The organism is Chitinophaga jiangningensis (assembly GCF_900142605.1).
GTDB lineage: Bacteria > Bacteroidota > Bacteroidia > Chitinophagales > Chitinophagaceae > Chitinophaga > Chitinophaga jiangningensis.
Genome location: NZ_FRBL01000013.1, coordinates 1 through 57671 on the forward strand (window position 1 = coordinate 1; position 57671 = coordinate 57671).

At 46.8% G+C, this 57671-nt stretch carries 52 protein-coding genes (1 of these 52 running past the window's edge); 28 read left to right on the plus strand and 24 right to left on the minus strand.

The annotated features are described in order from the left end of the window. Nucleotides 1-119 precede the first annotated feature (119 nt). Together BUB18_RS27095 and BUB18_RS27100 are read right to left on the minus strand one after the other, a co-directional pair. Nucleotides 120-515: a response regulator gene (locus tag BUB18_RS27095; protein ID WP_073087234.1), complete on the minus strand. Its 396-nt coding sequence runs from the start codon at nucleotides 513-515 to the stop codon at nucleotides 120-122. Nucleotides 516-966: 451 nt separating this feature from the next. Beyond that, nucleotides 967-1929, minus strand: a complete 963-nt coding sequence (locus BUB18_RS27100; RefSeq protein ID WP_073087236.1) for a hypothetical protein — start codon at nucleotides 1927-1929, stop codon at nucleotides 967-969. 101 nt (nucleotides 1930-2030) lie between these two features. On the opposite strand from BUB18_RS27100, the gene BUB18_RS27105 reads away from it, so the two are divergent. Continuing rightward, entirely contained in the window at nucleotides 2031-2756 is a 726-nt protein-coding gene (locus tag BUB18_RS27105; RefSeq protein ID WP_073087238.1) for a ribonuclease H-like domain-containing protein, read from the plus strand. A 6-nt stretch (nucleotides 2757-2762) separates the two neighbouring features. Beyond that, the gene (gene holA, locus BUB18_RS27110; protein ID WP_073087240.1) at nucleotides 2763-3758 is read left to right on the plus strand and encodes a DNA polymerase III subunit delta; all 996 of its coding nucleotides are present in this window, start codon (nucleotides 2763-2765) and stop codon (nucleotides 3756-3758) included. A gap of 104 nt (nucleotides 3759-3862) precedes the next feature. Here the strand turns inward: holA and BUB18_RS27115 are convergent, their stop codons facing one another. Continuing rightward, on the minus strand, nucleotides 3863-4798 hold the full coding sequence (locus tag BUB18_RS27115; protein WP_073087242.1) for a bifunctional riboflavin kinase/FAD synthetase: 936 nt from the start codon (nucleotides 4796-4798) through the stop codon (nucleotides 3863-3865). A 141-nt stretch (nucleotides 4799-4939) separates the two neighbouring features. Between BUB18_RS27115 and BUB18_RS27120 the strand changes: the two genes are divergently transcribed. Further along, a complete protein-coding gene (locus tag BUB18_RS27120) occupies nucleotides 4940-6118 on the plus strand; it encodes an AIR synthase related protein (protein ID WP_073087244.1) in 1179 nt (392 codons plus the stop codon). An 88-nt stretch (nucleotides 6119-6206) separates the two neighbouring features. Here the strand turns inward: BUB18_RS27120 and BUB18_RS27125 are convergent, their stop codons facing one another. Further along, nucleotides 6207-7925 carry a M56 family metallopeptidase gene (locus BUB18_RS27125; protein WP_073087245.1) on the minus strand — a complete coding sequence of 573 codons (1719 nt, stop codon included), beginning with the start codon at nucleotides 7923-7925 and terminating at the stop codon, nucleotides 6207-6209. Then, entirely contained in the window at nucleotides 7922-8293 is a 372-nt protein-coding gene (locus tag BUB18_RS27130; RefSeq protein WP_073087246.1) for a BlaI/MecI/CopY family transcriptional regulator, read from the minus strand. The genes BUB18_RS27125 and BUB18_RS27130 overlap by 4 nt, the downstream gene beginning before the upstream one ends. 256 nt (nucleotides 8294-8549) lie before the next feature. On the opposite strand from BUB18_RS27130, the gene BUB18_RS27135 reads away from it, so the two are divergent. From BUB18_RS27135 to BUB18_RS27145, 3 genes are all read left to right on the plus strand, one after another. Beyond that, complete coding sequence (locus BUB18_RS27135; protein ID WP_073087247.1) at nucleotides 8550-9245, plus strand: cell division ATP-binding protein FtsE; 696 nt, start codon at nucleotides 8550-8552, stop codon at nucleotides 9243-9245. 206 nt (nucleotides 9246-9451) lie between these two features. Further along, a complete protein-coding gene (rpsO, locus tag BUB18_RS27140; protein ID WP_073087248.1) occupies nucleotides 9452-9724 on the plus strand; it encodes a 30S ribosomal protein S15 in 273 nt (90 codons plus the stop codon). 129 nt (nucleotides 9725-9853) lie between these two features. Further along, nucleotides 9854-12214 carry a polyribonucleotide nucleotidyltransferase gene (locus tag BUB18_RS27145; RefSeq protein WP_073087250.1) on the plus strand — a complete coding sequence of 787 codons (2361 nt, stop codon included), beginning with the start codon at nucleotides 9854-9856 and terminating at the stop codon, nucleotides 12212-12214. A 159-nt stretch (nucleotides 12215-12373) separates the two neighbouring features. Here BUB18_RS27145 and BUB18_RS27150 read toward each other — a convergent pair whose 3' ends face one another. Continuing rightward, nucleotides 12374-12976 (minus strand): hypothetical protein, encoded by a 603-nt coding sequence (locus BUB18_RS27150; RefSeq protein ID WP_143160118.1) that lies wholly within the window; start codon nucleotides 12974-12976, stop codon nucleotides 12374-12376. Nucleotides 12977-13087: 111 nt separating this feature from the next. Between BUB18_RS27150 and prmA the strand changes: the two genes are divergently transcribed. The 3 genes from prmA to BUB18_RS27165 all read left to right on the plus strand — a co-directional run bounded on the left by prmA (nucleotide 13088) and on the right by BUB18_RS27165 (nucleotide 15628). Next, nucleotides 13088-13906 (plus strand): 50S ribosomal protein L11 methyltransferase, encoded by an 819-nt coding sequence (prmA, locus tag BUB18_RS27155; protein WP_073087253.1) that lies wholly within the window; start codon nucleotides 13088-13090, stop codon nucleotides 13904-13906. A 130-nt stretch (nucleotides 13907-14036) separates the two neighbouring features. Next, nucleotides 14037-14678, plus strand: coding sequence for a glycerol-3-phosphate 1-O-acyltransferase PlsY (gene plsY / locus BUB18_RS27160; RefSeq protein ID WP_083550901.1), 642 nt, complete (start codon nucleotides 14037-14039; stop codon nucleotides 14676-14678). A gap of 140 nt (nucleotides 14679-14818) precedes the next feature. Then, nucleotides 14819-15628 (plus strand): M48 family metallopeptidase, encoded by an 810-nt coding sequence (locus BUB18_RS27165; protein WP_073087255.1) that lies wholly within the window; start codon nucleotides 14819-14821, stop codon nucleotides 15626-15628. A 162-nt stretch (nucleotides 15629-15790) separates the two neighbouring features. Here BUB18_RS27165 and BUB18_RS27170 read toward each other — a convergent pair whose 3' ends face one another. Then, entirely contained in the window at nucleotides 15791-16738 is a 948-nt protein-coding gene (locus tag BUB18_RS27170) for a hydrogen peroxide-inducible genes activator (protein WP_073087256.1), read from the minus strand. 156 nt (nucleotides 16739-16894) lie between these two features. On the opposite strand from BUB18_RS27170, the gene BUB18_RS27175 reads away from it, so the two are divergent. Continuing rightward, nucleotides 16895-17248: a hypothetical protein gene (locus tag BUB18_RS27175; RefSeq protein ID WP_073087257.1), complete on the plus strand. Its 354-nt coding sequence runs from the start codon at nucleotides 16895-16897 to the stop codon at nucleotides 17246-17248. Here BUB18_RS27175 and BUB18_RS27180 read toward each other — a convergent pair. Then, nucleotides 17245-18573 (minus strand): hypothetical protein, encoded by a 1329-nt coding sequence (locus BUB18_RS27180; protein ID WP_073087258.1) that lies wholly within the window; start codon nucleotides 18571-18573, stop codon nucleotides 17245-17247. The two genes, BUB18_RS27175 and BUB18_RS27180, sit on opposite strands and share 4 nt — an antisense overlap. Before the next feature lie 182 nt (nucleotides 18574-18755). Here BUB18_RS27180 and BUB18_RS27185 point away from each other — a divergent pair, with 182 nt between their 5' ends. Genes BUB18_RS27185 through BUB18_RS27195 form a run of 3 tightly spaced genes read left to right on the plus strand, consistent with a single transcriptional unit; the run spans nucleotide 18756 to nucleotide 21174 of the window. Further along, nucleotides 18756-19493, plus strand: coding sequence for a glycosyltransferase family 2 protein (locus tag BUB18_RS27185; RefSeq protein WP_073087259.1), 738 nt, complete (start codon nucleotides 18756-18758; stop codon nucleotides 19491-19493). Nucleotides 19494-19511: 18 nt separating this feature from the next. Further along, a complete protein-coding gene (locus BUB18_RS27190; protein ID WP_073087260.1) occupies nucleotides 19512-20309 on the plus strand; it encodes an O-methyltransferase in 798 nt (265 codons plus the stop codon). Between the two features lie 49 nt (nucleotides 20310-20358). Next, nucleotides 20359-21174, plus strand: a complete 816-nt coding sequence (locus BUB18_RS27195; protein ID WP_083550903.1) for a carboxylesterase family protein — start codon at nucleotides 20359-20361, stop codon at nucleotides 21172-21174. Nucleotides 21175-21211: 37 nt separating this feature from the next. Here the strand turns inward: BUB18_RS27195 and BUB18_RS27200 are convergent, their stop codons facing one another. The 13 genes from BUB18_RS27200 to hemA form a co-directional block, all read right to left on the minus strand. Beyond that, on the minus strand, nucleotides 21212-22156 hold the full coding sequence (locus BUB18_RS27200; protein WP_073087261.1) for a nitrilase family protein: 945 nt from the start codon (nucleotides 22154-22156) through the stop codon (nucleotides 21212-21214). Nucleotides 22157-22207: 51 nt separating this feature from the next. Further along, on the minus strand, nucleotides 22208-22972 hold the full coding sequence (locus tag BUB18_RS27205; RefSeq protein WP_083550906.1) for a helix-turn-helix domain-containing protein: 765 nt from the start codon (nucleotides 22970-22972) through the stop codon (nucleotides 22208-22210). 119 nt (nucleotides 22973-23091) lie between these two features. Then, the gene (locus BUB18_RS27210) at nucleotides 23092-24522 is read right to left on the minus strand and encodes a TolC family protein (protein ID WP_073087265.1); all 1431 of its coding nucleotides are present in this window, start codon (nucleotides 24520-24522) and stop codon (nucleotides 23092-23094) included. Next, a complete protein-coding gene (locus BUB18_RS27215; RefSeq protein ID WP_073087267.1) occupies nucleotides 24515-27658 on the minus strand; it encodes an efflux RND transporter permease subunit in 3144 nt (1047 codons plus the stop codon). The genes BUB18_RS27210 and BUB18_RS27215 overlap by 8 nt, the downstream gene beginning before the upstream one ends. Before the next feature lie 29 nt (nucleotides 27659-27687). Next, entirely contained in the window at nucleotides 27688-28800 is a 1113-nt protein-coding gene (locus tag BUB18_RS27220) for an efflux RND transporter periplasmic adaptor subunit (RefSeq protein ID WP_073087269.1), read from the minus strand. Between the two features lie 126 nt (nucleotides 28801-28926). Further along, entirely contained in the window at nucleotides 28927-29340 is a 414-nt protein-coding gene (locus tag BUB18_RS27225) for a hypothetical protein (protein WP_073087271.1), read from the minus strand. Between the two features lie 222 nt (nucleotides 29341-29562). Next, the gene (gene hemL, locus BUB18_RS27230) at nucleotides 29563-30849 is read right to left on the minus strand and encodes a glutamate-1-semialdehyde 2,1-aminomutase (RefSeq protein WP_073087273.1); all 1287 of its coding nucleotides are present in this window, start codon (nucleotides 30847-30849) and stop codon (nucleotides 29563-29565) included. A 74-nt stretch (nucleotides 30850-30923) separates the two neighbouring features. After that, on the minus strand, nucleotides 30924-31895 hold the full coding sequence (hemB, locus tag BUB18_RS27235; protein ID WP_073087275.1) for a porphobilinogen synthase: 972 nt from the start codon (nucleotides 31893-31895) through the stop codon (nucleotides 30924-30926). A gap of 27 nt (nucleotides 31896-31922) precedes the next feature. Further along, nucleotides 31923-32834 (minus strand): oxygen-dependent coproporphyrinogen oxidase, encoded by a 912-nt coding sequence (hemF, locus tag BUB18_RS27240; RefSeq protein ID WP_073087277.1) that lies wholly within the window; start codon nucleotides 32832-32834, stop codon nucleotides 31923-31925. Between the two features lie 6 nt (nucleotides 32835-32840). Continuing rightward, entirely contained in the window at nucleotides 32841-33869 is a 1029-nt protein-coding gene (hemE, locus tag BUB18_RS27245) for a uroporphyrinogen decarboxylase (protein WP_073087279.1), read from the minus strand. 1 nt (nucleotide 33870) lies between these two features. Further along, on the minus strand, nucleotides 33871-34575 hold the full coding sequence (locus tag BUB18_RS27250) for a uroporphyrinogen-III synthase (RefSeq protein ID WP_073087281.1): 705 nt from the start codon (nucleotides 34573-34575) through the stop codon (nucleotides 33871-33873). Beyond that, on the minus strand, nucleotides 34565-35485 hold the full coding sequence (gene hemC / locus BUB18_RS27255; RefSeq protein WP_073087283.1) for a hydroxymethylbilane synthase: 921 nt from the start codon (nucleotides 35483-35485) through the stop codon (nucleotides 34565-34567). Before hemC ends, BUB18_RS27250 begins: the two co-directional genes overlap by 11 nt. 4 nt (nucleotides 35486-35489) lie before the next feature. Continuing rightward, nucleotides 35490-36743 carry a glutamyl-tRNA reductase gene (hemA, locus tag BUB18_RS27260; RefSeq protein WP_073087419.1) on the minus strand — a complete coding sequence of 418 codons (1254 nt, stop codon included), beginning with the start codon at nucleotides 36741-36743 and terminating at the stop codon, nucleotides 35490-35492. A 328-nt stretch (nucleotides 36744-37071) separates the two neighbouring features. Here hemA and hemH point away from each other — a divergent pair, with 328 nt between their 5' ends. The 11 genes from hemH (at nucleotide 37072) to BUB18_RS27315 (ending at nucleotide 48794) form a co-directional block, all read left to right on the plus strand. Continuing rightward, on the plus strand, nucleotides 37072-38106 hold the full coding sequence (gene hemH, locus BUB18_RS27265; protein WP_073087285.1) for a ferrochelatase: 1035 nt from the start codon (nucleotides 37072-37074) through the stop codon (nucleotides 38104-38106). Nucleotides 38107-38121: 15 nt separating this feature from the next. Further along, nucleotides 38122-39468: a protoporphyrinogen oxidase gene (gene hemG / locus BUB18_RS27270; RefSeq protein WP_073087287.1), complete on the plus strand. Its 1347-nt coding sequence runs from the start codon at nucleotides 38122-38124 to the stop codon at nucleotides 39466-39468. 62 nt (nucleotides 39469-39530) lie between these two features. After that, on the plus strand, nucleotides 39531-40661 hold the full coding sequence (locus tag BUB18_RS27275) for a Re/Si-specific NAD(P)(+) transhydrogenase subunit alpha (protein ID WP_073087289.1): 1131 nt from the start codon (nucleotides 39531-39533) through the stop codon (nucleotides 40659-40661). 60 nt (nucleotides 40662-40721) lie between these two features. Next, nucleotides 40722-41039 (plus strand): NAD(P) transhydrogenase subunit alpha part 2, encoded by a 318-nt coding sequence (locus tag BUB18_RS27280; RefSeq protein ID WP_073087291.1) that lies wholly within the window; start codon nucleotides 40722-40724, stop codon nucleotides 41037-41039. 12 nt (nucleotides 41040-41051) lie between these two features. Further along, on the plus strand, nucleotides 41052-42605 hold the full coding sequence (locus BUB18_RS27285; RefSeq protein WP_073087293.1) for an NAD(P)(+) transhydrogenase (Re/Si-specific) subunit beta: 1554 nt from the start codon (nucleotides 41052-41054) through the stop codon (nucleotides 42603-42605). A gap of 47 nt (nucleotides 42606-42652) precedes the next feature. Then, the gene (locus BUB18_RS27290) at nucleotides 42653-44053 is read left to right on the plus strand and encodes a methyltransferase RsmF C-terminal domain-like protein (protein ID WP_073087295.1); all 1401 of its coding nucleotides are present in this window, start codon (nucleotides 42653-42655) and stop codon (nucleotides 44051-44053) included. Between the two features lie 91 nt (nucleotides 44054-44144). Beyond that, a complete protein-coding gene (locus tag BUB18_RS27295) occupies nucleotides 44145-45134 on the plus strand; it encodes a LysM peptidoglycan-binding domain-containing protein (RefSeq protein ID WP_073087297.1) in 990 nt (329 codons plus the stop codon). Nucleotides 45135-45373: 239 nt separating this feature from the next. Then, entirely contained in the window at nucleotides 45374-45802 is a 429-nt protein-coding gene (locus BUB18_RS27300) for a MauE/DoxX family redox-associated membrane protein (RefSeq protein WP_073087299.1), read from the plus strand. 17 nt (nucleotides 45803-45819) lie between these two features. Continuing rightward, nucleotides 45820-46095 (plus strand): hypothetical protein, encoded by a 276-nt coding sequence (locus BUB18_RS27305; RefSeq protein ID WP_073087301.1) that lies wholly within the window; start codon nucleotides 45820-45822, stop codon nucleotides 46093-46095. Between the two features lie 19 nt (nucleotides 46096-46114). Next, nucleotides 46115-47134, plus strand: coding sequence for a hypothetical protein (locus BUB18_RS27310; protein ID WP_073087303.1), 1020 nt, complete (start codon nucleotides 46115-46117; stop codon nucleotides 47132-47134). A gap of 142 nt (nucleotides 47135-47276) precedes the next feature. Further along, on the plus strand, nucleotides 47277-48794 hold the full coding sequence (locus BUB18_RS27315; RefSeq protein WP_143160119.1) for a hypothetical protein: 1518 nt from the start codon (nucleotides 47277-47279) through the stop codon (nucleotides 48792-48794). 2 nt (nucleotides 48795-48796) lie between these two features. Here BUB18_RS27315 and BUB18_RS27320 read toward each other — a convergent pair whose 3' ends face one another. From BUB18_RS27320 to BUB18_RS27330, 3 genes are all read right to left on the minus strand, one after another. After that, entirely contained in the window at nucleotides 48797-50200 is a 1404-nt protein-coding gene (locus BUB18_RS27320; protein ID WP_143160120.1) for a hypothetical protein, read from the minus strand. A 234-nt stretch (nucleotides 50201-50434) separates the two neighbouring features. Continuing rightward, nucleotides 50435-51361 (minus strand): methionyl-tRNA formyltransferase, encoded by a 927-nt coding sequence (gene fmt, locus BUB18_RS27325; protein WP_245805746.1) that lies wholly within the window; start codon nucleotides 51359-51361, stop codon nucleotides 50435-50437. Nucleotides 51362-51375: 14 nt separating this feature from the next. Further along, the gene (locus BUB18_RS27330) at nucleotides 51376-52545 is read right to left on the minus strand and encodes an exo-beta-N-acetylmuramidase NamZ family protein (RefSeq protein ID WP_073087423.1); all 1170 of its coding nucleotides are present in this window, start codon (nucleotides 52543-52545) and stop codon (nucleotides 51376-51378) included. Nucleotides 52546-52632: 87 nt separating this feature from the next. Here BUB18_RS27330 and BUB18_RS27335 point away from each other — a divergent pair, with 87 nt between their 5' ends. The 4 genes from BUB18_RS27335 to BUB18_RS27350 all read left to right on the plus strand — a co-directional run. Beyond that, nucleotides 52633-53061, plus strand: a complete 429-nt coding sequence (locus tag BUB18_RS27335; protein ID WP_073087307.1) for an FKBP-type peptidyl-prolyl cis-trans isomerase — start codon at nucleotides 52633-52635, stop codon at nucleotides 53059-53061. 231 nt (nucleotides 53062-53292) lie between these two features. Then, complete coding sequence (locus BUB18_RS27340; protein WP_073087308.1) at nucleotides 53293-53613, plus strand: hypothetical protein; 321 nt, start codon at nucleotides 53293-53295, stop codon at nucleotides 53611-53613. Nucleotides 53614-53732: 119 nt separating this feature from the next. Further along, on the plus strand, nucleotides 53733-54812 hold the full coding sequence (locus tag BUB18_RS27345; RefSeq protein ID WP_073087309.1) for an efflux RND transporter periplasmic adaptor subunit: 1080 nt from the start codon (nucleotides 53733-53735) through the stop codon (nucleotides 54810-54812). 24 nt (nucleotides 54813-54836) lie between these two features. Beyond that, a protein-coding gene (locus BUB18_RS27350) for an efflux RND transporter permease subunit (protein WP_073087310.1) crosses the window boundary here: on the plus strand, nucleotides 54837-57671 show its 5' portion. 360 nt of this gene lie beyond the right edge of the window; the window shows 2835 of its 3195 coding nt (coding positions 1-2835); its start codon is at nucleotides 54837-54839; its stop codon lies off the right edge, out of view.

The following is a 57671-nucleotide window of genomic DNA, read 5'->3' on the forward strand; positions in this document are numbered from 1 at the left end:
AGAAGACTATTTATCAACACAAAACCTTAATAAAAGCCTTTTTTTTTCTAAAAATAGAAAGAGGCTATCTCAAATTACTTTTGAGACAGCCTCTTTTTTAGTTAGTAACCATAGGGAGATTACAAATACTCTTCGATTACTTTCATCTTATTCTTATCCAGCGGCTTGGTGATATAAGCCATTAATTCCGGTGTCTTCTCCACTTTCTGCAAATCACGCACATCCACCGACGACGAGCACATAATGATCGGAATATTGTTATGAAGAGAAGGCTGTATACTGCGATAGGCTTCAATAAAATCCCAGCCATTCATGCGGTCCATATTCATGTCGAGTATGATCAAAGAAGGTAAGGATGGCTGAGGAACTGCTGATAACTGCTCCAGGGCTTCTTCTGCGCACAGAAATGAAGTTACAATCAGATTATCATCCTGCTGTCCCAACATTTTTCTGATAATGAAATGGAATATCTCATCATCATCTACAACGTACACTATTTTATTGATGTCTTCCATGCTTATGTATTGATCGGGCTTCTGAACTTGTCCGTTTTATAACAGGTAATGGCTGGCAAAAGCTGCAATCTGCATATAACTCACAGGATGAAATTATACTAACAACAACAATAGATTTCACGACTTCAGGGTTCAACATCTACCTTTGAAATCGGGCAATCGGTTATACTATTAATATGGGTTATCCTGACACGAAAACGTCCTGGTCACTTGCTGCTTTAATGCATTGGTTTCTTTGTTCCAGTGCTTACTGGCCTCCGGTTATGTCTTTCTGATTATGCCACAAAGAACGTTAATTTAATTTTATTTTTATATATAACTTTTCTCCAATAACTAATCATTAACAAACAATTCAACCACAAAAAGTTGCACTCCTTATTGCATATACCAACGAAAAAGGCGGAACAAGTGTTCCGCCTTTAACAAAAAACTTATATTAATTAACAAGCCGTTAAAATAATCCGCCTTTCTTCAGTGTTACTTTACCCTGTCCGATTTTGAAACCGTTATGATAAATTTCAACACCGTAGTCGCCTGGTTTGAAATCAGAATTCTGTTTCCAATCCATGGTTACCGCCTGGCGCTGACCCTGTACATACGCTACCGTTTTCTTAGCAGTGTATAATTTTTCAGTGCCATCTTCCAGGGTGAATCTGCCGGAACCCAGCGCTTCTACTGCCAGTGGCGAACCATCAGGAGCAGAAATCGCTACAAAGATTTCTTTGTCGCCGGTTGGAGCAATGCGGTTGTCATCCAGGTCAAATTCTACACGCATCATATCCGCTCTCTTAGCTTTGGTAGTAGCAATCTCTTTACCGTTACCTTTCACACGGATAGGTTCCAATTTAATATTGGAGGCATGCAAAACCGATCCCAGTTCCACTTGCTTACCCAAACTATCTTTAACAGTGCTTACAGAATCTCTTTCTTTACGGGCATAATCTCTTTCACCCGCCAGTACAATTTTTTCACCTTCCAGGCGCTCAATCGTCTGCTGATAACCTTCAATGTTTGATTTCAGTTGTTCAATCAGTCGACGGGCTTCAGCCAGTTCAGCTGCAGTAGCATTTTTCTTGGTAAGGATACTGGAGATTCGGGCTTTCATGTCCTGAATTTCCTTGTCTTTTGTTTTCACCAGGCTATCCATGCGGGTGTTCTGGCTAATCAGGTCATCCAGGCGCGCATTAGCTGCATTGAAGTCCTGCTCTAAAGCATCACGGGAAGAAGAAATGGAATCAATCTGGATTTTCTGTGACGTTACGATTTCACTAGATTTGCTTTTATCGTAAAACATATATATCCAGGTGCCTGCAAGGGCCGCAATCAAAATACCATAAATCAATAAATTGCGACTGCGGGGTTTTTCTGGCCCGGGAGATCCCGGAGCAGGCGTGTTAAAAGTGTTCTCCGTCATAGTTGTTTGTTTTATGTTTATGTGTTATATGGTTAAAAATCGTTATTCAAAAGTAGGCATTAAATTCTAAATTCTTTCAGTTTTAAAACAGTTTTCGGCACGTGTTACCAAACATTGGATTAGATCAGTTATTGCTCCTTGATATTGAAACAACGCCTGCTACAGCGGCGTTAGACCAGTTACCCCCACACTTGCAGGAGCTCTGGCGGGAGAAAAATACAAAAATTGCGCCAGTTTCTGAAAGTGAGGATGATGGTTACGCCAACAGGGCGGGGATCTACGCCGAATTTGGCAGAATCGTTTGTATATCAGTAGGTTTTTTTCACCTGGAAAATAACAGGTACCAACTTCGACTTAAATCTTTTGCCAATGAAGATGAAGTGACCCTGCTGCATAACTTCTTTGAACTGCTCATGAAGTTCCAGGAAAAGATTGCTAAATTCCAGTTTGCAGGCCATAATATCCGGGAATTTGATCTCCCTTTTATTTGCCGGCGTTCTGTAATACATCAGTTATCTTTGCCGCAATCGCTGCAACTGCACGGACTCAAACCCTGGGAAGTGCCCGTCGTGGATACCCTCCACCTTTGGCGCTTCGGCGATTTTAAACATTATACTTCCCTGAAACTGCTTACCGCCGTCATGGGAATCGATACGCCTAAAGATGATATCGATGGCAGTATGGTCGGCAAAGTATTCTGGGAAACCAAAAACCTGGAACGCATCGCTACCTATTGCCAGAAAGATGTACTGGCAGTAGCCCAACTGCTGCTGCGCTTCAAAAGATTGCCACTGCTGCCACCGGAAGATGTGGTCATCATCAAATAACGACTCATGGAATATCAGGATATTATAAAAGACTGGAAGCAAAACAAATTCAAAGCATTCTACTGGCTCGAGGGAGATGAAGATTTCTTTATTGACCAGGTAGTAGATTACGCAGAACATAACCTGCTCAATGAAGCTGAGAAAGGATTTAATCTCACCATATTATATGGAAAAGATACCGACTGGAGCACCGTGGTAAACGCCTGCCGCCGTTATCCCATGTTTGCCGAACGCCAGGTAGTCGTACTCAAAGAGGCACAGGCCATGCGCGATCTCCTCAAGCTGGAAGCCTACCTCGATAATCCCCTCAACTCCACCGTTTTTGTGGTAGCTCATAAGCAGGGCAAAATCGATGGCCGTAGTAAAATGGCCAAGATGATTAAAGACAAAGGGGTACTACTATCTACCAAAAAATTATACGATAACCAACTGCCCGCCTGGGCCGAAGCCTATGTGAGCGGCCGTGGACTGGCCATCAGCCAGAAAGCTGCTATCCTGCTGGTAGACCACATCGGCAACGACCTTTCCCGTATCGCCAACGAAATCGATAAACTCCTGGTCAACCTCCCGGATAAAAAGAAAATCGATGAAGGAGATATTGAGAAATATGTCGGTATCAGCAAAGAATACAACGTATTTGAACTGCAAAACGCCCTTGGTACTAAAAACGCCGCCAAGGTCTATAAAATCATAGGCTACTTTGCAGCCAACCCTAAAGCTGCGCCACTGCCCATGATGCTGCCGGCATTATATAATTACTTCGCCAAAATGAGCCTGGTGTTTACTATAAAGGGTGGGGAGAAGGAAATCGCCTCGGCACTCGGTGTACATCCGTTTTTTGTGAAAGACTATATCGCAGCAGCCCGTAACTACGGCCCCGAGGCCACCGACAGAGCCATCCTGCTCCTCCAGCAGTATAACCTCAGAAGTATTGGTATAAATGATAGCGGGGTAGAAGATGGAGAGTTAATGAAGGAGCTGATGTATAAGATTATGGCTTAGCGCATAAACGAATCGCTTCGCGATTCGTTTATGCGGAGTGGTGTGGGCAGCTGCCCACACCACTCCGTTTTCCGGAACTGCGAAGCAGGTCCGGAAAACGGAGGCTACCTGGTGAGAATTTCCTTCGCCTTCTCCGCGTCCAGCGTAATCTGTTTCACCAGATCATCAATATTATTAAACTTCAGATTAGGACGAATATACGCTTCGAAATAAACAGTCAGTGTCTGACCATATATTTCCCTGTTAAAATCAAAAATATGTACCTCCAGCCGAAGGTCCGTACCATTAAAGGTAGGCCGGGTACCTATGCTCATCACCGCCGGAATCGTTACCCAGTGGCGGTTTAATGATATCTGAACGGCATAAATCCCTTCGCATGGTATCAGCTTACGTTCGTCTGCCAGCTTCAGGTTAGCCGTAGGATAGCCCAGCTGACGGCCCATTTTATCCCCATGCACCACAGTGCCGGTCATAAAATATCGGTATCCCAGCAGTTCATTCGCAAGGTGGATGTCGCCATCCTGCAGGCTTTTGCGGATTTTAGTGGAACTCACCGTCAGGTCGTGTACCACCTGCTGCGGAATTTCTATCAGCTCAAAACCATATTTGGTCTTTTCCACTTCCAGCAATTCAAGACCTCCCTCCCGGTTATGCCCGAAACGATGATCATATCCAATAATTATTGTATGTGGATGGAACCTGGCAATCAAAAAATCTTCCAGGTAGGCCTGTGCAGAGAGTTCGGAAAATGCTTTTGTAAATGGCACCACCACCAGGTGGTCAATACCTTGTTTTTCAAGCAAGGCAATTTTTTCCGGTAGGGTCGTAAGCAGCTTCACGGCGCCGGGGTTGGCCCCTAAAACCTCCCGCGGATGGGGATCGAAGGTAACGATGACCGTTTCTCCATTACAGCTGGCAGCAGCCTGTTCCAGTTGCTGCAGTATATAACGGTGGCCTGAATGCACACCATCAAAAGTACCAATGGTAATAACCGCATTCCTGAATTCCGGTAAGTGTTCTAAGTCCCTGTGAACCTGCATAAATTTCTATAACAATCAAAAAACGCCACGCAAATCTAACACATTCGCCGTGCATTCTGCGCGGAATCTGTTACTTTTGCAGCCAGAAGGAAATACTTAGCGATTTCCCGGATCTCTAAATTACTAAATCTCTAATTCCAGGTGGATCAGAATATTTACGCCAAACGTGGTGTTTCCGCAGGCAAGGAAGATGTGCACAACGCCATTAAAAACATTGATAAGGGTCTTTTCCCGAAAGCTTTCTGTAAAATAGTGCCCGATATCCTCGGCGGCGACGAAGCGTACTGCAATATCATGCACGCGGATGGCGCGGGTACAAAATCCAGCCTGGCTTACGTTTACTGGAAAGAAACCGGCGATATCAGTGTATGGAGAGGCATTGCCCAGGACGCCATCATTATGAACATGGACGACCTCCTTTGCGTTGGCGCTACAGATAATATCCTCCTGTCATCCACCATCGGCCGTAATAAACAACTGCTGCCAGGGGAAGTAATCGCAGCCATTATCAACGGTACAGAAGAAATCCTGGCCGAACTGCGCAGCCACGGCATCTCTATCTATTCTACCGGCGGCGAAACCGCAGATGTGGGCGACCTCGTTCGCACCATCATCGTGGATTCTACCGTAACCTGCCGCATGAAACGCGAAGATGTGATCTCCAACGATCGTATCCAGGCCGGTGATGTAGTGGTAGGGCTGGCCTCCTACGGGCAGGCTACTTACGAAAATAGCTACAATGGCGGTATGGGCAGCAACGGTCTTACCAGCGCCCGACACGACGTATTCCATAAAGCAATCGCAGAGAAATACGCGGAGAGCTATGATCCTGGTATTCCATATGAACTGATCTTTAGCGGTAATAAAGCGCTGACAGATAAAATCGATATCCCTGGCTTCGGACAGGTAGATGCGGGCAAACTGGTGTTATCACCTACACGCACCTACGCACCGGTTATTAAAAAAGTGCTGGAGCAGTTCCGTCCGCAGGTACACGGAATGGTTCATTGCAGCGGCGGTGCACAAACCAAAGTCCTGCACTTTATAGAAAACCTGCATGTTATTAAGGATAACCTGTTTCCGGTACCACCGCTGTTCAGCCTTATTCAGGAACAATCCGGTACCTCCTGGAAAGAGATGTACCAGGTATTTAACATGGGCCATCGAATGGAGCTCTACGTACCGGAAGCGATTGCAGCGGATATCATTGCGATCAGCAAAAGCTTCAACATTGATGCCCAAATCATCGGCCGTGTAGAAGCTGCCGAACAAAAACAAGTCACCGTCAAAGCGCCTTCCGGCACTTATATTTATAATTAGTTGTGTTGTTTAGAAGTAATGCAAAGGCCGGCCTCTGAAGAGACCGGCCTTTTGCTTTGTTGTGAATTTAGTGTTGAATGAGCTGTATCTAACAATCCTTTTCGTTTGGGGTAGTCAGGCTGCCAGGGTGCCCAAAAGGTTTCAGCCAAAGGTTAGCATTGTTTCCTGCCGCTTTATCTGCCGGTTTAGCATCGAGTGTGAAGCGTATCGGAAGGTTAAACTGCACGGGCACTTTTTTGTTTTCATGTTCCCCCGGTATCCAGGTTGGCATGGCTTTTACGACTCTGATAGCTTCTTCTTCCAGGCCATGGCCTTTTTCAGGGCCTACCGTTCTTATGGTTGATATTTTGCCATCCGCTTCCACTGTAAATTGCACAAACACGGTACCGCTAACCTTGTTTTTTACGGCATCTGCAGGGTACTTAATGTTGCTGCGCAAATATTCGTTCAGGGCTTCTTCGCCTCCTGTAAAGCTTGGAGGTGTATCTACGAAGGTATAAACCTGCTTCCCTTTGGGAGTTTCCTGTTGGGGGGCCTCACTCTTAGGTGAGTCAGAAGGGAGGGCAAACCTGATAGGTAGCTGAAACTCCACATTTACCGGATGCCCGTTTTGTACCCCAGGTTTCCAGTCAGGCATGCCCTTCACTACGCGGATAGCTTCTTCTTCCAGTCCTGCACCGTGTTTTGGCTGTTTGGAAGAAGTGGTGATCTCGGTTATTTTCCCCGTGGGATCAATAATGAACTTAACAATCACCAGTCCGCTCACTTTGGCTTTCACCGCCTCCTTAGGGTATTTGATATTGTTAGCCAGGTACTTGTTGAGGGCGGTTTCTCCTCCCGGATATTCCGGCTGTACTTCTACCTGGGTGAATATTTCCCGCACTGTATCAACAGGCAGGGCTGCAGGCTCCATTACTGCTTCGGCAACCGGAATGGCGTGCGGGTTGCCTGAAGCAGCAAATGCAAAGGAGCAGAAAATCAGGCCGGAAACTGGTAATACCATGATGCGGCGCAGATAAGAAAATCGGTCGTTGTGGAAGTTTGTGAGCATAAGAATACGTCTTTTGATTGGCGGATAAAAAAAGTCGTTTGTTATGGAAAACTGTCGGCTGTGAAAGGCGGATTGTAATATGGTGGTAGCATACCCCGCTATTTCTTTACCGGCAGCCTGTTTATCAGCAATGAATTCATGGATGAGCGACAACTCCCGGGCGCACAGATGGAAAAATGGATTAATCCATCCAATGCTGCACACAGTGCGCAGGTAGAGTTTATCGAGCGTGTGTTTCTGCTTAACGTGTACAATTTCGTGGCGTAGCATCTGGTTGCCCTGTTCATCGTGGAGGGGCATGGTTTTGCTCCAGAAGATATAGGACAGGAAGGAGAAAGGGCTTCCCGGTTTTTCCAGTGCAACGAGTGTGTAATCATTTACTGTTTCGCTGGGATTGGTTCGGGTGAGTCGCAGGATGCGAATGCAGATCAGGATGAGCTTAACCAGGAGGAGAAACGCGACCAGGCTGTAGGCTACCGTCAGGAAGTCTGGCAGCGTGAATGGTACACTGTTGCTTTCGATGTGTTCCCTGATTTCAACTGCCCTGTACGTGTAGGCGTACACGATAGACTCATTATCTTCCGAAATGGATAAAGGAATTTTTAGCAATGGGATCAGGAGAGAAATTACCGGCAGGAGGAGCAGATAATAGCGGTTCCACTGGTGGAAGCGCTTGTTGCGCAAGGCCGCCAGGTAATAGCCATACAGGATTCCTGAGCAGATGATTACTTTGACCAGGTAGGAGAGTAGTATCATTTGGGCTGATTTTGGGCGTCCTTAATTTTTTGAACCAGGCTTTCCAGTTCATTTACACTGATATCATTTTCTTTTATGAAGAAGGAAACCAGGTTGCTGAACGAGCCTTCGAAATAGCCTTTAACCAGGTTGCTGACGGTTTTGTGGCTATATTCTTCCCGGGAGATGGTAGCGTAATACTGGTGTGATTTCCCGAAAACGTTGAAGTCAACAAAGCCTTTTTCTACCAGGATTTTAATTAAGGTAGATACGGTATTATAATGGGGCTTTGGTTCCGGCATGGCTTCTATGAGATCCTTTACGAATGCCGGTCCGGTTTGCCAGAGGGCCATCATAATTTGTTCTTCTGCTTTGGTAAGTGCTTTCATGATCTTTGGTTTTCTATGCTGAATTAAATTTAAAACTAAATTCTTAGTTAAACAACTATATTTTTAGTTATTTGACTAATTTTTTAGTTAAATAGGTGAAATAGATGAAAATGGAGAGTTTTGGGAGATAAAATGGAAAAAAGTAGAGAGGCAGTGTTTAGGACGGTTGTTGTATTTATTCTTATATATGACAAGAAGTTATCTCCTAAATAGTTATTTTTGTTCGTAACTAGCTAGAACTAAACGAAAATCTTACATGACGCCCGAACAGCCGATTATACAACTGACGAATGCCAGTATATATCAGGGGAATTCTCTGATATTATCTGATGTGAATATTACCGTAAACAAGGGAGAGTTTGTGTATCTGATTGGAAAAACGGGTACGGGAAAGTCCAGTTTACTGAAAACACTATATGGCGACCTGCCGTTGAAAGACGGTACTGGTCAGGTAGTTGGGTTTGATTTGAAGAAAATGGACTGGAAGAAGGTACCGTACCTGCGCCGTAACCTGGGCGTGGTTTTCCAGGATTTTCAGTTGCTGACCGACCGGAATGTGCATGATAACCTGAAGTTTGCGCTGCGTGCAACCGGCTGGCAGGACAACAAGCAGATTGAGGATAAAATTGCGGATGTGCTGGATAAAGTAGGCCTGGGCACCAAAGGGTTTAAGATGCCATATGAGCTGAGTGGTGGAGAGCAGCAGCGTGTAGATATTGCGCGTGCCATGCTGAACTCGCCGCGGTTGATACTGGCTGATGAGCCTACCGGTAACCTGGACCCTGAAACCTCCGATGGCATTATGCAACTGTTGTTCAGAATTTGCCGGGAGGGTACGGCGATTGTGATGGCCACGCACGACTACATCGTATTACAGAAATTTCCGTCGAGGGTGTTACGTACCGAAAATGGTCATGTAACGGACAATGCAGCGGTGAATTTCTCTTCTTAAACAGATCTTATAGTGGTGTATTCAGTTAATTTTACTATTTTTGCACCACATTTCACCGAAATAATTGAATCAGAACTCTTTATGCAATTAAATAGCTCTGAAACAATTATATATTCCCTGCAAATTGGTAATTCATATTTTTCTAATTACCTTTGCACCGGAAAAATAGCGACAAAAAACATTATTATTACTTATTATTATTCAAGATGTCTTACTTAACTGTTGAAAAGAAAGCCAATATTTTCAAGGAATTTGGTGGAAGCGAGAAAAATACAGGCTCTGTAGAAGCGCAAATTGCACTGCTGACTGAGCGTATCAACAGCATTTCCGGTCACCTGAAACAAAACAAAAAGGATTTCTCAACCCACCGTGGTCTGATGAAAATGGTAGGTCAGAGAAAGCGTTTACTTTCTTACCTGTCTAAAACTAACCTCAGCGGCTACCGTGCTCTGATCGAGAAGTTAGGTATCAGGAAATAACCATGACTTTATTATAGCGCTATTCCCAACTTTCTGGTTGGGAATAGTTTTTTTGTATGTATACGTTTTGTTGTTCCGCTAACTGATTGTCTATAAGGGAACAACGTTATTCTTAATCCTCACTAATTTATGAATCTGACACCTATTTCAGTGAAATTCGATATAGGAGACGGTCGTATAGTGACCATCGAAACCGGCAAGATGGCCCGCCAGGCTGACGGTGCGGTTACGGTGCGTCTGGGTGATTGTATCCTGCTGGCTACCGTGGTAGCTAACAAGGAGCCTAAACCGGGCCAATCGTTTTTCCCTCTGACTGTTGACTACCAGGAGAAATTTGCTTCCGCAGGCCGTATTCCAGGTTCTTTTTTCAAACGTGAAGGCCGTCTCTCCGATTACGAGGTGCTGATTTCCCGCTTGATCGACCGCGCTCTGCGCCCCTTGTTCCCCGACGATTATCTTTGCGAAGTACAGGTACTTGTAACGCTCATCTCTTCTGATCCTGAAGTAATGCCTGATGCGCTGGCTTGTTTGGCTGCATCTGCTGCTTTGGCCGTTTCTGACGTGCCTATCCAGGAAATCATTTCTGAAGTGCGCGTTGCCCGTATCGATGGTAAATATGTAATCAATCCAAACCGTAGCGCACTGGCTACTGCTGATATGGACTTCATCATCGGCGCCACCGACAAGAATATCATGATGGTGGAAGGTGAAAGTAAACAGTGCCAGGAAGAGGACCTGATCAGTGCTATTGAAGCTGCTCACGCTGCAATCAAAGTACAGGTTAAAGCTCAACAGGAGCTGGCTCAGCTGAAAGGCGTAACCGGCAAACGTGAGTATACCAAACCTCACCAGAACGAAGAGCTGAAAGCAAAAGTAGAAGCTTTTGCAAAAGAAAAAATCTATCAGGTTGCCAAATCTGCTTCTGCAAAACACGATCGTTCTGATGCCTTCAAACAGATCGGCGTTGAGCTGGTAGAGCACCTCGGTGAACTGCCGGAAGAAGATGCTCCACTGGTAGGTAAATACCTGCATGATCTGGAGAAAGAAGTGATCCGTAACATGATCCTGGATGAAAAAATCCGCCTGGATGGCCGTGCCCTTGATCAGGTACGTCCGCTGGCGATGGAAACTGACATCCTGCCTTCTCCGCACGGTTCTGCACTGTTTACCCGTGGTGAAACACAGTCCCTGACTACTGTTACCCTGGGTACACCGGAGGATGAGCTGCTGATTGAAAGCGCTTCTACTTCCAACTACGTAAAATTCATTCTGCATTATAACTTCCCTCCATTCTCTACCGGTGAAGTAAAACCTATGCGTGGCCCTGGCCGTCGCGAGGTGGGTCACGGTAACCTGGCTATGCGCTCCCTGAAGCAAATGATGCCAGGCAGCGAATATCCTTACACAGTGAGGGTGGTTTCCGATATCCTGGAGTCTAACGGTTCCTCTTCCATGGCTACTGTATGTGCTGGTTCCCTGGCACTGATGGACGCAGGTGTTCCTTTGCCTAAACACGTAAGTGGTGTGGCAATGGGTCTGATCTCCCGCGCATCTGACGGTGCATGGGCGGTACTGACCGATATCCTCGGTGATGAAGATCACCTGGGTGATATGGACTTCAAAGTAACCGGTACACGCGATGGTATCTGCGGTATCCAGATGGATATCAAAGTAGATGGCCTGAGCATGGATGTAATGCGCTCGGCTTTAGCTCAGGCACAGAAAGGACGCCTGCATATCATTGACGCAATGTATGCTGCTGTTCCTGCTGCCCGCCCTGAACCTAAGCCACACGCTCCACGTATGGAGAAAATCATCATCGATCGTGAATTCATCGGTGCTGTGATCGGACCAGGTGGTAAGATCATCCAGGAAATCCAGCGCGAAACCGGTACTACCATCAACATCGAAGAAGTTGGTGAAACCGGTGAAGTGAGCATCTTCTCTGCACAGAAAGAAGGTCTGGAAAAAGCCCTGAAATGGATCAAAGGTATTGTTGCTGTTCCTGAGGTAGGTGAAACCTACGAATCAGTGGTGAAATCCATTATGCCTTACGGTGCATTCGTGGAGTTCATGCCTGGTAAACAAGGACTGCTGCACATCTCTGAAGTTTCCTGGAAACGCCTCGAAACTATGGAAGGTGTACTGTCTGAAGGTGAAGTGGTGAAAGTAAAACTCACTGGTACAGATCCTAAAACAGGTAAATTCAAACTGAGCCGCAAAGCCCTGATGCCTAAACCGGAAGGTTATGTAGAAAGACCAGAGCGCGAAGAACGTGGTGACCGCGGCGATCGTGGTGACCGTGGCGGCTTCCGTGATCGTGGTCCTCGTGATGACCGTCGCGGTGGTGGTGACAGACGTGATGACCGTCGTGGTCCACGTGATGATCGCGGCCCTCGTGAAGATCGTGGTCCTCGCAATGGTGGCTTTGATCGTAACAACAATAATGAGCCTGAGAAACCTCAGGAGCCTTATTTCGATGAACAATAATTATTCGCGAAAGCTGAAAATAGAAAAGGTCCGCAGTGATGCGGACCTTTTTGTTTTAACGGGTGCTGCGCTTTCGGCACGGCAAGTCCAATCGGGTGCAGGGCCGCAGGCCCTGGTATACACCCACAAAACGGAACCGAAGGTTCCGTTTGTGTAATACTATCTCGGATAAAAAGTCGCCAGCTGCTGCTCCGCAGCAAATGTGCTTTCCCGGAAAATCTGCTTGCCGTTATTAAGTCGGAATACCCTGAAATCGTTCCCATTCACCGGTTCAAAAATCATTTTGTAGGAAGTAACCGGCAATTGCGGCTTCACAAATTTCTCTATTACTTTCAACCGTGCCTGCTGCAGCAGGTCCGCCATTATGGTCTCGATATAAGGCAACAGGATGCCTCCGTCTTCCGCCCACTGCATGTACATCTTGGTAGTGCTGTACGTAAGATCTTTATTGGTGGTATCTTTCAGGTAACAGTAAGCTTTCTGGAAGTGAGCCGCCATATCTGCCTTTGAAAAATTCTTGAAAGAGATATGATTGACGGCCAGGCCGCTATATTGCTGGCGAGGGAGAGCCGTGTCCAGCATGTCCATATAATCCAGTAAAAATTGCCTGTTCATGATCACGACGGAGGTTTCTCCTTCGTAAACGATCGAGTCGGTCATGATGGGTTCTTCCGGATCAGGAGGGCGCATTTTAATCACAGTTTGTGCCATGGCCGTGCAGGAAAAAACTACGGCTGACAACAGCAGGAGTAATGTTTTCATAGGTGTATCAATATTGATATTTATAAAATTCAAATATAATATCTTTTTAATTTTATACAAGCGATTAGTTGCCAGGCTTTAATCGCAGGGATTCAGTTATCTTTGCGGCCTATGTCACACATTGCTATTACCATACAGGCTGCAGGCGATCAGGCGGAACTGCTGATTGCGGAGCTGGCAGAAGCCGGCTATGAGGGATTTGAAGAACAGGAAACCACATTGGTAGCCTTTATTCCGGAAGCTGATTTTAATGAAGCTATTTTAAATGAGTTGCTGACAGCTAACGGCATTGCCTACACGCAGGAGCGTATTGCGCAGCAAAACTGGAATGCCTTATGGGAAAGCAATTTTCAGCCGGTGCAGGTAGATGATTTCTGTGGTATACGCGCGAATTTCCACCCGCCGTTTGATCCCAAACCTGCATTTGAAATTGAAATCACGCCTAAAATGGCCTTTGGTACCGGCCATCATGCCACTACCTCTTCTGTAATCAGGTTAATGCGCGAGATCGATTTCAAAGGCAAAAGGGTGTTTGACTTTGGAACCGGTACCGGTATCCTCGCTATCCTCGCCGAAATGATGGGCGCCTCTGTGGTAGATGCGATTGATTATGACGAGTGGGCGGTCAACAATACCATAGAAAATATCGGGGCCAACCATATGGAACGGGTAAAAGTATGGCAGGCGGATAATCTTACCGGTATTTCCGAAAAATATGATATATTGCTGGCGAATATTAATTGTAATGTACTGTTGCACTATATGGCAGATATGCGCCGGTTACTGTCCCCGGGTGGCATTCTCCTCTTAAGCGGCATTATGCCATCTGACGAGCAGCAAATATTGGCCGCAGCTATACCGCAAGGATTTGACCTACAGCAAAAAATAGAGAAAGATAACTGGTTGGCGCTACAATTCGGGGTGCAATAAATCGAGAGAGTTTACTAATAATACACATATGAAAGTTATTGAATTTCCAACTTTTGTGTTATAAACTTTCCTAATATTCGCTTAATTTTAACACATAATTTGTTATCTTAGCAATTCCTAACTTTTAGTGATGACAGAATTTTTATTGCTTTTTTGCGCTTATCTGATAGGATCTGTACCTACAGCTGTTTGGGTAAGTAAAGGCGTTTTTGGGATGGATATCCGGGAGTATGGCAGCGGCAACGCCGGCGCCACCAATACCTTCCGCGTGCTCGGCCCAAAAGCTGGAACTTTTGTAATGCTGGTAGATATGCTCAAAGGAGTACTGGCAGTGAGGCTGGCTTATCTGGCCCCTTATTACCAGGATCATGAACACCTGACTCAACTGGTAAACTTCCAGATAGGACTGGGCCTGGCCGCTGTACTGGGCCACATCTTCCCGATCTGGGCGGGCTTCCGCGGCGGTAAGGGTATTGCTACCCTCTTTGGCCTGGTGCTGGCGATTCAGCCGGTAGTAGCGCTGTGCTGCGTAGGCGTATTCCTGATGATATTGTTTTTAACGAGATATGTTTCTTTAAGCTCCATTATAGCAAGTATCGCCTTCCCTGTACTGATACTGTATATTTTCAACGAGCCGGAAATATTTTACCGAATTTTTGCCATAGCTGTGGCGTTGATGGTGGTTCTTACGCACCAGAAAAACATCAGCAGGCTCCTGAAAGGTAACGAAAGCAAAGTGCCCCTGTTCAGGAACCGGAGAGAAAAGCACTAAGTTTTATATCTGACGATATTTAAGAGCTTATTGGAACGGATGTTGTATCCCTTTCAATAAGCTCTTTTGTTTTTACAAATAATACAAAAGCTAAATATTTCTTACGTTTGCACTGCTTTTAGCAAAAATTTGATAAACCCATGAAAAAGATCGCACTTTCCTTTTCTGTCGCAGCAGCCTTCCTGTATGGATGCTCCAGCGTTCCGATTACAGGCAGAAAGCAACTGAATTTACTCCCCGAAAGTACTATGGAGTCAATGGCACTCCAGGAATACCAAACCTTCCTTTCTTCCAATAAGGTAGTGGCACAAACTACCAGCAAGGATGCAGAAATGGTGAAAAGGGTAGGCCAGCGTATAGCCGCTGCCGTTACCCAGTATATGAACCAGAAAGGTCAGGGTGCTGCCATTGCCACGTACAAATGGGAATTCAATCTGGTAGACAGTAAAGAAGTAAACGCCTGGTGTATGCCGGGTGGTAAGGTAGTGGTGTACACAGGCCTGTTGCCTGTTACACAGAATGAAACAGGTCTTGCTACCGTTATGGGCCACGAAATCGCACATGCCATTGCCCGCCACGGTAACGAGCGTATGAGCCAGCAAATGGTAGCGCAGGGTGTACAGATGGCTGGTGCCGTAGCATTAGGTAAAAATCCGACCGCAGTAAACCTGTTTAACCAGGCAGTAGGAGTGGGTGGTAACGTAGGCTTACTGGCATTCTCCCGCCAGAATGAGCTGGAAGCGGATCACCTGGGTGTGATCTTCATGGCTATGGCCGGTTATAACCCGCAGGAGTCTATTCCATTCTGGCAGCGTATGGCTTCGATGAGTGCTAATTCCAGCAAACCACCTGAATTCCTGAGCACGCACCCGAGCGATGACCGCCGTGTAGCACAGCTGAAAGGACTGATGCCGGAGGCCATGCAATACTATAAACCAGCAGGTAAATAGCCTTTTTATAAAAAGAAACAGCCCAACCGTACGATGTACGGAATCCACTCAGGCAGCATACAAAGCGTTGCTTTATAAATGAAAAGCCACCTTCGGTGTCTTTTGAGTGGATTCCGAGCTACGCTCGGTTGGGCTGTTGTTTTTTTATTTTTTAGGGAGATGTTAATCGTTCTGGATCTCCATTATCTTCTTATTTTTCTGCACCCTCATCTTCTCCGGTACATGTGCTAATATTTCGGCCTTAAACGCCTCAATAAGCGCCTGTTTTATGAAGTGCCTATGTGTGACAAGGCTGATCTCCCGAACAGGTTCCGGCGCCTTAAAATAGCGAACCATAGATAGTTGTTTGGACGACAGGTCCTGCAGGGATAACTCAGGGAGGATGGTATAGCCTTCGTTGAGGTCCACCATGCGTTTAAGCGTTTCCACACTGCCCGTATTATATTCCAGGTTTTTGTATTCGCCGCCCATGGTGAACTTATCCTTACAAATGTTGAGCACCTGATTGCGCATGCAGTGGCCTTCATTGAGCAGCCATACTTCCCTGACGTCCAGGTCTTCCGCGCGGATCACTTTCTTTTCGTACAAGGTATGGTTGCGGGAGGCATATACCACAAACGACTCGTAAAACAGCGGATGCTCTTCCAGGTGCGGATTATGCAGCGGCGTAGCCAGCAGGCCGCAGTCCAGCAACTCCTGTTTGAGCTGCTGCACGATTTGCTCTGTAGGATATTCCCAGATTTCGAGTTTTACTTTCGGGTATTTTTTCATGAACCCCGTTAGTATCCGGGGCAGCAGGTAAGGTGCGAGGGTAGGGATGATGCCTACTTTCAGGTTGCCCTGTACCTCTTTTTTCTGATCGGCAATGATTTCACGTATACGGGCATTCTCCTTCAGGATGATCCTGGCCTGAGATATAACTGCCGTACCGATTTCAGTTGGCACTACCGGTAATTTACTGCGGTCAAATAACTTGATCCCCAGCTCATCTTCCAGCTTCTGGATCTGCATACTCAGTGTTGGCTGTGTTACAAAACACTTCTCTGCTGCTACTACGAAACTTCTGTAAGTATCTACCGCAACTATATACTCCAATTGTACAGTCGTCATTTCCCTTGCTTTGAGGGTGTAAAGGTATTGATAAAATCTATATAATCTTAAAAAGAAATCGGGGATTTAAGAAGGTCTTAACTTCTTAAATCCCCGATGAGTTATTTGAAAGCCTTTTGTGGTGGCGGATTTAAATGACACCTTCGGTGTCATTGGGTGGTTTCCGCGCTTCGCGCGGTGGCTACCGCCGGTTACAGTTATGCCATTCGTGTTATTAACCTGCGTTGTCCGCTTCGCGCGGTGGCTACCGCCAGTTACAGTTATGCCATTCGTGTTATTAACCTGCGTTGTCCGCTTCGCGCGGTGGCTACCGCCGGTTACAGTTATGCCATTCGTGTTATTAACCTGCGTTGTCCGCTTCGCGCGGTGGCTACCGCCAGTTACGGTTATGCCATTCGTGTTATTAATGCGTTGAGTGTAACTACCGTTGGTTTGTGCTTATGGTTGTTGCTGCGCGTTGCGCAGCAACAACTTTTTTGCAGCCGGCTTGCCTGCTGCAAAAAAGCTTAGAAAATTCTATATCTATACTTGATTTTCTCCGTATTCTGATACAGTTCCCTGATATTAATAGAAGCCTGAATCTCTTGCACGGCTTCGGTTTTCAGGTTCCTGAACTCTGCCTGTTTGTTGTCGATCACGCTTTTTTCCGCCAGGTTGTTGTCCTGCGCAATTTTCAGCGAGTTGTTAACCTTGGCGTAATAGCTGTCCAACAGGGTAAAGTACTCGTTGTACAGGTTTTCGAAGCGTTTGGTTTGCAACACCAGATCTTCCAGCTGGTTGTTTACTTCTTTCAGGTTCGGATTTTCGCGCAGCAGGGATTCATAATCGATGCGCTTACCCTTACTGGTGTACTTAGTTTCCAGCTGATTGAAGAAATCTACCACCTTCTCTTTCTTGAAGTCGAAGAAGTAATCATTCATTGTTTGGCTCAGTGGTTTGTTACCTTTCTGCGGTGGTGCAAACTTCAGGCTGGTAGCAGTAAACGACAGGTGATCGAAGAGATTGTCCTGCAGCAGTCCTAACTGATCCTTGTTGAAGTTGAGGCCGTATTCAAATTTCTGATTGGCATCATTCAACGCTGTATAGTATACTACGTATTTATTCAGCTCTTTCTCAAAATCCTGCAGTGATTTCTGATTAATCTGTTTGTTGTTCACGCTTACACTATGCAGGAAGTTCATCACCGAGTTGGCAATAGCCAGCGGCGGGGTGAGACTGGTAAAGCTCTGGAAAATCGGGCTATTGATGATGGATTTGGTGGATTCAACTATTTTGCTGTTTTTCTCCCCTTTCTCATCTTTGTTTTTCAGGATGATTTTCTGTACCAGGTCCACGATGCGGTCGCTCAGCGAAAAGCCGAGTGCCTTACTTTCCGGGTTGTTCAGGGAAGTAATGAACACATCCAGGTTATTGGTAGTGGTACGTGATTTCAGGTCAATAATCTTCTTGTTCAGCAAATAATATGTTTCGCTGGCATTAATAATATTGGATTTTATCAGTTCATATTTACTGATGTTATCCAATTCCTTCCCTTGCAGCAGGGCCTGAATGGAATTGGAGTTCTGCCTGTCACTGTCGGTAATACGCTGTAACTCATCAATAATGTGCTTAATAGTAGTGTCCTGCGTTTTTACTGTTGGCGTAGTTGTAGCTTTGATCTCCGGATCCTGCGCCTGCGCCCGGAATGATAATAAGGTGAGGAAAAGAGCGGGGACTACTAGCAACCATTTTTTAACACTAAGTTTTTCAGCCAGATACACTAACGGTAATGCCTCTCCGTGCACGGGTGAAGACCCATTCTTTTGCAGCACTTCCGTTGGTAGGTGTTTTAACATGCTTTTTTGCTTTTTGTTAACAAAAATTAAAGAAAATATGATGCCAAAAACATCAACAAGCAAAGATAAATAATAAATAACAGTTAATATTAAATCATGATGGATGGCGTCCCAATATATTTTGAATTATCATCAGGTAAATTACCTTTGCAGCTCTAAACCTACAAAATATATCCACTTTCATGCTGAATCAGAAAAAGATAGTGGTAGTGTTACCGGCCTACAACGCAGCACTTACGCTGGAAAAAACATTCCGGGAGATCCCCTTTGATATTGTCGATGAAGTTGTTTTGGTGGACGATTGCAGTAAAGATGACACGATCGCGGTGGGCAAGCAATTAGGAATAAAACATATTATCAGCCACGACAAAAACAAGGGCTATGGCGGCAACCAGAAATCCTGCTATAACAAGGCGCTGGAGCTGGGCGGCGATATTGTGGTGATGTTACACCCGGATTACCAATATACCCCGATGCTTATTACCGCGATGTGCAGTATTATTGCAAATGGAGTATACCCGGTGGTATTTGGCAGCCGTATCCTTGGAAAAGGTGCCCTGAAAGGGGGCATGCCCATGTATAAATATATATTCAACCGCTGCCTGACCCTCGCCCAGAACATCCTGATAGGGCAGAAGCTAAGTGAATACCATACCGGATACCGCACTTTTTCGGCGGAGGTACTCCGGAACATTAATTATATGGCCAATAATGATGATTTTGTGTTCGATAATGAAATGGTTTCACAAATCTTCATGAAAGGTTACGAAATTGCCGAAATTACATGCCCAACCAAATACTTCGATGAGGCATCAAGCATCAACTTCAAACGAAGCGCCATTTATGGCATGGGCGTTTTGAGGGTATCGCTGCAGCATCGATTGCATATGTGGGGCCTGATGAAAGGAAAAATTTATTAAAACTAATTATAAGAGTCAGTGAGTTTAGCGCAACAGTTTTCAGTAGCCGGCAAATACCTGCGATACTATTTTACAGCAGGCAACCGTCATGATGTACATTCTCCGTTTGTATTTTCTCTGATTGAGGAAGTATTACAGGATAAGCAACCCCGGGCCGACTTCGCCGAAATAGAACTGTTGCGCAAACGCCTGCTGAAGAGCCCTGATACCATCAGCGTGACCGACCTGGGAGCCGGTTCCATCGTATCCGGTGGCAACGAGCGCCGCATCGCGGACATTACCCGCTACGCAGCCAAACAACCCAAATTCGGACAATTATTCTACCGGCTTATTCAGTACCTGCAACCGCAGTATCTCGTGGAACTGGGGACCAGTATGGGGTTATCATCTTCCTATATGGCCAAAGCAAACCCTAACGCCACCGTATACACGATTGAAGGCTGCCCCAATATTGCCGCCAAAGCCCGCTCCAACTTTGACCAGCTGGGAATTAACAATATTGAGCAGCGTGTAGGCAATTTTGATACGGTACTGCCGGAGCTGTTGCCCCAACTGCCACGGCTCGACTGGATGTATGTGGATGGCAACCACCGCAAAGAACCTACCTGGAACTATTTCCTGGAATCATTACCCTACGTGCATGAAGGTACCATCCTGATATTTGATGATATCCACTGGACACCGGATATGGAAGAGGTATGGCATCGTATTCAAAGCCATGAGGCCGTAACCTATACGATCGACCTCTTTTTCATCGGCCTTGTCTTCTTCCGGAAAGATTTTAAAGTGAAACAACATTTCACGCTCAAATACTAAACTTGATTTAACCCGTTGCAGGTAGTATATTGGGAGAAACATTCCAGATATGCGCAACCTCAAGCTAATGCTGTGTTTGCTGGTAACTTTGTTAACCATTGATACCCAGGCACAAACTCCTGATGCTTCCCTTCAGGCCATCGACTCCGTTTTTAGTTACGAATCGTATATCCATCAGGGTGATACGCTGCGATACCGCATGCTCACCCCGCTGCATCACGATATTCATAAAAAGTATCCCCTCATCATTTTCCTGCATGGGGCCGGCGAACGGGGCAGCGACAACAAAGCGCAGCTTAAGCACGGCGGTAAATGGCTCGGTAACGATAGCCTGCGGGAAAAGTTTCCGGCATACGTTATTTTTCCACAATGCCCGGTAAATGAAACCTGGGCCCCCATGAAAGCCAAATTTGATTCAGTTGGCAAACGCGTAAGTTTCGAATTTCCGCTGAATACCCCTCCTACCAAGCCGGGCGGCATGCTCAAACCGCTGATCGACAGCCTCATCGCGAGCGGAAAAGTTGATCCACAAAGGATTTACATTGGCGGACTCTCCCTGGGCGGCATGGGGACATTCTATATGATTACCACCTATCCGAACCTGTTTGCAGCCGCCTTCCCGATTTGTGGCGCAGGAAATGTTGATGCCGCGGTCAACTTCGCTAAAAAAGTACCGGTATGGATCTTCCATGGCGGGGCCGATCCGGTAGTACCGGTGCAGGCATCCCGCCAGTACGACGAAAAGCTGAAAAGCCTGGGTGCGGAACACAAGTTCACAGAATACCCTGGTGTAGGGCACGACAGCTGGAACAACGTTTTCGTAGAGCCGGGAGTGTTAGAGTGGCTGTTTGATCATAAAAAATAATTCCGGATAAAAGGCTGACCACTTACTGGCCGGCCTTTTATTTTAACCACACTACCTGCTGGTTCGATGTATGCGCCTGCCCCAGAATATCTTTATATAATTCAGGCCGCCTGGCCTGCATGTATCGGTAGCCTCCGGCCTGCGTCAGCTTTTCTGGCGTTGCCACTGCAATGGCAATATCTTCATCCAGTTTTTTACATTCATCCAGGATATCCCCGAAAGGGTCAAGAATCATGGCACAACCATTCTTCAACTGGTCATCGTCCATACCAATCGGATTTGAAAACACCACATAAGCGGCATTATCGTATGCACGTGCCGGCAGCCACTTCATCAGCCAGTCGCGCCCCTTCATGCCTTCAAACTCCAGTCGCACGGAGGTGGGATCATTTTCCCGGTTTTCCCATAGCTGCGGTGCTACAAAACCGGCACCGGGCCTCGTACTGGGTGTGCACATGGTCACATGCGGCATGAAAATAATGTCGGCCCCCAGCAGTTTGGTAGCTCTCACGTTTTCAATGATATTATTATCGTAACAAATGAGGATGCCACATTTCCAGCCATGGATTTCAAAAATACAGTAACTGTTTCCAGGCGTCAGATGTGGATTGATAAAAGGATGCAGCTTGCGGTATTTAGCTATCAGGCCTGATTTATCTACACATACATAGGCTTTATAGAGATGGTCGTCCTGATCTTTTTCAAAAAGGCCGGCAAGTAAGGTGATGCTATGCTTAGCGGCAATGCGTATCAGTTCCTGCACACTGGGCCCGTCAGGTATATGTTCTGCCAGTTCGATCATTTGAGTTTTCGTAAGTTTCCTGGCAAACGTATAGCCGGTAACGGAGCACTCATGAAAGGCGATTACCTGGGCGCCTTCAGCGGCCGCTTTTGCTGCCAGCTGGTCAATCTTCGAAAGATTATAGGATTTATCACCGCTTTTATTTTCAAATTGTGCGGAGGCGATTTTCAACTTTTCCATCCTCCAAAGCTAGTGGCCCTGCACTACTAAAAAATGTACATTTCCGACATTTCACTTATCCAAGGCAATGAAATTAACCGCTAATCGGGATGCAGCCAGGTATTGGGAAGGCGTAAGGCCGGTATATTTTTTAAAAGTTTTAATGAGATGGGGTTGGTCGCTATACCCCGCCTCGTAACTGGCGGCAGTAAGACTATTGTTATGCTTTATCTGCCTGATAAAGGATTGTAATTTGAGGATGTCACAGAACTTTTTTGGGCTAAGGCCTATTTTGGCATCAAAATGCCGTTCCAGCTTTCGTTCATTCCAGCCAGTGAGGTAAGTGAGTTGTTGAAGGCTAACCTGCCCCTGCGCCTGAGTGATAAATTGAACCAGCCGGGTTATAGTTTGCTCTATCTCCGGATTGATTTGCTGGCGTATAAAGTTTTCGAAAGCAATTATTTTCTCCTGGCAGGTGGTGGTATGAAAGATTTGCTCATCCAGTTGCCGGGAGTTGGGCAATACGTCGTGGAGTGGAAGTATGAGCTGCTGCACGTGGATAGCTGGCAGCCTGAAAAGTTGTTGCAGGCCGGTTGGCTGTAAAACCACTACCATTATACCGGCAGCCTGTTGACAATACAGGTCCTGGAAGGCTGAAATCTGCCCGTACAGAAACGATCCTGACAGCTGTTGGTGCTGATTGATTAACAATGCATCAGAGAATACTATAGCAGGGTTACCATCCGCAAACAACCTGCAATGGCTGGCCTCTCCCGGTTTGATAAACAGGTAGTGCCGGATGCAATGCCTGACGGCAGGAGAGGGGAGGATTTGCATGGTATTGCTGCGAGTGTTTGTACGCCCAAAGTTAGCAATGAAATCAACAAAAAATTAGGGCTGGCCGAAAAGTAAAATTTACTTACGGACCAGCCCCTGTTTGCTGTATTTAAAAAATATTAATTCCCTCCCAATGAACGGTACAGGGTGATCATACCCTGGTATACATTTCTGCGTGTAGTCACCAGCGTTAGTTCCGCTTCCAGCACGCTTTTTTGTGCGGTAATTACCTCCAGGTAGTTAGCATATCCGGTGGTAAATAACAGGTTGGAAGTAGATACGGCATCACGTAGCACGGCCACCTCCTGGCTTTTCAGCTGCCAGGTAGCCTGTTCGTTTTCCACTTTACTGATTACGGATGATACTTCTGCATAGCCATCTACAATCGCCTGCTGGTAACGGTAGAAGGCTGTCATTGCTTCTGCCTTGCTGATATTGAACTGCGATTGGAGTTGCTTCTGGTTAAATATCGGCGTGGTGAGGCCACCTAATGCGCCCCAGGCTATAGAAGCAGGCTGAAATAATAATCCCGCTTTAAAGGAGTTGAAACCCGCATATGGCGTTACTGTCAGCGAAGGAAAGAAGGCTGCCCTGGCGGCTTTTACATCCGCTTTGGTGGCCGCCAGGTTCATTTCCGCCTGCTGGATGTCGGGTCTGCGCAGCAAGGTAGTTACTGGTATACCTTTAGCGATGGCAGGAGGAATGATGTTGGTGGTGTCCGCGGAGCGCTGTATATGCTGCGGGAGCCTGCCCAGCAATGCATTCAGCTGATTTTCGGTAGCGGTAATCTGCTGTTTCACATTGTTCTCCATGGCTTTCGTGCTCAGCAGCTGGGCTTTAAATTGCTGTACTGCCAGCTCTGTAGCGCGTCCGCCGGCTTTCTGCACTTCTACGGTGGCTACCGCTGCTTCCTGCAGTCCGATGTTACGGTGAATGATTTTGAGTTCGTGGTCAAGTGCCACGAGGTCGTAATACATGGTAGCCACACCTGCCACCACCTGCGTACTCAGGAGGCGGCGGCCTTCTGTACTTGCAAAGTAACGGTTGAGCGAGGCATCTTTCTGTGCCCTGATTTTTCCCCAGAGGTCAATTTCCCAGCTGCTGCGGAAGCCCACGAAGAACTCCGGCGTAGGGCGGGTAGGTATTTTCTGGTCTTTATCAATGTTGGGCGACAGATTCGTATCGTAGTTACCTACACCGTTGAGGGTGTAGTCGCCATATCGGTCGGCACCGGCGCTGATCACACCATTCACGGTGGGGAGCCAGGCATTTTTAGCCATGCGTAGCTGCGACTGTGCCACGATTACGCGTTGTGATGCGGCCTGCAGGTCGAAGTTAGCAGCCAGTGCGGTATCGATCAGTGATTTCAGATACGGATCATTAAATACCTGCGCAAAGCTTTTAATATCCAGTGTATCCGTTACCGTAGTTTCAGGTAAGGCCACCGGTGGGGGAGTAGTAATTTGTTTAGGCACGCTGCACGCACTGACACCCGTTGCGAGTGCCAGTACGTATAGTCCTTTACGTATATGAAGTGATTGCTTATTCATTCGTATAATTATTTAGTTCCACGCCTTGCTTTTTACGCGTCATGGAGGCAAAGAGTACGTAGAGTCCTGGTATTACCAGCACCCCGAAAATGGTTCCTATGAGCATGCCGCCTGCTGCAGCGGTACCAATGGATCTGTTACCCATGGCGCCCGCACCACTGGCGATACAGAGCGGTATCAGGCCGGCGATAAATGCGAAGGAGGTCATCAGGATAGGACGTAACCTGGACACGGCACCTGTGATAGCAGATTCCAGGATGCTGGCTCCATGCTTGTTTTTCAGGATCGCGAACTCTACGATGAGGATGGCGTTTTTACCCAGCAGGCCAATCAGCATTACCAGCGCTACCTGTGCATAGATGTTATTTTCCAGGCCCATTAACTTCAGGCTGAGGAAGGCGCCGAAAATACCGGCCGGCAGCGACAGGATTACCGGCAGCGGGAGCAGGAAGCTCTCGTACTGAGCGGCCAGCAGCAGGTATACGAATACCAGGCAGAGTGCGAAAATGTAAATCGCCTGGTTACCCGAAAGGATTTGCTCCCTCGTCATACCACTCCATTCATAGCTATAACCACGTGGCAGTTCTTTCTTAGCCACTTCTTCCACGGCGGCAATAGCCTGACTGGAGCTGAATCCTGGCGCGGCATCACCATTGATCATGGCGGCGGTATACATGTTGTAGCGGGTAAGCTGATCAGGTCCGTATACGCGTTCCAGTTTGATGAAGTCGGCATAGGATACCTGTTCTCCCTGGTCGTTTTTTACATAGAGAGAGAGCAGGTCTTCCGGTTTTCCGCGGTAGCGCGGATCGGCTTGTACCATCACTTTATACATCTGCCCAAAGCGAATGAAGTTAGACGCATAGTAGCTACCCATCAGGGTTTGCAGATTACTCATTGCATTGTCGATGCTTACACCTTTTTTAGCAGCCATAGCCTGATCCACATGGATCATATACTGCGGGAAGCTGGCATCAAAGCTGGTGAAGGCGCTCCCTATCTCTTTTCGCTGCTTCAGCGCTGCGATGAACTTGTCGGTAACGTCAGCGGTTTGTTTGATATCTCCCGCACCAGTTTTATCCAATACCCTCAACTCAAAACCAGAGCTGTTACCAAAACCGGGAACGGTTGGCGGCGGGAAGAATTCGATTTGTGCATCACCGATATCAGCGGTTTGTTTTTGCAGTCGTTCAATGATATCCTGTACAGAAGCCTCGCGGTCTTCCCAGGCTTTCAGGTTCACCATGCCCATACCATAGGAGGCACCGGCCACCTCGTTGAGCAGGCTATAACCGGCGAGGGTAGAAACGGATTCCACTTCTTTGGATTGTGCGGCAATGGCCTGCACCTGGTCGAGCACTTCTTCTGTACGCTCTACTGTTGCGCCCGGAGGCGTGGTCACGTTTACATAGATCATACCCTGATCTTCCGTAGGAATGAAGCCGGAAGGCAGGATGGCGCTTACGCCCCAGGTAGCCACAAAAAAGAAAATCAGCGCTGCCAGGGTTACTAACCTTCGGCCGGCAAACTTTTTAATCAGTGCCGCATATTTATTTTCGGTACCGTTATATGCTTTGTTGAAGCCCCGGAAGAAGCGCTGCAGCAGGTTTTTGCTGGCTGGCGCACTTGGATTGTGTTTCAGCATGATGGCACAGAGTGCAGGCGTCAGCGTTACCGCGTTGATACCCGAGATCACGATGCTGATGGCGAGCGTGAGGGAGAACTGCCGGTAGAATACGCCCACAGGGCCTGACAGGAATGCTACCGGTACAAACACGGCGGACATTACCAGCGTAATGGCTACGAGTGCGCCGCTGATTTCCTTCATGGCTGCAAGTGTGGCTTCCATTGGCGGGAGGTGTTCTTCGCTCATTTTTACATGGACGGCCTCCACCACCACAATAGCGTTATCCACCACAATACCGATTGCCAGTACCAGTGCAAACAACGTGAGCAGGTTGATGGAGAAGCCCATCATCTGCATAAATGCCAGTGTACCAATCAGGGCTACCGGCACGGCCAGCGCCGGAATCAGCGTGGAGCGGAAGTCCTGCAGGAATATGAACACTACGATAAATACCAGCAGGAACGCTTCTATGAGCGTACGTAATACCTCGTGAATAGAGGCATCGAGGAAGCGGGATACGTCGTAGTTAAAGTTATAGGTCATGCCCGGAGGGAATGAAGTGTTCTTCATTTCTTCCATTTTGGCTTTGATGGCGGTGATTACATCACGCGCATTGGAGCCGGGGCGTTGTTTGATCATGATGGAAGCGGAAGGCTTGCCATCGGTTTTAGACACCATGCTGTAGGTGAGGGAGCCGAATTCCACATCCGCGATATCTTTCAGGTGTAGCACAGAACCGTCGGCACCGGCGCGGAGTACGATGTTTTCATATTCCCTGGGTTCGAAGAACTTACCGGTATAGCGCAGCACGTACTGCAGCATGTGCGGATTTTTATCGGAGCTTTCACCGGTTTTACCAGGAGCAGCTTCGATATTCTGTTTTCTGATCACCTGGATCACTTCATCGGCGGATACGTTGTAAGCCAGCATGCGGTCAGGTTTGAGCCACACGCGCATGGCGTATTCTTTTGCACCCATGATTTCGGCGCGGCCCACCCCGTCGATACGTTTCAGTTCCTGCAGTACGTTGATGTCGGCAAAGTTGTAGATGAACTGTTCGTTGAGCGTGGTATCCTCACTCATGATGTTGAGGTAGAGGAGCATGGAGTTTACCTCTTTTTCGGTGGTAACCCCTGCTTTAATTACTTCTTCCGGCAGCTCATCGATGACGGTAGCTACACGGTTTTGCACGTTTACGGCGGCCTGGTCAGGGTCTGTTCCTACCTGGAAAAACACCTGGATCACGGTGATACCGTCGTTACTGGATACGGACGACATATACGTCATTCCGGGAACCCCGTTGATAGCGCGTTCCACCGGGGTGGCTACTGCTTTGGCACATACCTCGGCGTTGGCGCCGGTATATTTAGCCGTTACCGTTACCGAAGGCGGCACGATATCGGGGAACTGGGTTACCGGCAGTGTAAACAGTGCCAGCAAACCTACGAGTGTGATAATAAGAGATATGACCAGTGATAACACCGGTCGTTTTATAAATGTCGAGAACATGGATTGTCAGTTTCGGTAATGCAGAATTTTTATAAACTCAGTAAGCTATCCATAGCTACAGATCTTGGTGTGATCTGCATGCCATCGCGGATGTTTCGTACCCCTTCGGTTACGATTTTGTCGCCCGGCTTAAGGCCTGACTGTACAATGTAGAAGTGTGCGAATCTGGTTTCAGGGATGAAGTTTTTCATCTTCACCATACCTGACTGGTCTACTACAAAAACATAGTTTTTGTCCTGCATTTCGAAAACGGCTTTTTGCGGGATGATCACTGCGCTATCCATTTCGCTGGTGAGTTTTACTTTACCGCTGGCGCCATGTTTCAGTAATTTTGATGGATTAGGGAAGCGTGCGCGGAAGGCGATGGAGCCGGTATTTTCCTCGAACTCGCTTTCCATGGTTTCGATTTTTCCTGGCTGTGAATAGGTGCTGCCATCTGCCAGTTCGAGTTCTACCTGGTTGGAGCGTGCCGTTCCATTGGCCAGGTTTTTCTGGTAATGCAGATATTCAGTTTCGGAAACGTTGAAGTAAGCATAAACTTCGCGGTTATCGGAAACGGTGGTGAGGAGGGTACCTTCTGTGATGAGGCTTCCGCTCTTCAGCGGGATACGGTCGATGATGCCATCGAAAGGTGCGCGGATGCTGGTAAAGGAGAGGCGCATTTCCGCGTTGGCAACGGCGGATTGTGCTTCTTCAATTCTGGCTTTGGCGGCGGCTACTTTAGCGGTGGCCACTTCCAGTTCGGAGGCGGCGATTACTTTTTTATCGGTGAGTAATTTCACGCGTTCCAGTTCCAGTGCGGCGGACTTGGATTCAGCGGTGAGGCTGCTGAGCGCGGCCTTTGCCCTGGAGAGTTCTGCTCTGTATTCTGCATCGTTGATGCCAAATAAAAGTTGACCTTTCTTCACTTCCTGCCCTTCATCTACATAAATTTTATCGAGAAACCCGTTTACACGGGCGCGGATTTCCACGTTCTGAACTGCCTGGATATCGGCTACATAAGCGCGATGCAATACAGTGTCTTTGGCAATAAGCTTAGCTACCGGTAATGTTTTAAGATCTTCTTTCTTTTCAGCTTTTGTGGCGCAACCGGCCATAAAAAGTGCGATCAGCGATGTATAAATCCCTGTGTATTGACGCATAACAATAAAGTATTGTACCGTTTGGGCGGTAAAAGTTTTTAAATACAGCAAATAGTCTTGCAGTACCGTTCATCACGGCGTGCAGATGTGGAAAATATAAAGGTTAAACGAAGCGTGTTGCTGTACTCAAAATGGAGTAAATCTGAAAAGGAAGGAGTAGTAAGCGGGTTTAAAAGGCTTTCCCAGTAAGTATCTGCCGGTTTTTACCGGGGAGATGTAAATGCTTTCCTGCTCACCTGCAGTGTCAATATAGGTGATACGGTTGGCAACACTGAACTGCTGGGAGGTAGCCGAGAGGTAATACTTTGTTTTGCGCCTGCTTTTGGTGGCATGAATGGATTCCGGCGCATCCTCTTCAACATCTGTATGCAGCTTCATGTTGGCAAAAAGGTCCTCGAAGTATTCTTCGCGGGCTTCTGCCAGGTCAATTTTCTGAAACAGTGTAAGCTGGTGTTTCTGGCTCGCATAACTGCGCATACCAATACCTACCTGCATGCTCAGCAGGAGTATGGTAAATAGTATATAGCGAACCTTCAACATCGGTGCAAAAATAATAAGTTATGCTTAATTTTTTAGTGCTAATGTGGTGAGCGGCAAGTGAATGTATAAATAATGATTTGCTAAAACGCTGAGCTGTGGCATTTTTTGAATTAAAATATAAATTATTATAAATGAGAAATTAACATCTCCCTAAAAACACAAAAACCGCTTCATACATGTATGAAACGGTTTTACCCACTCTGCACAGGATTGAATTGTTAACTATTTAATCGCCTGCATAGCTGATTTTGCGGCTGCGATAGTAGCATCCAGGTCTTCGGTGGTGAGTGTATTACACATGAACCAGCTTTCGAAGGCACTTGGAGGCAGGTATACACCGCGTTCCAGCATGGCGTGGAAGAATCGTTTAAAGAGTTCGTTATTGGCAGCAGAAGCGGAGGCAAAATCAACGATTGGATACTCGGCAAAATGAGCGCTGAGCATGGATCCGATCTGATTAATATGGTGTACTACACCGGCGCCGCCGAATGCTTCGCGTAAACCTTGTACCAGGTAAGTGGCTTTGTCGGCCAGCTGTTGGTAGATTACCGGATTATCATTGAGTGTTTTGAGCAGTGTATAACCAGCGATCATAGCGATAGGGTTACCACTTAGTGTGCCTGCCTGGTATACTTTACCTGCTGGCGCCAGATTTTCCATGATTTCCTTAGGTCCTGCTACTGCACCTACCGGCATACCTCCGCCGATAATTTTGCCAAAGGTAACAAGATCTGCCCGGATTCCCAGTAATTCCTGTGCACCACCGCGTGCAAGGCGGAAGCCTGTCATCACCTCATCAAAAATCAGCAGGATGTTATGCTGGTCGCAAAGCTCACGTAAACCTTCCAGGAAGCCTGCCTGTGGCAGGATACATCCCATGTTGCCCGCAACGGGCTCCACGATGATGGCTGCGATTTCATCCGGATTGTCGGCAATCAGCTGCTCTACAGCAGGCAGATTGTTGTAAGGTGCGGTAAGTGTATCCTGGGCCACTGTGGAGGTTACACCAGGGATGGACTGAATGCCGAGCGTAGCCACGCCGCTGCCTGCACTTACTAAAAATGCATCGGCATGGCCATGGTAACAACCTTCAAATTTGATGAATTTGTTTTTGCCGGTATAGCCCCTGGCCAGTCGGATAGCCGTCATACAGGCTTCTGTACCGGAGTTTACCATACGTACCATATCAATATTAGGTACCATGCCGGTGATCAGCTCTGCAATGGTAATTTCCAATTCAGTAGGTGCCCCGAAGGAAGTGGAACGGGTAGCGTAGTCCTGAATGGCTTTTACTACCGGTTCGTATGCATGCCCCAGGATCATGGGACCCCAGGAGTTGATATAATCAATGTATTTGTTACCGTCTACATCGTACATATAGGCGCCCTGTGCACGCTCCATAAAGATAGGAGTGCCACCTACGCTCTTGAATGCCCGCACGGGAGAATTTACCCCACCGGGGATTACTTTTTTCGCCTGCTCAAAAAGATTTTCGCTTCTGCTATACATGCGGTGAATATTTTGATTTGAGGAAAATGCATCTTCAACCGGGATGCAAGTTAATTAAAAATAATATGTCTGCCTTATCGTTGCAGCAGTTTAACAGCATCTTTAGCGAAGTAGGTAGCGATCAGATCCGCACCGGCGCGTTTCAGGCTGGTTAAGCTTTCCAGGATTGCCTTTTCTTCGTTGAGCCAGCCGTTTTGCGCTGCTGCTTTGATCATGGCATATTCGCCGCTCACGTGATAGGCACTCACCGGAACGGTAGTACGGTCTTTAATGAGGCGGATAATATCCATGTAAGCCATGGCAGGTTTTACCATGACGATGTCGGCGCCTTCTTCTATATCCATGAGGGTTTCACGGATGGCTTCGCGGGAGTTGGCGTAATCCATCTGGTAGGTTTTCTTATCGCCGAAGCCTGGTGCGGAGTCCAGTGCATCGCGGAAGGGACCATAAAAGCAGGACGCATATTTAGCGCTGTAAGCCATGATGCCTACTTTATCAAAACCATTTGCTTCGAGGATGTTACGGATCGCCAGGATACGGCCATCCATCATATCGCTGGGTGCTACGAAGTCGGCACCGGCTTGCGCATGGCTGAGACTCATACGTGCCAGTACCTCCACGGTAGCATCATTTACAATTTCGGTTCCTTCCACGATACCGTCATGACCGTAGGAGGAGTAAGGATCCAGGGCTACGTCGGTCATCACTACCATTTCAGGAATGGCATTTTTGATATCGCGGATAGCGCGTTGCATTAATCCGTTTGGATTAACGGCTTCTGTTCCTTTATTATCTTTTACGCTGTCAGCAGCTTTTACAAATAGCAGAACACTTTTAATACCTAAGCTCCAGAGTTCTTTTGCTTCGTTGATGGTGAGGTCGAGGGAGTAGCGGAAATAACCTGGCATTGAACTGATCTCTTCCTTCACATTTTCTCCTTCGGTTACAAATAACGGAGCGATGAAGTCGCTCGGTGTCAGGATTGTTTCCGCAACCATTGCGCGAATGGCGGGAGAAGTTCTCAATATTCTGTTTCTACGGATCATCTTATAATATTTTAAAATTGTCCAAAGTTATTTTACCCATTCTCTCGGCTTGAGATACTCTACCAGCTGGGCTTCCGGGCTGCCTGGCTGCGGATGGAAGTCGTATTCCCAACGGGCTACCGGCGGAAGGCTCATCAGGATGGATTCCGTGCGACCATTAGTTTTCAGGCCAAAGAGTGTACCTCTGTCGTGTATCAGGTTGAACTCCACATAACGGCCACGCCTATACGCCTGCCAGCTGCGGTGTGCATCTGTATAAGGCAGGTGCATGGTTTTTTCCACGATAGGCAGGTAGGCTTTCAGGAAGGCTTCTCCGTTGGCTTTGGAGAAGGCAAACAGTGTTTCAGCGGATTTCTCTGCATTGGGGCGCAGGTAATCGTAGAAGATACCGCCTATGCCGCGTGCTTCGTTATTGCGATGTTTGTTGATAAAGTATTCATCGCAATGCTTTTTATATTTCGGATAAAGTTCGGTGCCAAATGGATCACAAGCATTTTTGAATGTCTGGTGAAAATGTGCACCGTCTTTTTCTTCGAGGTAATATGGAGTGAGGTCTGCACCGCCGCCAAACCAGCTGTCTTTCAGGTTTCCGTCCTGGTCATACAGTTCAAAATACCTGAAGTTGGCGTGTACGGTGGGTACAAACGGGTTGGTGGGATGGATCACGAGGGAGATACCGCAGGCCATAAAGTTGCTGTTGGTAACGCCGAATTGTTGTGCCATTGCTTCCGGTAATTCGCCATGAACGATGGAGGTGCTCACACCGCCTTTTTCAAACACGTTACCATCGGCAATCACGCGTGACTTACCGCCGCCGCCGCCGGGGCGTTCCCAGCGGTCTTCGCGGAATTTTGCCTTACCGTCGATTTGTTCGAAGGCCAGGCAGATATCGTCCTGCAGCTGGTGTATGAAGGTGATGAAATCGTTTTTGATGCTCATGATGAATTAGCCGTGTGCTTTTACAGTTTCAACAAATGCTTTTGCGTGATCTACTGGAACGTTCGGGAGGATGCCATGGCCGAGGTTAGCGATGTAACGTTGTCTGCTGAAGCCTTTGAGCATTTCCTTCACTGCTTTTTCGATTTCAGGAATCGGAGAAAGCAGTTTTGCCGGATCAAAGTTACCCTGGAGCGTTACGTTGTCGCCCGCAAACTGGCGTGCCAGTGCTGGTTTGATGGCCCAGTCGATTCCGAGGCCATGTGCACCGGTGGCGGCCATGTCTTCCAAAGCAAACCAGGCACCTTTTGCAAACACAATGGTAGGGCATACGTCCTTCAGGGCTGCTACGATCTGGCGGATGTAGGTGAGAGAGAATGCTTCGAAATCAGCGGGGCTGAGCAGGCCTCCCCATGAGTCGAACACCTGTACCAGGTCGGCACCTGCGGCTACCTGTGCTTTCAGGTAAGCGATGGTGGTATCGGTGATCATTTGCAGCAGCTGGTGGGCTACGGCAGGTTGCTGGTAGCAGAAGGCTTTGGCTTCGTCAAAAGTTTTGGAGCCTTTACCTTGTACCATATAGCAGAGGAGTGTCCATGGTGCACCGGCGAAACCGATGAGCGGCACACGTCCTGCGAGTGTTTGTTTGGTAAGTTTGAGCGCATCCATTACGTAGTGGAGTCTTTCGTTCACATCCGGCACTACGAGGCGGGAGAGGTCCGCAGCGGTTTTGATGGGCTGTGGTAACAGCGGGCCAACTTTTTCTACCAGCTGTACTTCCATGCCCATGGCTTGTGGTACCACGAGGATATCGGAGAAGATGATGGCTGCATCCACGCCTACCTGGTCAACAGGCATTACGGTGATTTCGGTGGCCAGTTCCGGGTTTTCGCAACGTTCGAAAAAGGAATATTTATCACGCAGCTTGATGTAATCAGGCAGATAGCGGCCGGCCTGACGCATCATCCATACCGGGGTGCGGGAAACGGTTTCACCTTTGAGGGCTTTCAGCAGTAGGTCATTCTTCAATGCGCTCATTCTAAATATTATTGTTGTTAAAGTAAGTTATAGCTGTTTGCACCATACTGTTGGCGTCAACGTCGGTGCTCATAATAATTTTGTTGTTGGTAGCTTCTTTCAGGGCAGCGGCGGTAGTGGTACCGATGGCAAAGCATACGGTATCCGCGGGAATGCTGTTGGCTGAAAAGTAGCTGTTTACAGCGCTGGGGCTGAAGAAAAAGATGCCGTTGTAGTGGCCGGTAACTTTTTCGGGCATGGGATCATTGCGGTAAATCACGAATTCATTCACACGAATACCGGCGCTGGTTAAGGCTTCCGGCAGTTCTTTGCGGTGGATGTTGCCGCAAAAGAAATTCACTGCTTTGATATTCCCACGTTGGATGATGGCTTGCGCCAGTTCGATACCATAAGGGGCTGCGGCGATAATTGGCGACTGGGGAAATGCCTGCTCCGCGGCTGTTCTGGTGTTTCCTGAGATACAGCAGATGCTGTTGGAGATGATCGCTGTACCTGTCATTTCTTTGAGGATATTCACCGCATGTGCGCTGGTAAATACCATGGGGGTATTTTCGCTGAACACGTGCTGGTGTAATTCCGGAACAGGAATCGGCGATATCTGAATGAATTCTTTTACCTGTATATCAATACCATAGCCGGCTGCATCAGCGATGAGTGATGCAGGGATTGGTCTGGTGCATAATATGCGGTAAGGATCATTTGGCATTTCTTATCTGTGCTACAATTTCGGCGCCTCCTTTGGCCAGGATTTCTTCAGCTGCATCTTTGCCTATGCCGGCGGCGTTACCAACGGCGGACTGGCGGGATGTGCTGTAGAAGCTGGTTCCATCGGGACTGCAAATTTCGCCTTCGAAGAAAACGGTATCGTTTTGTATATAAGCGTAGGCACTGATAGGGGTAGTACAACCGCCCATGAGTGTACGTAAAAATTCTCTTTCTATTTGTGTGGAGAGAGCGGTGTGCGCGTGATTAAAAGGGGCGCATGCTTTCAGGCAAAATTCATCATCTTCCCGGCAAACGGCTACCACGGCGCCTTGTGCAGGAGCGGGCAGCATCCAGTCGAGCTCAATGGAAGTAGCAGGACGTACGTTGATGCGTTCCAGTCCGGCGGCGGCGAAGATAGCGCCATCCCAGTTTTCGGCGGCCAGTTTCTGCAGGCGTGTGTTTACATTTCCGCGCAGGTTATGCAGCTGATGATGTGGGAATTTGCGTAACCACTGCGCTTTGCGGCGCACGCTGCTGGTAGCGATGTTGGCGATATAATCCGGCTGATTCAGAAAATCAGTATTGGTTTTATACACCAGCAGGTCCTTTACAGGTCCTCTTTCGAGGATGGCAGCGGTAACGATAGTTTGTGGTAATTGTGTGGGTACATCTTTGAAAGAGTGTACGGCAATGTCGATGCGGCCACTGAGGAGCGCGATGTCGAGGCTTTTTGTGAAGATGCCCTGTACACCAATTTCGTACAGGGGTGTAACCAGGTCAATATCGCCTTCACTCTTAATGGGCACCAGCTCAGTTCTGTATCCCTGTGCGGTCAGCAGATCATTTACCTGGTGCGCCTGCCATAGTGCCAGCTGGCTTTCTCTTGTGCCTATCCTGATAACTTTATCCATTGTGTTATTCCTGGTTAACTCCTGTCTCGAAAATATCATTGATCATGGAGATGTAAAGGTCGCTTTTGTCGGTTTCCTTGCGCACTTTACCTGCCATGAGGTTGATCATTTTTTGAATGATGCGGCCTGATACCTGTTCAATATCTTCCAGGTTATAGGCTGCACCGTTTTTTTGCTGCTGGATTTCGCGCATATGTATTTCATGCAGTTTTTCTTTTACTGCTTTGAGTACAACGGCGTGCTTACGCATTTTGTACCAGTAGAGAAACTCTTCCATGTGCTCACCGATGATGGCGATGGCTTTAGGTACTTCACTCAGCCTGTTTTGCAGGGTTTCGTCCTGTACCTTGGAAAGTTCATCTACGTTTACGAGTGAGATATGCTCCAGTTCAGCTACAGCCGGGTCTACGTTAAAAGGTATAGAGAGATCTATGACCAGCTTTGGCGTAGTGTTTTGTAAATGCTCAGCCAGCAGGGTGGGATGCGGGGCATTGGAGGCCACCAGAATCACATCTGCGTCATGGATCACCGGCAGCATATTTTCGTATGGTGCGTATTTGAGTCCGTGTTGACTGGCAAATTCTTCGGCTACAAGGAGGGTGCGATTGATGAGTGTCACTTCTTTCACACCGAGGTAGTCGATCATATTTTTGGTAGTGTTGCGGCCTATTTTACCTACACCCAGCAATACGATCTTTTTATCCCTGATATCAGGTACCATGCGTTCCAGCATGCGTACGGTTGCAAAGGCAACGGATACGGTGCCAGCGCTGAGGCCTGTTTCTGTTTTTATGAGTTTGGAAACCTGCAACACACTGTTCACTAATCTTTCGAGAAAGCTACCCAGTGCTTTTTCATTCTTTGCAAATTTCGCTGCATTCTTGATCTGTCCGATGATTTCATAGTCACCAAGGATCTGGCTATCCAGTCCTGTTCCTACCTGGTACAGATGTTTGATCGCTTCTTCACCGGATTTGGTATAAGCCATTTCCAGGAGTTGATCTCTGTCGCCGTTGGTTTGTGAACACAGCAAGTCTATGAATTGCCCCGGGCTTGCGGCAAATCCGTATATTTCTGTTCTATTACAAGTGGAGAGTACAAAGAGATCGTCTAATTGCACAGTCCTGGCATGCTCCAGGAGTTGTTGGTACTGGGCCGGATTGATGGCGTATAATCCCCTGATAGCAGCGTCTGTTTTCTTATAGTTGATCCCAACGATATGAAAATTTGCTATTTCTTTTGAATGACTGACCTGCATGTTCGTGTATAAGCTTCCGGCTGCAAAAATACTGGCATACGCTGCAAACAATTGGTTTAGGCTGTCATTAGTGTGTCATTTCTACTACTGGTAATCAATACGATGAAAAAATGATTTTTATCAGGTTTTGCTCAGGCGCCATATGCCAGTGTGTTAGGTAATGCGTGGCTTTCGAAATATTTAAAATTCGGTGATATAATCATTACAAACAGATGACATTACCGCATCCTATCAGTTTCATCTATGCAAAGGTCAGTACTTTCTATCAAAGTGGCTGGATTGTTTATGCCAGAAACAAGCTAAATTTGCCGCAATCTTAAAGAATAGCATGGTCAATAAATCTGAAGTAGGAATAGTTTTGATGAATCTGGGATCGCCGGATTCAACGGCAGTACCTGATGTGAAGAGGTATTTGATGGAGTTCCTGATGGACAAGCGTGTGATCGATTATCCCTGGTTGTTCCGCAAACTGCTGGTGGGCGGGGTGATTGTACCCAACCGCGCGCCTAAGTCGGCCGAAGCTTATCAGTCCATCTGGTGGGAAGAAGGTTCGCCTTTGATTGTGCTTACCAGGCAGTTGCAGAAGGCGGTACAAAACGATATGCAGATTCCGGTGGAGATTATGATGCGTTACGGCAATCCTTCTCCTGAAGCGGCTTACGACAAACTGCTGGCCGATAATCCATCGCTGAAAGAAGTGATATTGCTGCCTTTATATCCGCATTATGCGATGTCGTCCTATGAAACGGCGGCCGAATATGCCAAAGAGATCTATCGTAAGAAGAAATATAAATTCAAGCTGAGCGTAATTCCTCCTTATTACGATGAACCTGATTACATCAATGCGGTGGCGGAAAGTATGCGTCCTTATCTCCAGGAGGACTATGACTACGTGCTGTTCAGCTACCATGGTGTGCCTGTAAGGCATATCCACAAGGGGGATATCACCGGTAAGCATTGCCTGAAAGTGAGCGATTGTTGCCATGTAAAATCACCTGCCCATGAGTTTTGCTACCGGCACCAGGTTACCATTACCTCCGAGCTGGTGGCTGAAAAATTGGGTTTGCCTAAAGAGAAGTGGGGAATGTCTTTTCAATCGCGCCTCGGCCGGGAAGAATGGTTACAGCCATATACGGCGGCACGGTTCGAAGAGCTGCCTAAGGAAGGTAAGAAAAAGCTGCTGGTAGTGTGTCCGGCCTTTGTGTCTGACTGCCTGGAAACCCTGGAAGAGATTGCCGTTGAAGGGAAGCATTCTTTCATGAGCAGTGGTGGTGATAGTTTCAAAATGATTCCATGCCTGAACGTACATCCGCTGTGGGTAAATGCTATTGTAAAGTATTGCACACAGCTGATTGAAAAATAAATAATTCCGATCCTCATGCCACAGCAACCCGTATTAATTGTTGGCGCCGGTATTTCCGGGCTGAGTATTGCCTATGAACTGCAAAAGCTACAGGTGCCGTATGTGATTATGGAAGCATCGGACCGTAGCGGTGGTGTACTGAAATCGCTACACATTGATGGATTTGAGCTGGATGCGGGTCCTAACTCCATTGCTGCTTCTCCGGAAATGCTGCATTACCTGGAGGAGCTGGGTTTGGGTGATAAAATACTGGTGGCTTCCGCGGCCAGCAAAAACAGGTTTTTAGTAAGGAATAAGCAGTTACATGCCGTATCTCCCCATCCTTTTAAAATCATTGGTTCAAAATATTTAAGCGGTGCGAGCAAATGGAAGCTGTTTACCGAGCGTTTCCGCAAATCAGCGCCGGTAAAGGAGGAGGAGAGTGTGAGCGAGTTTATTGGCCGGCGTTTCAACACAGAAATTGCCGAGTATGTGTTTGATCCGGTGCTTTCCGGTATTTACGCCGGTAATCCGGATAAGCTGAGTATTGCGGAAGTATTGCCTATGCTGCCTAAATGGGAACGTACCTATGGCAGCATCACCAAGGGTTTGATGAAAGAGAAGGGTGCGCTCGGAGGCAGGAAAATAGTGAGTTTGTCCGGAGGCAATGCCATGCTCACCAGTGCGTTGGCTGCCCGTTTAGTCGTTCCCGTACGACTCAATTGTGCCGTGAGCAGTATTACATCTGCCGAAGGCAAATACCACATAACTTTTATAGAAAATGGCCAGCAGGCACAGATGGAGGCTTCACAAGTGATACTCACTACGCCTTCCTATACCACAGCAGCCATGCTGCAAGGGCTGGATGCCAGCCTGGCAGCTCGTTTACTACAACTGGAATATCCGGAAATGGGGGTGCTGCATGTAGGGTATAATGCCGCGGCGGTGGCCCATCCGGTGGATGGCTTTGGCTTTCTGGTGCCCAATGCAGAACGTTTACATTTCCTGGGCGCTATCTGTAACGCCGCTATATTCCCTACCAAGGCGCCACAAGGTAAGTTGCTGCTGACTGTATTTACCGGCGGTGCGCGACTACAACATCTCCTGCGTGATACCAGCCATGCTGTGTTACAGCAAAATATCCTGGCTGAACTCAGTACCATACTGGGTATAAGCGAGGCGCCGGTAATGCAGCATTTCGAGGTATGGAAGCATGCAATTCCCCAGCTGAATGTGGGCCATGCCGGGCTTCGGGAGTTGGTGAAGCAATTCGAGGCTGCACATGCGGGAATTCATATTGCAGGTAATTATCTCCATGGGGTAGCCGTACCTGCGCTGGTGCAATATGCGGCCACGCTGGCGACTACTATTGCAAAAAATTAATCATAGAAAATTTATTGAGTTGTAGCTTTTTTTCTTTAAATTTCCTTATAAACTTCCACCAGATGATTGTAGGAATTTTAAAAGAAAAAAACAGGGAAACCCGTGTGTCACTAGTCCCCGAAATAGTGAAACAATTGCAGCAGATGTCGGTAACCGTGTGGGTGGAGCAAGGTGCAGGCGACAAAGCGTTTTACAGTGACGAACTTTATATAGCTGCGGGTGCCCAGGTTACAACCTTATCGCAGATTCTTGAGCAGGCAGATATGATCTGCTGCGTAAATCCTCCAGATGAGGAAACGCTGGCCGGTATCAAGGCTGGCAGGATACTGGCAGGCACTTTACAACCTCTCTACAATTTACCGGCTGTGGAACAATGGGCCGCAAAAAACATCACTACATTTAGTCTGGATGCCATTCCCCGTACTACACGTGCGCAGAGCATGGATGTGCTGAGTTCGCAGGCGAATATTGCCGGCTACAAAGCTGTTTTGCTGGCTGCGTATACCTATAGCCGTTATTTTCCGATGTTTATGACCGCTGCCGGCAGTATTGCACCTGCGAAGGTGTTGGTGCTGGGCGCCGGGGTAGCGGGTTTACAGGCTATTGCTACAGCTCGCAGGCTGGGAGCGGTGGTGGAAGTATTTGATACCCGCCCGGCGGTGAAGGAGGAAGTGATGAGTTTGGGAGCCAAGTTTGTGGAAGTGGACGGTGCTGCGGATGCCTCTGCGGCTGGTGGATATGCTGTGGAGCAGTCGGCCGACTATCAGCAGAAGCAGCAACAGCGTATAGGCGAAAGTATTGCAAAGGCAGATATTGTGATTTCAACGGCACAGATACCCGGCAAGCGTGCGCCGATCCTGGTGACGAATAGCATGTTGGATAACATGCGTGCAGGCGCGGTAATCATCGATCTGGCAGCGGCCACCGGCGGAAATACAGCGGTAACAAAGAACAATGAAACCGTTAGTTATAAAGGCGTAACGATTATTGGCAATTCTAACCTGGCAGCGGATATGCCATCGGATGCCAGTAAGTTATACGCCAAAAATCTCTTTAATTTCCTGAAGTTGATATTGACAAAGGAGGGTGCTGTGTCGCTCAATTTTGAGGATGATATTGTGGCAGGTGCTTGTATAACTTATGAGGGGGAGATAAAAAACCAGCGGGTGAAAAGTTTCCTGCAGCCTGCATAAGCAGCCGTTAACCTATTTTCCTGTATTATAATTCCACCGGAACAACTAAAAACAACAGCCATGGAGCAGCTATCCGTATTCATTCAGCAGCATATAGAGATGATATATGTTGTGATCCTGTCTATTTTTCTGGGTATAGAAGTGATTTCACGCGTGCCTTCTGTATTGCATACGCCGCTGATGAGTGGGGCAAATGCCATACACGGGGTGGTGATAATCGGAGCTATCATTGTGATGGGAAAGGCGGAAGCGGGCAATTACCTGGCGTTGGTGCTGGGTTTCCTGGCGGTGATACTGGGCACGGTGAATGTGGTGGGAGGCTTTGTGGTCACGGACCGTATGCTGGAGATGTTTAAAAACAAGAAGGAAAAAAAATAAAACCTATACCATATGTCCAGCATTCTTTCAATAATCTATCTGATCGGCTCTGTTACATTTATATTGGGGTTAAAGATGTTGAGTAAACCGGATACTGCCCGTAAAGGTAATCTGGTAGCGGCTGCAGGGATGGCGCTGGCGATTGTTGGCACCATCTTTTTGTATGAGTCGGAAGGTGCGAAACTGCATAATTACGGTTGGATTTTCGCGGGGTTGCTTATTGGTACGGTGATAGGTGTGATGGCCGCCAAAAGGGTGAAGATGACGGCTATGCCTGAGATGGTAAGCATGTTTAACGGTATGGGTGGTGCCTGTGCCGCGTTGATATCGATCATTGAGTTTGGTCATCTCGCGGGTAACAGTGGATCGGCGGGCGCTGCGGCCATGATAAAAATCCACCAGGTGGGGGATATGATGGAGCAGCTGGGCACCAGCAGCCGTGAGTTTATGGAGCAGCGGAATTTGTTGCAGGAGATGTTTAAGGTGGATTATCGGGGTACCTTGCTGATTATTTTGCTGGGCTTGATCATTGGCGCTGTATCCTTTGCCGGTAGTGTGATTGCCTGGGGTAAGCTGAATGGACGGGTGAAAGATTTTGCTTTTCCCGCGCAGCATATTGTGAATATGATTGTGCTGGGAGTGATTGTGATACTGGCAGCGGCGCTGCTGATACATGTGAATGACGTTTATCCGCTATGGGCACATGGTGGGGGCTCAGCCACCGGCTTTAACTTACTTTTTTACGGATTGCTGATCGTATCGCTGATTTACGGGGTATTGTTTGTGCTGCCGATAGGCGGGGCGGATATGCCGGTGGTGATATCGTTGCTTAACTCCTTTACCGGTGTGGCAGCGGCTTTCGGTGGCTTCCTGTACAATAATCCGGTGATGCTTACCGGTGGTATACTCGTGGGATCAGCTGGTACTATTCTGACGATATTGATGTGTAAGGCGATGAATCGTTCGCTGAAAAATGTATTGATTGGTTCATTTGGTGGCAGCAAATCCGGTGCAGTGGCTGGTAAAGAGCAGGGTGCCTATAAGGAAATTTCATTGTCGGATGCCGCTGTGGTGCTGGCTTATGCCAACAAGGTGATGATAGTGCCCGGTTATGGTTTGGCGGTGGCGCAGGCGCAGCATGTGTGCCATGAACTGGAGCGGCTGCTGGAAGAGAAGGGAGTAGAGGTGAAGTATGCGATTCACCCTGTGGCGGGGCGTATGCCGGGGCATATGAATGTGTTGCTGGCAGAAGCAGATGTATCGTATGACAAGCTCCTCGAGATGGAGGAGGCCAATGCGGAGTTACCCACTACAGATGCGGTGCTGGTGTTAGGCGCAAATGATGTGGTGAATCCTGCGGCTAAAACCGATGCTACCAGTCCAATCTATGGCATGCCCATCCTGGAAGTGGAGCATGCAAAAGTGGTGATTGTGAATAAACGGAGTATGAAACCCGGTTATGCCGGTATTGAAAACGACCTCTTTTTTCAGCCTAAAACCTCTATGTTGTTTGGCGATGCGAAACAGGTGTTACAGCAGCTGGTAGCGGAAATAAAGCAGGTTTAAAATGGGGTGACGCAAATGTTTTATTTACCTTTGCGAAAAACATTTCGTTGTCTAATACATTACCATCAGAACTTATCCATTCGCTGGAAGGATTGCCTGGTTTCAACAGGGAATCTTTTATGCGAGTACATACCGCCGCAGATAAGATTACCTCGCTGCGGTTAAATCCACATAAGCTGAATGCTGCCAAGGCGGAGCAGGTGCTGGCGGCTTTGTCGCCCAACGCTGTAAGTCGTGTACCCTGGAGTTCACAGGGGTATTATCTGCCGCAGCGACCTTCCTTTACCTTTGATCCATTTTTTCATGCCGGCGCATATTATGTGCAGGAGGCATCCTCGATGTTTGTGGAGCAGGCATTGCGGGCGGCGGTGGACCTGAGTCAGGATTTACGTGTGCTGGACTTGTGTGCTGCTCCAGGTGGGAAGTCGACTTTATTGCAATCGCTCATCAGCGAGGACAGTGTGCTGGTGGCCAATGAAGTGATCAAGCCGCGTGCCGCTGTGTTGGCTGATAACCTGACAAAGTGGGGGAGTGCCAATGTGGTGGTGACGAATAATGATCCGCGGGATTTTTCGCGTTTGCCGGGATATTTTGATGTGATGGTGATAGATGCACCTTGTTCAGGATCCGGGTTATTCAGGCGGGAGCCGGAGTTGATACCGGAGTGGTCGCCGGAAAATGTGGTACTGTGTAGTCAGCGGCAGCAGCGTATTCTGGCGGATGTAATGCCTGCTTTGAAAGAGGGGGGTATATTGATATATTCTACCTGTTCTTTTTCCAGGGAGGAGGATGAGCAGATTATGGACTGGCTGCTGGGGCATTTTGAGCTGGAGAACATACCGGTACCGCTGCAGGAGAGCTGGCATATTGTGCCTGCTTTTTCGGCGGAGCATAACAGTGCCGGGTATAGGTTTTATCCGGATCTGCTGGCGGGCGAAGGGTTTTTTATTGCCTGTTTCAGGAAGAAGACCGGTGAAGCGGGGCGGAAGTTGAAAGAGCAGAAGAACACTTTTCTCTCCGCAAAAGAAGCGGGGAAATTAGCTAACTGGATTGCATATCCGGAGAAGTATGATTATTTGCTTCACCAGGAGGAGGTGCTGGTGTTGCCAAAAAATTTAGCAAAAGATATTTCATTGTTGCAGCAACAGTTGTATATTCGCAAGGCAGGCGTAAAAGCGGGACAGTTAGGACAGAAGGAATTAATACCTGATCACCAGCTTGCGGCCAGCACATTGGTATCGGCCAACATACCAGGCGTTAACCTGAGTTTACAGGAAGCATTGCTTTATCTGCGGAAGGAAGATCCGGGAATAGCTACGGATGTGAAAGGATGGGCGTTGATGCGTTACGAGGATATGAATCTTGGATGGGCGAAGATGCTGCCCAACAGGATGAATAATTACTACCCGAAAGAGCTCCGGATATTAAAGGAAATCAGCGGCATGTAGTCATACTACGGGCTGTGAAATTTTCGTTTTTATCAGGTGAATTACCAGGAATTAAGTATTTTATTGCCCGAAAAAGTATAAACAGAGTTGTATGTTAAAATCGATTTTTTCAATTGCCATCTTAGGTTTGTGTGCAGGGACGGTGAAGGCACAAGACATGCTGCAGGCGCTGGGCCACAGTCCTGACCTGTACATTAACCATACCGTTAAGAAAGGCGAAAACTTTTATAGTATTGGTCGTACCTACGGGCTTTCACCAAAACAAATTGCGACTGCCAACAATACTACGCTGGATAAGGGTTTGCAATTAGGAAATGAACTGCATATTCCACTTACGCCGGCTAACTTTTCCCAGAAAGCGGGAGCTTCCGGCACACCGGTATATCACAAGGTGGCTGAAAAGGAGACGTTGTATCGTGTGAGTGTGAGCTTTAATAAAGTGCCACTGGATAACATCCGTCAATGGAATAATTTCAGTGGTGATGGTTTGAAGAAGGACAGCTACCTGATTGTTGGTTACCTGACTTCCGGTGGTGGTGGAGCACCAGCCGTTGCTGCGGCAACGCCGGCACCGAAGAAGCCCGCACCTGCACCAGCAGAAGAACAGGCGGCGGAACCTGTAGCTGAGCAACCGGCATTACCTTCTCCAACAAAAGAAGGGGCTAAAAAAGCGGAGCCTCGCCCTGTGCAGGATCAGCCGGAGCAAATTGCAGAGGCGCCAATCACTACAGCACCTGCTGCGCCAAGGCCTACACCAGTTGCTACCGGCGATAACTTTGAAGAAGTGTATAATCAACAAACCAGCAACGGTAAGAAAGCAGCGTCTGAAAAAGGCCCTGGTACCTGGTTTAAGAGCAATGCAGTCGGTAAATATTATGCGCTGCACAATACAGCCCCACGTGGTACCATCATCAAGGTTACCAACCCACTCAATGGTAAAGCTATCTATGCGAAAGTGCTGGATGTGATTCCTCAGATGAAAGCCAATGCCGGGCTGATTGTGAAGCTGAGCGATGGCGCGCAGCAGGCGCTGGGCAGCGAGGAAACGAAGTTTTACTGTGAGCTGAGTTACGAGAAGTAAGTTATCTGGTTAATATTTCAAAGGACTGTCTTTTTAAGGCAGTCCTTTTTTTATTGTGGAAGATAAGTTGGAGGTGTAATGGGTTGTGGTTGTGGCTGATGTGGCTGCGTTTTCAGGTAGAGACATGCATATTAATTTTGTAAAAGAGCCTGGAAAAAATTATCAACCTATTTGAGTATGTTATCCCTATAGTTTAGCTGAGAGCGAATTTTGATAGATGTAAAACTGTCTTGCTTCCAATGTTTATCTTAACCAGATATCGCGTCATCATTGTTGACGGCATTGCTTTGCTTTTGATATCGTTGTTTACCTATGCCTCTTTAAGCAAGCTCGCCGATTATCAGAAATTCCTGTCCCAGCTTGGGCAGTCGGAAATTTTATCTGCTTACAGCAAGGAGATATCAATTGTAATTCCTTCGGTGGAACTATTGATTTGCTGCTTGCTGTTTTTTAGTCGTACAAAGCTGCTGGGGCTTTACAGCAGCTTTGGTTTGATGTTGCTGTTTACCTTATACATTGGAAGCATGTTGTTATTTACGGAAGATGTACCGTGTTCCTGCGGTGGAATTTTGGAACATCTTTCATGGGAAGCACATATCTGGTTTAATGTAGGAGTGGTGTTACTCACGGTGGTTGGGGTGTTGTGGCATAGAAGAGCTAATTCTTAATCTTAAAATCATTTGTTATGAAAAGGTTTAAAATTTTTGCAGTGATGATTGTATTGGCGGTAGTGGCTGGAACTGGAGTAGCGAGGAGTGGGGGAGGAGGAGATGTCTATATTGGTTGGTATAAGCCAGACCCATCAATGTTTGATTGTAGTTCAAACTATTATGATTATTGGTACCCCTGTGACCGTTATTCATATGGTCCGATTTGCACAATATGGGGACAAATTGCTTATGACGATGCGATTTGGTGTAATCTTGATGCCTATGACTACGCAGCAAAACGCCTGTATTAATCAATAAAATATACAGAGTATGAAACGAAAAATAACTGCTGTTGTATTAATAACTTTAGTAATTATGAGTACATACTCTGTATGTTTTTATTATCTAGAGTTCACGAAAAAGAAACAAGGCGCCTTTGTACGATTATTTGGCAATAAGTATCCAAGACTATTTAAGGAAATTTCTTTAGCTCCTGGATACTATTTTTTTGCAGGAAAGGATTCAGGTAGAATATGGCTTGGCAATGAGAAGTTACCAAACTATTTATTGTCCGTTGATACTAATAGCAGGTCTGACACAAGTGGTATTGTAGTACCCGGAAGCACAGTTAATAAAGCTGAAAAAGGCTTACTGTGTTATATTCAATATCCATATTTTTTGCTTGTTAATGGTGCAAAACGAAATGTTAAGTTTGGAAATATGGAATTTTCTACATTAAATGGAGTTGATACTACGCGATTAAGTTTTGATATTGCAAATCCTGCAGGAGATTCAACCTTTTTACTCAGAGTAAATACACTTGAGGGCTTACAGTTGGCCTATTATACTATTGGAGACACACTCAATTTGACTAATGTACTGACCACCTGGGGTGTATCGCAGCTTAGTAGGGATGGGATATTATTGTTTGATGAACAACAGAAGATTTCTTCATATGTATATTTCTATCGTAACTTATTTGTTGTGTTTGATAAACATAGAATTGACTCTATAAACACTTTAGATACAGTTTCTTTTGCATTAGCCGATGTTGGTAATGCCGATTCGCAGGGTAAACGCAGGAAGAATACACCAACAGTATCTTACAATTACCGCGCGGATATCAGCAATGGAAACATGTATATCCTTTCTAAGGCTAGGACATCTCTGCAATCCAACATTGATAGAGACTCAGTTGTGATTGATATTTACTCTATCAACAAAAAGAAATATACTTCGAGTATGATAATTTCAAAAAAGTATGGAAATGAATCTATCCAGGATTTTAGAGTTATCTATCCATATATGTTCTTACTCTTTGAAGGCAAATTGATAGTATTGATAATTTAAATATCGTATTGATAATCATATAATTATTTGTTTTTTTTAAAGAAATGAACTTTTTTTGGATCGTTATGTTTTGCAATAAAAATTGAAAATTTTTTCCTTTTAGTATTGCATGCTCATTGTTCATGGAAATTGGTTCATTATCATGAAACTTGTAATAGCAATTTTAGGATGTATATTCCCTCATTTAATCTTTGCACAAAGTCAGCACGCTGACCCTGGGCTAAAAGTTTATACTGACAAAATTATCTATGCAGCATCGGACCGCATTTGGTTTAGTGCAATTCTCACAAAGGCAACAATAGCGGATACTTCTATGCCTTATCATACTATGTATTTAGCCTTGATAGATCCGGCAACGCAAACTGTGGTACAATCTTCAAGGTATCTTCTGCTTAATGGTTGTTCAGCAGGGGTAATGGAAATTCCCGATACTGCAGTGGGAAAGGAGCTTGTTTTATTGGGATATACAAATAACCTGACACGAAACTCGGCTGAATTTCCCTTTATTAAAGCTATAGCTGTAAATAAGACCCTTCGTCATCTTCCTAAAGAACAAATAAGAAAGAGGGAATTATCTCCGGGGCAAAATTCAATTATTGCACACACAACTTGTGATTCATTGATTTATGGGAATCGCGCCAAAGTAAGATGTAAAATATTTTTAAGGGACTCTGCAAACAGACCGTTAAAGGGCTTATTTTCATTTGCATGTACAACTACTGGAAGTATACCAGAGGTTGTAGATAAATTGAATGAAAACTCCTCGCTGGCTATTGCGGATGAATACAGAAAGAGGCTAAATGACGGCACTAATGGCTTATGGAATATTACTCGAGGGAGAGTGTTGATAGTTAATAAACCTTTTCGCAAAAAAATGAACGTTATTTGTTATAATTCAGGAATATCTCAAATTGTTCAAACTGACCCAAATGGTGAGTTTAGCCTCAACATGAGAATGTTGTATAAGCAAGATACTGGGAATGTCTATTTTGCACCTGTAGGTCATACTCGTTATGGTGCGATAACGGTTGTACTACCCAAGGATGAAGATAGAGTAAATGAATTAATAAGCCAACTACCGGAGCTAAAGCTTGAGCCAGTTTTGATAGAACAAAGTAATGAAATGATTAAGGAGGTTACTAAAATTCAGCAGGCAACACAATTGAAAGAAATTGAAGTAGTAGAAAATCGGATTTATCTTGAAGATCCTTTTAGACTCGAACCATATCAGGATATAGATTCCACCTGTGATGCATGGGTGTGTGAAAACGATGTTCTTAATTGTACAAATGATCCACTGGTGAAACCGGCAGTCATGGGTCACATTTATAGACAATACAAACCCGGAGCTATAAGAGTTAGTTTTGTAAAATATATAGGCTGTAGAGCCATGAAGTATTCATTAACCGTAAGTAAAGTTCCTGCAATTAACTTACCAGAAGAATTCCCCGCGCTGAAGGATAATAATATATCTAATGCCGAACCCTATACTTCTTCCACCGTTTATTGGTCCCCGCTCATCGTCACCGACGACAACGGCGAAGCAAAAATTACCTTTTACACCAACGACCTCCCCGGCAACTTTACCTGTACCGTCCGGGGGCTTAGCACGTTAGGGGAATTCAAAGCTCAAACCAGTTTCACCGTAAAAATGGATTAATCTCATTTTGTAAAAGATTCCTGAAACACCAACGGAGTTCCATCCGCAAACATCCCTACGATATTCACTGTAAACGAGCTTGCAGGAGTTACAAACCTATATTGATGGGTGGTTACATAAGGATTCCAATGCAAGGTCATCTCGTCCGGAGTATTCCACTGCAGTGCCCTGTTATAGCCTACGATGCTGAGTTTATGCATAAAAGCTGGCAGGTATTTCATGTCTTCTCCTTTTTTGGTATAAATGAGAACTGCAACACATGGATACAAATCCTTAAATACTTTTGCATAGGCAAAGTCCTGTAATGGCATCATCCGGACAATGCCTTCAGGAACCAATTTTTCATCTACATAATACTCAATCGGCGCCGAGCAGCCTGTGGGTGTATTAATGCTATTCTTATACCAGCCAGGTGGTAACTGTTGCCTTAAATAATCAAGCACATAATAGATCCGGCCTGGGTTTATTGGATCACGTAAATCAAACGAGAATTGTTCGATCGCTGCAAAACGCTGGTCCATAACATATCGTTTGTTCAGTGCCAGATGCCTGTCATTCCAGCGCGCTTTTACAATTATCGTTTTCAAAGTTTTGCTTTTGCCTAAGCTGAGTATTTTCCTTATTTCATCTGCTGCTAAATCTTTGTGGTGGAAAGTATCTGTAATAAACCGGGAGAGCGCCGGTGGTGTAAAAGGTGGGAACGTATCCGGAATGTTTTTTAAAATAATATTATTAACCTTTTTATTCACCTCACTGTACTGGATATACGCAGTATCAAAAAATAGCAGATGGCTGAACACCACTTTTCCGCTTTCGTCTGTATTTAACACCTGTGGCTGTCCAAGGATGCTGTCTTTTTCAAATACTGCGACAATAGGCCGGTTTTTTAAGGAAGCAGTTGCTGCTATTGTAATCAGCGAAGTATCAGTTTTAGGCATAAAGTTTTTGGCAACAGGGAAGGAAAGCATCGTGGTGCCGGGTGCCGATTTGCTCACAGCAATGGAATAGTTAACCAGCTGACTACTATCTAGGTTGATGATACAGGTATCGCCGAGCATACTTATCGTTACCACTCCGGATTGCGCTGGTGGAATATTTGGGACTTTAGGCCGTAAGAATGTGAAGTCAATCATACTATCAGGCCTCACAGTGATACTCTCAATAGCTTCTGATTGGGCATCCAGCGTATATCCTCTTAACCAGTATTTCCCTGATGTTGCAGGCATTACCATCTGCCCCTGAGTAAAGCCCTCAATAATCGGATACTGGTGACGGATAAGAAGCTGATTATCCATGTCATACAACTCCACATACAGCGAGGTACTAACTTTTACTCCCATGCTGTCCGAAGTAATTAACCCTCTATACCAGAGTGTGTCTCCCGGAAAACATAGTTTTTTGTCCACGTGAAGAAAGATATGTTCGCTTTGCGCAATGGAAGACTCATGGAGGGAAATGAGCCAGCATAGCAGCAGTATTCGGTGCATTTTAAACAGGTTTGGGTAAAAACAATGGCTGTCAATAATTAGTTCGAAAAATGCTTATCGAAAAAAACAATGATAATCCTATTATCATCAGCCGGAGATAAAAAAGCCGATGCCTCCAACAGCATCAGCTTTTCCATCTCTATAAAAATAAATTTAAAACCTATACCCTCTCAAAAACTCCACCACACCCATTCTCTTCTTACCTTCCAGCTGAATCTCCTCCAGCACCAGCCATCCATCTGCGGCAGCGATTTTAAGGTAAGTTTTTTGATCCGTTTCAAACTCACCGGGAGCAACAGTTGGTTGTGCCAGCTCCTTGTGTGCTTTATAGATTTTTAGCGTTTTTGACTGAAACGTTGTCCATGCAGCAGGGTAAGGACTCAAGCCACGCATCAGATTATATACCTCGTCAATAGATTTGTTCCAGTCCAGCTTGCAGGTTTCTTTGAAGATCTTAGGTGCGTGTTTGATATCTGCCAGTGCTACATCTTTCTGTGGGGTGCCTTTAGCAGTGCCTGCTGCAATGGATGCCACTGTTTTTAACAGGAGTTCAGCGCCGGTTTGCATCAGTGCATCATGTAGTTCGCCGGCAGTTTCATCCTCACGGATAGGTACTTCCTGGCTGTAGAGGATATCACCGGTGTCAATTTCGTGCTGCAGTTTGAAAGTAGTAACACCGCTTGCCTTTTCACCGTTGATGATGGCCCAGTTGATAGGGGCTGCTCCGCGGTATTGTGGTAACAGGGACGCATGTACGTTAATGGTGCCTTCCGGTGGCATATCCCATACCAGCTCCGGCAACATCCTGAATGCCACCACCACCTGCAGATCGGCCCTGAGTGCCCGCAGCTCTTCAATGAATGCAGGATTCTTCAGCTTTTCGGGCTGCAATACATGCAGGTTGTTAGCTACCGCATACTTCTTTACGGCACTTTCCTGCAGCTGCAGGCCACGGCCCGCAGGCTTATCAGGCGCCGTAATTACGCCCACAATATTATATCCGTTCTTTACCAGTATATCCAGCGACGCCACGGCAAAGTCGGGCGTGCCCATGAAAATTATTCTCAGATCTTTAGCCATGGTGCAAAAGTAAACTATTCTGCGTACAGCAAGTATTTAGCACGGGTAGCACGGAATTTTGCCAGGCCAGGCTCCCAGGTTTTACGAATCTCAGCTTCGCTCATCCCCGATTTAATCTGCTGCACCAAAATATTATTACCCGCCAGCTTGTTAAAGAAAGAAGTAAAGAATTTATTCTTGTCAGGCGACTCATTATAAGCCTTCATCACCCATTTCAGCTCAATACGGCGACCAGCAGCCGGTACGGTTTCCGGCACGTTAGAGAGGTCCTCTCCGTAACACAGGGTATCTTTCAAGGGAGGATTCTTTGCACCGGGCGTACTGCGGGGAGTAAAGGAAAAGCCTGTTTTTGGCTGCCTTGGCCCGCCATATACCTGGAAAGGTTTGTCAGTACCGCGTCCCAGGCTCAATACCGTACCCTCAAAAAAGCATACGGAAGGGTACAGGTTCACCGCTTTCATATTTGGAATATTGGGAGATGGGGCAATCGGCAGGGCATAATAGGTCCTGTGCGTATAACGTTTACACGTGATCACCTCTATATCCGCTTTCACGCTGCCTTTCAGCAGTTTCTCCCCGTTCAGAAACCGGGCATATTCACCTATCGTCATGCCATGTACTACAGGAATAGCCTGCATGCCAATAAAGGAGCGGTAGGCCGTGTCCAAAATAGGACCGTCAACATAATCCCCGTTCGGATTAGGGCGGTCCAGGATCAGCAGCTTCTTATCGTTTTCAGCTACAGATTCCATCATCTCCTGGAGGGAGGAAATATAAGTGTAGAACCGGGCGCCTACGTCCTGGATATCGAAAATAACAATATCCACATCTGCCAGGTCCGCTTTGGTGGCCTTCCGGTGTGCACCGTATAAGGACACAATCTGCAGTCCCGTAGCAGCGTCCTTCGCATTGGCTACCTTCTCCCCGGCATCAGCAGTGCCCCTGAAACCATGCTCCGGACTGAAAATTTTCTGAATTTTAATATGTAGCTTCAACAAGCTGTCCACTAAATGTGTATTACCTATAGTGGCTGTCTGATTTACGAGCAGTGCCACGCGCTTGCCTTTTAACTTTGGCGCCCATTCCGTGATACGGTCTGCTCCGGTAGTAACTTCGCTGTACTGGGCCTGCGCAGCCGAAACCACTGCCATGGCCAGGAAAGCGACAAATAAGATCCTTTTCATGACCGGAATATAGCATAAAAAAGTGGTGATTCCGGATGCTTTCCTTACCTTGCGGGTATAATTCTTAACAATAAACAAATTTTTATTATGCAAGCTGTTAAAAACGGGGATACAATTAGAGTGCACTACCACGGCCGTTTAACTAACGGTACTACCTTCGATTCTTCTGAAGGAAGAGCCCCATTGGAGTTCAAGGTAGGCTCTGGTATGGTTATCAAAGGTTTTGACAATGGTGTGCTGGATATGAAAGTGGGCGACAAGAAAACCATAGAGATCCCTGTTGATCAGGCTTATGGTCAGAAATCTCCTGAATTCATCATCGATTTCCCTAAGGCTAACATCCCTGCTGACCTGAACCCTGAAGTAGGTATGCAGCTGCAGATGAGCGGTCCTGAAGGTCAGGTGATTCCAGTTCGCGTAGTAGCTGTTGCGGCAGACACTATCACCCTGGATGGTAACCACCCGCTGGCTGGCGAAGACCTGATCTTCGATCTTGAACTGGTTGAAATCGTATAATCAGTATATCACACATGCTTAAATCGGCTGTCTCCTTAAAAGACAGCCGATTTTTTTTACCGTATTAAATTATTTCCATTCATCTCATTTTTTTGCACACGAATATTTTTTTCGTGTATCTTAGCGACCGTAATGAAACTACTGGTCAGACTTTTTGTATTACTGGTTTTTTTCCTGCTGAGTGGATACGGTTATCTATATACGAATTCATCTCCTCGGCAGGGTAATTTCATGTATAAAATTTCTGCCAGCAGGTCCGAAGAGTCCAGCTCCTGCTATCTCTCCAATAATATTACTTCTTCCTTCAGGAACACTGGCATCTCCCCAAAAAAGAAAAAAATTGTTTGTATTAATGAAGAAGAAAGCGACAACGAAACACTGCGACTCTGCTTCTTCAGAAAAAGAACTTCCCTCAGTAATTACTTCAATATCTACTTTAGTCAACTTACAAAATGGTTAACAGAAAGCACCCTTTCTACCAAAGCTTTCCGTGATCACTTCTTCCTGTTATCATCCAGCAAACAAAGTCTGCTACAAGTAATCAGGATCTGATACCGTTCCCATAACTACTTGCACTAATCGATGCTATCGCATACGGTATGGGAAAGACATGCCCGTCTTTTACCGCCTTCCTGTGAGTGGCTTAATACCTACTAAATATTAATATCTACATGAAAAGAACGCTGCTACTGGCGGGCTTGTGTGCCGTATTGTGCTATACAGGCTGCAAAACCCAGGAAAAAAAAGAGGAAACCGAAGCCAAATTACTTGTGACCAACCCTCTCAAAACTGACACCTCCATCATCAGGGATTATGTATGTCAGATCCGATCCATCCGGCACATAGAACTCCGGGCCCAGGAAAAAGGCTACCTGGAGGAAAGCTTCGCCGACGAAGGCCGCTTTGTAAAAAAAGGACAACCCTTGTTCCAGATCATGCCTAAACTCTACGGCGCTGAACTCGAAAAAGCCCAGGCAGAAGTGAACTTCGCCGAAATAGAATACCAGAATACGAAAAAACTGGCCGACAGTAACATCGTGGCGCCTAATGAACTGGCCATGGCCAAAGCACGGCTGGATAAGGCAAAGGCCGAAATGTCGCTCAGCAAAGTTCATTTACAGTTTACCAACATCACCGCTCCTTTCGATGGTATCATCGACCGCCTCCAGGTAAGAACAGGAAGCCTTGTTGCGGAAGGTGACCTCCTCACCACCCTCGCTGATAACAGCAAAATGTGGGTGTACTTCAATGTGCCCGAAGCAGAATATCTCAACTACACCACCAAGGCTAATAAAGAAGCCACAAAAGTAAATCTGCAAATGGCCAACCATCAGCTGTTTAAATACCCTGGTGTGGTAGAAACTATCGAAGCTGACTTTGACAATGAAACCGGTAACATCCCATTCAGAGCCACTTTCCCGAATCCTGACGGTACATTAAGACACGGGGAAACCGGCAATATCCAGATGGAAGTACCGCTAAAAGATGCCCTGCTCATTCCGCAGAAAGCCACCTTCGAAGTGCTGGATAAAAAGTATGTGTATGTGGTAGATAAAGACAACCGGGTGAAATCAAGAGAGATTACCATCGAAGCTGAAATGAATGATCTCTACGCTGTAAAGGAAGGCTTGTCCGCCAATGATAAAATACTGCTGGAAGGCCTGCGTAAAGTAAAGGAAAACGATAAGATCTCCTATGATTACGAGGACGCAAGAAAAGCCGTATCCGAATTGAAGTTACCAGCAGAATAATTCAGCATTTAAAAAACGGAACCAATGTTCAATAAATTTATTCAGCGACCAGTACTGGCTATCGTACTATCGCTGGTGATCATTTTCATGGGGCTGCTCGCGATCAATACCCTCCCCGTTTCACAATTCCCATCCATCGCACCACCCATGGTGGTGGTAAACGTAGCCTACCCTGGTGCAAGCGCCAAAGTACTGGTAGAATCAGTGCTGGTGCCCATGGAGAAAGCTATCAACGGCGCCCCCGGTATGAAGTATATGACTTCCGACGCTACCAGCGCCGGTGAAGCCACCATCCAGGTAGTATTCGACCTGGGTACGGACCCTAACCAGGCTGTGGTGAATGTGAAAAACAGGATCGAACAGGTAACGAACCGCCTGCCGGAACTGGTACAGCGCGAAGGCCTCGTGGTGAGCTATACATCGCCCAACATGCTGATGTATGTAAACCTTTACAGTAAAGACCCTAAGGCGGATGAAAACTTCCTGTACAACTTTGCAGGGGTGAATATCATTAATGAACTGAGTCGCCTCAAAGGGGTGGGTAGCGCCAAAATCCTTGGTAGCCGCCAGTTTGCGATGCGTGTATGGCTCAAGCCCGACCGTATGCGTGCCTACAATGTATCCACCGATGAAGTAATGGAAGCCCTGGCCCAGCAAAGTATCATCGGCTCACCAGGAAGGATAGGACAGGCCACCGGTAAGCGTTCCCAGTCACTGGAATACGTGCTTACCTATCCGGGCCGCTACAATAAACCGGAACAATACCGCGACGTAATCGTAAGAGCCAATGCCAACGGAGAAATATTATACCTCAAGGATATCGCGGATGTTGAATTGGGTAGCGAGTTCTATGACATCTATTCCAATATGGACGGCCATCCGTCCGCGGCCATTACCCTCAAGCAAACCTACGGTAGTAATGCCTCGGATGTTATCAAAGAAGTAAAAGCCAAGCTGGAACAGATCAAAGCCAGTTCTTTCCCGCCGGGTATGGACTATAAAATCAGCTACGATGTATCCAGCTTCCTGGATGCCTCCATGGAAAAGGTAGTACACACGCTGGTGGAGGCATTCATCCTCGTGGCCATCGTGGTATTCCTCTTCCTCGGCGACTGGCGCTCTACGCTGATTCCAACACTCGCCGTTCCGGTGTCGCTCATCGGTGCATTTATGTTCATGCAGCTCTTAGGTCTCACCATCAACCTTATTACGCTGTTTGCCCTCGTACTGGCCATCGGGATAGTAGTGGATAATGCCATCGTGGTAGTGGAAGCAGTACATACTACCATGGCGGAAGAACATTTGTCGCCCTATAAGGCCGTAAAGAAAGTACTGAAGGAAATCAGCGGCGCCATTATCGCCATCACCTTTCTGATGACTGCCGTGTTCATCCCGGTGGCGTTCATGACAGGGCCGGTGGGTATTTTCTACCGGCAGTTTTCTATTACTATGGCCACTTCCATCGTGATCTCCGGTATAGTGGCACTAACGCTCACGCCTGTACTCTGCGCCATGATCCTGAAAAATAACCATGGCCAGCCAAGGAAGAAAACACCGGTCAACAGGATGATAGATGGTTTCAACAGCTGGTTTGAAAAGGTGACGGATAAATACACCGGCCTGCTACGATTGATCGTAAACAAGCGGGTTATCACCTTTGGATTGTTGCTAGCCTTCTGTTTCGGCATCTGGGCCATTTCTTCCCTGTTGCCCACCGGCTTCATTCCGAATGAGGACCAGGGGATGATCTATGCGATCATTCAAACGCCGCCGGGGTCTACGCTCGAACGTACCAATCATATTGCAGGCCAGCTGCAGAAGATTGCAGAAAAAGTGGAAGGGGTGGAATCCGTGTCGGCACTGGCAGGTTATGAAGTATTAACGGAGGGCAGGGGCTCCAACGCGGGTACCTGTTTGATCAACCTGAAAAACTGGTCGGACCGCAAACACTCTGCTGTGGAAATTATTGAAGAACTGGAAGACAAAGCCAGAGTAATCCCTGGCGCCACCATCGAGTTTTTCCAGCCACCAGCAGTGCCCGGATATGGAGCTGCCGGCGGGTTCTCCCTAAGGTTGCTGGACAAAACCAATTCCGACGACTACGATGCATTTGGAAAAGTAAATGATGAGTTTATGGCGGCCCTGCGTAAACGTAAGGAGCTCACCGGCCTGTTCACCTTTTTTGCGGCCAACTATCCGCAGTATGAACTGGAAATTGACAACAAGGCTGCGATGCAGAAGGGCGTGTCGATCGGCAAGGCGATGGACAACCTGTCGATCCTCATTGGTAGTACTTATGAGCAGGGCTTTATCCGCTTCGGTACTTTCTACAAGGTGTATGTACAATCATCCCCTGAATACAGGGCGCTACCGGAGGATGTACTAAAGCTGTACATCAAAAATAACCGGGATGAAATGGTGCCATATTCTGCTTTTATGAAGATAAAAAAGAACCAGGGACTCAATGAGATCACACGATTCAATATGTACCTGGCTTCCGCGATCAATGGCGCACCGGCTCCCGGTTACAGCAGCGGTGAGGCCATCAAAGCTATCCAGGAAGTAGCTAAAACTACTTTGCCGAGAGGCTATGATATTGACTGGCTTGGACTTTCCAAAGATGAGGCGGAACGTGGTAATGAGGCGCTGATCATTTTCTTCATCGTATTGATCTTCGTTTACTTCGTGCTTGCCGCACAGTATGAAAGTTTCATTATCCCGCTGTCGGTAATACTTTCCTTGCCAGTAGGTGTTTTCGGTGCATTTGCATTACTGAAGATGATGGGGCTGTCAAACGATATTTACGCGCAGGTAGGGCTGGTAATGCTGGTAGGTTTGCTCGGTAAAAATGCCGTACTG

Coding starts and splice junctions, on each gene's coding strand:
- BUB18_RS27095 (WP_073087234.1), bottom strand. CDS start 515: ATGGAAGACATCAATAAAATAGTGTACGTTGTAGATGATGATGAGATA.
- BUB18_RS27100 (WP_073087236.1), bottom strand. CDS start 1,929: ATGACGGAGAACACTTTTAACACGCCTGCTCCGGGATCTCCCGGGCCA.
- holA (WP_073087240.1), top strand. CDS start 2,763: ATGGAATATCAGGATATTATAAAAGACTGGAAGCAAAACAAATTCAAA.
- BUB18_RS27115 (WP_073087242.1), bottom strand. CDS start 4,798: ATGCAGGTTCACAGGGACTTAGAACACTTACCGGAATTCAGGAATGCG.
- BUB18_RS27125 (WP_073087245.1), bottom strand. CDS start 7,925: ATGATACTACTCTCCTACCTGGTCAAAGTAATCATCTGCTCAGGAATC.
- BUB18_RS27130 (WP_073087246.1), bottom strand. CDS start 8,293: ATGAAAGCACTTACCAAAGCAGAAGAACAAATTATGATGGCCCTCTGG.
- BUB18_RS27135 (WP_073087247.1), top strand. CDS start 8,550: ATGACGCCCGAACAGCCGATTATACAACTGACGAATGCCAGTATATAT.
- rpsO (WP_073087248.1), top strand. CDS start 9,452: ATGTCTTACTTAACTGTTGAAAAGAAAGCCAATATTTTCAAGGAATTT.
- BUB18_RS27145 (WP_073087250.1), top strand. CDS start 9,854: ATGAATCTGACACCTATTTCAGTGAAATTCGATATAGGAGACGGTCGT.
- BUB18_RS27150 (WP_143160118.1), bottom strand. CDS start 12,976: ATGAAAACATTACTCCTGCTGTTGTCAGCCGTAGTTTTTTCCTGCACG.
- prmA (WP_073087253.1), top strand. CDS start 13,088: ATGTCACACATTGCTATTACCATACAGGCTGCAGGCGATCAGGCGGAA.
- plsY (WP_083550901.1), top strand. CDS start 14,037: ATGACAGAATTTTTATTGCTTTTTTGCGCTTATCTGATAGGATCTGTA.
- BUB18_RS27165 (WP_073087255.1), top strand. CDS start 14,819: ATGAAAAAGATCGCACTTTCCTTTTCTGTCGCAGCAGCCTTCCTGTAT.
- BUB18_RS27170 (WP_073087256.1), bottom strand. CDS start 16,738: ATGACGACTGTACAATTGGAGTATATAGTTGCGGTAGATACTTACAGA.
- BUB18_RS27180 (WP_073087258.1), bottom strand. CDS start 18,573: ATGTTAAAACACCTACCAACGGAAGTGCTGCAAAAGAATGGGTCTTCA.
- BUB18_RS27185 (WP_073087259.1), top strand. CDS start 18,756: ATGCTGAATCAGAAAAAGATAGTGGTAGTGTTACCGGCCTACAACGCA.
- BUB18_RS27195 (WP_083550903.1), top strand. CDS start 20,359: ATGCGCAACCTCAAGCTAATGCTGTGTTTGCTGGTAACTTTGTTAACC.
- BUB18_RS27200 (WP_073087261.1), bottom strand. CDS start 22,156: ATGGAAAAGTTGAAAATCGCCTCCGCACAATTTGAAAATAAAAGCGGT.
- BUB18_RS27205 (WP_083550906.1), bottom strand. CDS start 22,972: ATGCAAATCCTCCCCTCTCCTGCCGTCAGGCATTGCATCCGGCACTAC.
- BUB18_RS27210 (WP_073087265.1), bottom strand. CDS start 24,522: ATGAATAAGCAATCACTTCATATACGTAAAGGACTATACGTACTGGCA.
- BUB18_RS27215 (WP_073087267.1), bottom strand. CDS start 27,658: ATGTTCTCGACATTTATAAAACGACCGGTGTTATCACTGGTCATATCT.
- BUB18_RS27220 (WP_073087269.1), bottom strand. CDS start 28,800: ATGCGTCAATACACAGGGATTTATACATCGCTGATCGCACTTTTTATG.
- BUB18_RS27225 (WP_073087271.1), bottom strand. CDS start 29,340: ATGTTGAAGGTTCGCTATATACTATTTACCATACTCCTGCTGAGCATG.
- hemL (WP_073087273.1), bottom strand. CDS start 30,849: ATGTATAGCAGAAGCGAAAATCTTTTTGAGCAGGCGAAAAAAGTAATC.
- hemB (WP_073087275.1), bottom strand. CDS start 31,895: ATGATCCGTAGAAACAGAATATTGAGAACTTCTCCCGCCATTCGCGCA.
- hemF (WP_073087277.1), bottom strand. CDS start 32,834: ATGAGCATCAAAAACGATTTCATCACCTTCATACACCAGCTGCAGGAC.
- hemE (WP_073087279.1), bottom strand. CDS start 33,869: ATGAGCGCATTGAAGAATGACCTACTGCTGAAAGCCCTCAAAGGTGAA.
- BUB18_RS27250 (WP_073087281.1), bottom strand. CDS start 34,575: ATGCCAAATGATCCTTACCGCATATTATGCACCAGACCAATCCCTGCA.
- hemC (WP_073087283.1), bottom strand. CDS start 35,485: ATGGATAAAGTTATCAGGATAGGCACAAGAGAAAGCCAGCTGGCACTA.
- hemA (WP_073087419.1), bottom strand. CDS start 36,743: ATGCAGGTCAGTCATTCAAAAGAAATAGCAAATTTTCATATCGTTGGG.
- hemH (WP_073087285.1), top strand. CDS start 37,072: ATGGTCAATAAATCTGAAGTAGGAATAGTTTTGATGAATCTGGGATCG.
- hemG (WP_073087287.1), top strand. CDS start 38,122: ATGCCACAGCAACCCGTATTAATTGTTGGCGCCGGTATTTCCGGGCTG.
- BUB18_RS27275 (WP_073087289.1), top strand. CDS start 39,531: ATGATTGTAGGAATTTTAAAAGAAAAAAACAGGGAAACCCGTGTGTCA.
- BUB18_RS27280 (WP_073087291.1), top strand. CDS start 40,722: ATGGAGCAGCTATCCGTATTCATTCAGCAGCATATAGAGATGATATAT.
- BUB18_RS27285 (WP_073087293.1), top strand. CDS start 41,052: ATGTCCAGCATTCTTTCAATAATCTATCTGATCGGCTCTGTTACATTT.
- BUB18_RS27295 (WP_073087297.1), top strand. CDS start 44,145: ATGTTAAAATCGATTTTTTCAATTGCCATCTTAGGTTTGTGTGCAGGG.
- BUB18_RS27300 (WP_073087299.1), top strand. CDS start 45,374: ATGTTTATCTTAACCAGATATCGCGTCATCATTGTTGACGGCATTGCT.
- BUB18_RS27305 (WP_073087301.1), top strand. CDS start 45,820: ATGAAAAGGTTTAAAATTTTTGCAGTGATGATTGTATTGGCGGTAGTG.
- BUB18_RS27310 (WP_073087303.1), top strand. CDS start 46,115: ATGAAACGAAAAATAACTGCTGTTGTATTAATAACTTTAGTAATTATG.
- BUB18_RS27315 (WP_143160119.1), top strand. CDS start 47,277: ATGAAACTTGTAATAGCAATTTTAGGATGTATATTCCCTCATTTAATC.
- fmt (WP_245805746.1), bottom strand. CDS start 51,361: ATGGCTAAAGATCTGAGAATAATTTTCATGGGCACGCCCGACTTTGCC.
- BUB18_RS27330 (WP_073087423.1), bottom strand. CDS start 52,545: ATGAAAAGGATCTTATTTGTCGCTTTCCTGGCCATGGCAGTGGTTTCG.
- BUB18_RS27335 (WP_073087307.1), top strand. CDS start 52,633: ATGCAAGCTGTTAAAAACGGGGATACAATTAGAGTGCACTACCACGGC.
- BUB18_RS27340 (WP_073087308.1), top strand. CDS start 53,293: ATGTATAAAATTTCTGCCAGCAGGTCCGAAGAGTCCAGCTCCTGCTAT.
- BUB18_RS27345 (WP_073087309.1), top strand. CDS start 53,733: ATGAAAAGAACGCTGCTACTGGCGGGCTTGTGTGCCGTATTGTGCTAT.